This is a genomic window from Amycolatopsis sp. NPDC059021 (assembly GCF_042739895.1).
Lineage (GTDB): Bacteria > Actinomycetota > Actinomycetes > Mycobacteriales > Pseudonocardiaceae > Amycolatopsis.
This window is the reverse complement of sequence record NZ_JBHYIQ010000030.1, coordinates 3,375-61,045: the sequence shown is the minus strand read 5'-3', so window position 1 is coordinate 61,045 and position 57,671 is coordinate 3,375. Positions and strand designations below refer to the sequence as shown.

20 protein-coding genes (1 of these 20 only partly in view) are annotated in these 57,671 nt (G+C 70.8%); 1 reads left to right on the top strand and 19 read right to left on the bottom strand.

Annotated elements, in window-relative coordinates:
• The 8 genes from ACFWX1_RS19610 to ACFWX1_RS19575 all read right to left on the bottom strand — a co-directional run.
• A protein-coding gene (locus ACFWX1_RS19610; protein ID WP_378389216.1) for a beta-ketoacyl synthase N-terminal-like domain-containing protein crosses the window boundary here: on the bottom strand, nucleotides 1-5,160 show its 5' portion. Its footprint begins 204 nt before the window's first position; only the first 5,160 of its 5,364 coding nucleotides appear in the window; it begins with the start codon at nucleotides 5,158-5,160; its stop codon lies beyond the left edge, outside the window.
• 77 nt (nucleotides 5,161-5,237) lie between these two features.
• Nucleotides 5,238-10,613 (bottom strand): beta-ketoacyl synthase N-terminal-like domain-containing protein, encoded by a 5,376-nt coding sequence (locus tag ACFWX1_RS19605; RefSeq protein WP_378389171.1) that lies wholly within the window; start codon nucleotides 10,611-10,613, stop codon nucleotides 5,238-5,240.
• 9 nt (nucleotides 10,614-10,622) lie between these two features.
• Nucleotides 10,623-26,198 (bottom strand): SDR family NAD(P)-dependent oxidoreductase, encoded by a 15,576-nt coding sequence (locus tag ACFWX1_RS19600; RefSeq protein ID WP_378389169.1) that lies wholly within the window; start codon nucleotides 26,196-26,198, stop codon nucleotides 10,623-10,625.
• Between the two features lie 33 nt (nucleotides 26,199-26,231).
• Nucleotides 26,232-40,823: a type I polyketide synthase gene (locus ACFWX1_RS19595; protein ID WP_378389167.1), complete on the bottom strand. Its 14,592-nt coding sequence runs from the start codon at nucleotides 40,821-40,823 to the stop codon at nucleotides 26,232-26,234.
• Between the two features lie 40 nt (nucleotides 40,824-40,863).
• Entirely contained in the window at nucleotides 40,864-42,057 is a 1,194-nt protein-coding gene (locus tag ACFWX1_RS19590; protein ID WP_378389165.1) for a cytochrome P450, read from the bottom strand.
• Between the two features lie 46 nt (nucleotides 42,058-42,103).
• Entirely contained in the window at nucleotides 42,104-42,376 is a 273-nt protein-coding gene (locus ACFWX1_RS19585) for a DUF5988 family protein (protein ID WP_378389163.1), read from the bottom strand.
• Between the two features lie 156 nt (nucleotides 42,377-42,532).
• Nucleotides 42,533-43,501 carry a Gfo/Idh/MocA family protein gene (locus tag ACFWX1_RS19580; protein WP_378389161.1) on the bottom strand — a complete coding sequence of 323 codons (969 nt, stop codon included), beginning with the start codon at nucleotides 43,499-43,501 and terminating at the stop codon, nucleotides 42,533-42,535.
• Entirely contained in the window at nucleotides 43,498-44,481 is a 984-nt protein-coding gene (locus ACFWX1_RS19575) for a Gfo/Idh/MocA family protein (protein WP_378389159.1), read from the bottom strand. Before ACFWX1_RS19575 ends, ACFWX1_RS19580 begins: the two co-directional genes overlap by 4 nt.
• Before the next feature lie 487 nt (nucleotides 44,482-44,968).
• Between ACFWX1_RS19575 and ACFWX1_RS19570 the strand changes: the two genes are divergently transcribed.
• Entirely contained in the window at nucleotides 44,969-45,616 is a 648-nt protein-coding gene (locus tag ACFWX1_RS19570; RefSeq protein ID WP_378389157.1) for a class I SAM-dependent methyltransferase, read from the top strand.
• A 67-nt stretch (nucleotides 45,617-45,683) separates the two neighbouring features.
• Here ACFWX1_RS19570 and ACFWX1_RS19565 read toward each other — a convergent pair whose 3' ends face one another.
• Genes ACFWX1_RS19565 through ACFWX1_RS19515 form a run of 11 tightly spaced genes read right to left on the bottom strand, consistent with a single transcriptional unit; the run spans nucleotide 45,684 to nucleotide 57,296 of the window.
• Nucleotides 45,684-46,808, bottom strand: coding sequence for a hypothetical protein (locus tag ACFWX1_RS19565; RefSeq protein ID WP_378389155.1), 1,125 nt, complete (start codon nucleotides 46,806-46,808; stop codon nucleotides 45,684-45,686).
• Nucleotides 46,809-46,830: 22 nt separating this feature from the next.
• A complete protein-coding gene (locus ACFWX1_RS19560; RefSeq protein ID WP_378389153.1) occupies nucleotides 46,831-47,442 on the bottom strand; it encodes a hypothetical protein in 612 nt (203 codons plus the stop codon).
• Between the two features lie 36 nt (nucleotides 47,443-47,478).
• On the bottom strand, nucleotides 47,479-48,744 hold the full coding sequence (locus tag ACFWX1_RS19555) for an MlaD family protein (RefSeq protein WP_378389151.1): 1,266 nt from the start codon (nucleotides 48,742-48,744) through the stop codon (nucleotides 47,479-47,481).
• Nucleotides 48,744-49,955 carry an MCE family protein gene (locus tag ACFWX1_RS19550; protein WP_378389149.1) on the bottom strand — a complete coding sequence of 404 codons (1,212 nt, stop codon included), beginning with the start codon at nucleotides 49,953-49,955 and terminating at the stop codon, nucleotides 48,744-48,746. Before ACFWX1_RS19550 ends, ACFWX1_RS19555 begins: the two co-directional genes overlap by 1 nt.
• Nucleotides 49,955-51,139, bottom strand: coding sequence for an MCE family protein (locus tag ACFWX1_RS19545; RefSeq protein WP_378389147.1), 1,185 nt, complete (start codon nucleotides 51,137-51,139; stop codon nucleotides 49,955-49,957). The genes ACFWX1_RS19550 and ACFWX1_RS19545 overlap by 1 nt, the downstream gene beginning before the upstream one ends.
• A complete protein-coding gene (locus ACFWX1_RS19540) occupies nucleotides 51,136-52,122 on the bottom strand; it encodes an MCE family protein (RefSeq protein WP_378389145.1) in 987 nt (328 codons plus the stop codon). The genes ACFWX1_RS19545 and ACFWX1_RS19540 overlap by 4 nt, the downstream gene beginning before the upstream one ends.
• Entirely contained in the window at nucleotides 52,119-53,150 is a 1,032-nt protein-coding gene (locus ACFWX1_RS19535) for an MCE family protein (protein ID WP_378389143.1), read from the bottom strand. The genes ACFWX1_RS19540 and ACFWX1_RS19535 overlap by 4 nt, the downstream gene beginning before the upstream one ends.
• Complete coding sequence (locus ACFWX1_RS19530; protein ID WP_378389141.1) at nucleotides 53,147-54,481, bottom strand: MCE family protein; 1,335 nt, start codon at nucleotides 54,479-54,481, stop codon at nucleotides 53,147-53,149. Before ACFWX1_RS19530 ends, ACFWX1_RS19535 begins: the two co-directional genes overlap by 4 nt.
• On the bottom strand, nucleotides 54,478-55,314 hold the full coding sequence (locus ACFWX1_RS19525) for an MlaE family ABC transporter permease (protein WP_378323484.1): 837 nt from the start codon (nucleotides 55,312-55,314) through the stop codon (nucleotides 54,478-54,480). Before ACFWX1_RS19525 ends, ACFWX1_RS19530 begins: the two co-directional genes overlap by 4 nt.
• Before the next feature lie 3 nt (nucleotides 55,315-55,317).
• Entirely contained in the window at nucleotides 55,318-56,070 is a 753-nt protein-coding gene (locus ACFWX1_RS19520) for an MlaE family ABC transporter permease (protein ID WP_378323720.1), read from the bottom strand.
• A gap of 38 nt (nucleotides 56,071-56,108) precedes the next feature.
• Nucleotides 56,109-57,296 carry an ABC transporter ATP-binding protein gene (locus ACFWX1_RS19515; protein ID WP_378389139.1) on the bottom strand — a complete coding sequence of 396 codons (1,188 nt, stop codon included), beginning with the start codon at nucleotides 57,294-57,296 and terminating at the stop codon, nucleotides 56,109-56,111.
• Nucleotides 57,297-57,671: the final 375 nt, after the last annotated feature.

Sequence of the window (57,671 nt, the reverse complement as noted above, 5' to 3'; positions counted from 1 at the left end):
CTTCGCCTGCACAAGGGAAAGCGCGTCGTCGCTGACGCCGAGTTCGGCGCGCAGGTGCCGGGCTAGGACGAGCGGGGTGGGATAGTCGAAGGCCAGCGTCGCGGGCAGCTTCAACCCCGTCCCCTCGCGGAGCCGGTTGCGCAGCTCCACCGAGGTGAGGGAGTCGAACCCGGCGTCCTTGAACGCCGTGTCCGCACCGACCGCGTCCGGCCCGGAATGCCCGAGCACCGCCGCGACCTGACCACGCACCAGCTCGACGAGCAGCGCCTCCTGCTCGGCCGCCGCGAGCCCGGCCAGCCGGTGCAGCAGCTCGTTGTCCACTGTGGACGCGGCCTGCGCCTGCCGCCTTCCCGCCCGGACCAGGCCGCGCAGCAGGTGCGGCACCGCACCGCCCGCCCGCACCTCCCGCAGGTCCAGCTTGACCGGCACCAGCAACGCGTGCTCCGCGCTCACCGCGGCGTCGAACAGTGCCATGCCCTCCTCGGCCGAGATCGGCTGCACCCCACCACGGCTCATCCGTGCCTGATCGGCCCCGCCGAGATGAGCGGTCATGCCGGTCGCCTGCTCCCACAGGCCCCACGCCAGCGACAACCCGGGCAGGCCCGCCGCCCGGCGATTCGCCATCGCCGCGTCGAGGAACGCGTTCGCCGCCGCGTAGTTGCCCTGCCCCGGCGAACCGAACACCCCGGATCCCGAGGAGAACACGATGAACGCGTCGAGATCCCGGTCGCGGGTCAGCTCGTCCAGATGCCGCACCGCGTCGACCTTCGGCGCGAACACCCTGGCCAGCCGCTCTCGCGTCAACGTCCCGATCACGCCGTCGTCCAGCACTCCCGCCGTGTGCACCACACCGGCCGGGCGATGCTCGGCCAGCAGGGCGGCGACCTGGTCCCGATCGGCCAGGTCACAGGCCACAATGGACACTTCCGCGCCCTGCCCGGTGAGGTCGGCGGCCAGGTCCTTCGCGCCCTCGGCGTCCATGCCCCGCCTGCTGGCGACCACCAGACGACGCACACCGTGGCGGGTGACCAGATGCCGCGCCACCAAGCCACCCAGTACGCCGGCACCGGAGACAAGGACCGTCCCTTCCGGACCGAACACGACCGGCGAATCCGGTGTCTCGCCGACGCGGGCGAGGCGCGGGACGAGGAAGGACGTTCCGCGCGCAGCGATCTGCGGCTCTCCGGTGGCGAGCACCGCCCCGAGAAGTGGTTCCGCTTCGGTGCCGGGTTCGAGGTCCAGCAGGGTGATCCGGTCCGGGTTCTCCGCCTGTGCGGAACGGACCAGGCCCCACACCGCCGCCGCGGCCGCGTCGGTCTCCGCGCCGCCCCCGGCGGGCACCGCGCCGCGTGTCACCACCACCAGCCGCGACTCCTCCAGCCCCGGCCCGGCCAGCCAGGCCTGGAGCACGTCCAGCACCCGGGAGGTCAAGGCCAGCGTGTCGCCGGTACCGGCTGCCTCCAGCACCGCGGTCGTGTCGCCGGTCAGGGCCGCCACGTCGGCGGCGGTGGTCACCGCCACCCACGACGGCGACATTTTCCCTTGTGACAAAGGAAGTTCGGTCCAGTCCACCCGGAACAACGAGTCGCGGTTCTCGGTGGTGCCGAGCAACTCGGCGGACACCGCACGGAACGCCACCGAGTCCGCGGATACCACCAAGTGCCCGGTGCCGTCCGCCGCTTCCAGGGACACTGCGCCGGATCCGCCGGGCACCAGTCGCGCTCGCAGCGACGACGCACCCGCCGCGTGCAGCACCAGCCCGCGCCACTCCACGGGCTGCCGCTGCCCTTCTTCGTTCAGCAAAGCCGGATGCAACGCCGCGTCCAGCAAGGCCGGGTGGAGACCGAACCCGGCGGCGTCCTCCCGCTGCTCGTCGGGCAGCGCGATCTCGGCGAAGGTTTCCTCACCGCGCCGCCACACCGCCCGCACGCCCTGGAACACCGGCCCATAGCCGAAACCGCGCGCGGCCAGTTCGTCGTAGACGTCCTCGGCGCCGGCCTGCTGCGCGCCCGGCGGCGGCCAAGCCGTGAAATCGAATCCGGCGGCCACACTCGACGTCGCCGACAGCACGCCCGTCGCATGGCGGGTCCACGCGTCCGTGTCGTCGTCGTGCTGGGAGTACACCTCCACTGTGCGCGAATCGTTCTCGCCCGGTCCGCCCACCGTGACCTGCACCCGGACCCCGCCGCGCTCCGGCAGCACCAACGGCGTCTCGATCACGAGTTCGTCCAGCACCGGACAGCCGGCCTCGTCCCCGGCTCGCACGGCCAGCTCGGCCAACCCGCTGCCGGGAACGACGATCACGTCGTCGAGCGTGTGCTCGGCCAGCCACGGATGCGACGTCGACGACAACCGCGAGGTGAAGACGAAGCTGTCCGACTGCGGCAGCCGCACCACCGCGCCCAGCAATGGATGATCGGCCGCCACCTGCCCCAGCGACGCCGCGTCGCTCGCCGACTCAGCAGCCCGCAACCAGTAGTGCTGGTGGTCGAAGGCATACGTCGGCAGATCCACTCGCCCGGACACCGGCGGCAGCAAGGCACTCCAGTCCACCGGGACACCGCGGACGAACAGCTCCGCCATCGACATCAGGAGCCGCCGCTGACCGCCGTCGTCACGCCGCAACGACCCGGTCGCCAGCACGTCGGCATCGGCGTCGTCGGCGATTTCGCTGATCGACTGGACGAGCACGGGATGCGCGCTCACCTCGACGAACACCCGGTGCCCCGAGCCGATCAGATCCGCCACCGCGGGGCCGAAACCCACCTGGTTGCGCAGGTTCCGGTACCAGTAGCCGCCGTCCACGACTCCGGCTTCGCGGATCCAGTCGCCGGTCAGGGTGGAGTAGAACGGCATGGACGGAGCCTGCGCGCCGATCCCGGCCAGTGCTTCGGCGAGGGGTTCCTCGATGTCCTCCACGTGCCGGGTGTGCGAGGCGTAGTCGACCGCGACCCGCCGCACGCGAATGTCCTGAGTGGACAAACCGGCCAGCGCCTCGTCGAGCGCCTGGGCATCCCCGGCGATCACCACCGACGAAGGACTGTTGACCGCCGCCACCTCCACGCGGTCCTCCCACGGCGCCAACCGCGCGACCGCGTCCTCCTCACTCAACGCCACCGAGGCCATGCCACCGCGTCCGGACAGCTTCGCCGCGATCGCCTGGCTACGTAACGCGACCACCTTCGCCGCATCCTCAAGGGACAGTGCGCCCGACACACACGCCGCCGCGATCTCACCCTGCGAATGACCCACCACCGCGTCCGGCACGACACCTGCCGACGACCACACCGCCGCGAGCCCCACCATGACCGCGAAACTCGCGGGCTGCACCACATCGACCCGGTCCAGGTCTGCCTCACCGCGCAGAACGTCCACAAGGGACCAGTCAACCCACGGATCCAATGCGGCGGCGCACTCCGCGATCCGCTCCGCGAACACCGGTGACGAGTCCAGCAACTCCCGGCCCATTCCGGCCCACTGCGAACCCTGACCGGGGAACACCCACACGACCTTGCCCGGAACCCCCGAAACAGCCACTCGGCCGGTAACGACGTCGGGCGCGCTTTCACCACGCGCCAACGCCGCCAAGCCGACCCGGGCTTCCTCGGGCGAGTCCGCCACCACGACCGCGCGCTCACCGAACAAGGCCCGGCACGACACCAGCGCACCGGCGACGTCCACCAGCGCCGCTCCCCCCGTGTCCACATAGGACGCCAGGCGACCGGCCTGCCCGGAAAGAGAGCCGGTGCTCCGCGCCGACACCACCAACGGCACCACCCCGGCAGGCGGTACCTCGGCCGGGACCGGCGCCTCCGCCGCGGGCGCTTCCTCCAGGATGAGGTGCGCGTTCGTCCCGCTGATCCCGAACGAGGACACCCCGGCCCGGCGCGGACGGCCTTCACCCGGCCACTCCCGCGCCTCGGTCAGCAGCTCCACAGCACCCGCGGACCAGTCCACCTCGGTGGTCGGTTTGTCGACATGCAGCGTCGGGGGCAGCACACCGTGCCGCAGCGCCTGCACCATCTTGATCACACTGGCCACGCCCGCGGCCGCCTGCGTGTGCCCGATGTTCGACTTCACCGAACCCAGCCACAACGGCTTCTCCGGGTCCCGGTCCTTCCCATACGTGGCAAGCAAAGCCTGCGCCTCGATCGGATCGCCCAGCGTCGTGCCCGTGCCGTGCCCCTCCACAACGTCCACATCGGACGGTGCAAGCCCGGCGTCGGCCAGTGCCGCGCGAATCACACGTTGCTGCGACGGGCCGTTCGGCGCGGTCAGCCCGTTCGACGCGCCGTCCTGATTCACCGCGATGCCGCGCACCACGGCCAGCACCTGGTGCCCGCGCTCCCGCGCGACCGACAGCCGCTCCAGCACGAGCACGCCGACGCCCTCGGCGAGCCCCATCCCGTCCGCGCTGTCCGCGAACGCCTTGCAGCGGCCGTCGGTGGCGAGCCCTCGCTGCCGCGAGAACGACACGAAGGAACCGGGCTGCGCCATCACCATCGCGCCTCCCGCGAGCGCCATCGAGCAGTCACCGCGCCGCAGCGCCTGCGCGGCCAGATGCATCGCCACCAGCGAGGACGAACACCCCGTGTCCATGGTGACCGCCGGGCCCTCGAAGCCGAGCACGTACGACACCCGGCCGGACGCGATGCACGGCGCCGCGCCGGTGCCGACGAAGCCCTCCAGCTCGGGCGCGATCGCTCCGCCGCCCGGCCCGTAGCCCATGCTCGCCACGCCGGTGAACACGCCGACATCGCTGCCCTTCAACGAAAGCGGGTCGATGCCCGCCCGCTCCACGGCCTCCCAGGACGTCTCCAGCAACAGCCGCTGCTGCGGGTCCATGGCGACGGCCTCGCGCGGCGAAATCCCGAAGAACCCCGCGTCGAAAAGCCCCGCCTCGTGCAGGAAGCCGCCCTCGCTCGCATACGACGTGCCGGGGCGGTCCGGGTCCGGATCGAAGAGCCCGTCCAGATCCCAGCCCCGGTCGCCGGGGAACCCGGAGACGGCGTCGGTGCCGTCCGCCACCAGCCGCCACAGGTCTTCGGGCGAGGACACGCCTCCCGGGTACCGGCACGCCATCGCGACGATGGCGATCGGCTCCCGCGCCTGGTCCTCGGCTTCGCGCAGCCGCTGGCGGGCGTCGCGGGCGTCGGCGATGGCCCTCTTGAGGTAGTCGCGGAGTTGTCCCTCGTCAGCCATTGAACTCAGCTCCCCGGAGTTTCACGTGTGCGGTTTCAGTCGAGTCCGTCGACGAGCGCGAACAGCTCCTCGTCGCTGGCGGTGTCGAGGTCCTCGGTGACGGTGGCCGCGCCCTCGGCCGCCTTCAGCAGTTCCCGCAGGCGCGTGGCGATCCGGTCGCAGTCGCCGCCGGAAGCCGCGATGGCGGTCTCCAGACCGGCGAGACCGGCGAGCACCGAATCGGCGGGGGACGCCTCGTCGACGGCGAGTTCGGTTCGCAGATGACGGGCGAGGGCCTGGGGATTCGGATGGTCGAAGACGAGCGTCGCGGGCAGTTTCAGGCCGGTCGCCGCCCGCAGCCGGTTGCGCAGCTCCACCGAGGTCAGCGAGTCGAAACCGGCGTCCTTGAACGCCGCGTCCGCCCGGACACCGCCGGCGTCGGCATGCCCGAGCACGACCGCGACCTGACCGCGGACCAGCTCGAGCAGCAGCGCTTCCTGTTCAGCGGCGGCGAGTCCGGCCAGCCGGCGGGCCAGACCGCCGTCCTCACCGGACGCCGCCCGCGCCGCCTGCCTGCCCGCCCGGACCAGGCCGCGCAGCAGGTGCGGGGTCGCGCCGCCGCTCGCCGCGTCGGCCCGCACCTCGCGCAGGTCCAGTGCGATCGGCACCAGCAGGGCGTGTTCCGTGCCCACCGCGGCGTCGAACAGCTCCATGCCCGCACCGGATTCGAGCGCCCGGACGCCCCCGCGTCCCTCACGCCTGCTCATCCGGGCCAGGGTGAGTTCGTCGATGGTGCCCGCCATGCCGGTGAGCTGCTCCCACGGGCCCCAGGCCAGCGACAGCCCCGGCAGGCCCGCCGCGCGGCGGTGTGCCATCAGCCCGTCCAGGAAGGCGTTCGCCGCCGCGTAACCGCCGCTGCCCGCGCCCATGAAGATCGACGAGGCGGACGAGTAGACGATGAACGCGTCGAGATCCCCGCCGCGGGTCAGCTCGTCGAGATGCCGCACCGCGTCGACCTTCGGCGCGAACACCTTGGCCAGGCGCTCCGGGGTCAGCGCCCCGGTCACCCCGGCGTCGAACACGCCCGCCGTGTGCACGACCGCGGTCGGCCGGTGCTCTTCGAGCAGAGCCGCCACCTGAACGCGCTCGGCGACGTCACAGGCCACAATGGACACTTCCGCGCCGTGGCCGGTCAGTTCGGTGACGAGGTCTTCCACGCCTTCGGCGTCCTTGCCCCGCCTGCTGGCGAGTACCAGCCGCCGCACGCCGTGCCGGGTGACGAGGGCACGAGCCGCGAGACCGCCGAGCGTTCCGCCTCCCGAGACCAGCACCGTCCCTTCCGGACTGAACACGGCGGGCGATTCCGGTGTCCCGGTGACCCGGGCGAGCCGCGGTACCGAGAACGTCGTGCCCCTGACCGCGACCTGCGGCTCACCACTGGCCAGCACCGCGCCCAGCACCGGCGCCACCCCGGCGTCGACGTCCAGCAGGACGATCCGGTCCGGGTTCTCCGCCTGAGCGGCGCGCACCAGACCCCATACCGCCGACGCGGCCGGATCCGTCACCGCGCCGTCACCGGCGGGCACCGCACCACGCGTCACCACCACCAGCCGCGACTCCTCCGAGCCTTCCCCGGCGAGCCAGGCCTGCACGACCTCCAGCACCCGCGAGGTCAGGGCCAGCGCGTCGTCGGTCCCGGACGCTTCCAGCACCGGGACGCGGTCTGCCACTGCCTTCACGTCGTCAGCGGTGACGACCGGCACCCAAGCCGGTTCCGCTGTGTCCACTGAGGACAGTTCGGTCCAGTCCACCCGGTACAGCGAACTGGTGCGCGCCGTGTCGAGCTGTTCGGTGGACACCGCACGCAATACCAGCGAGTCCATCGTCAAAACCGGGCCGCCGGTCTGATCGGCTGCTTCGACCGACAACGCGTCCGGCCCGCCCGGCGCGACCCGCACCCGCAGCGCCGAAGCACCCACGGCATGCAGAGCCAGTCCGTTCCACGAGAACGGCATCACCGACTTCCCGGGTTCGCCCGTCGCGGCCGCGGCGATCGTCCCGGTCTGCAGGGCCGCGTCCAGCAGCGCGGGGTGGAGGCCGAAACCGGCCGCTTGCTCCCGCAGCGCGTCGGGCAGGGCGACCTCGGCGAACACCTCGTCACCGCGCCGCCACACCGCCCGCACGCCCTGGAACGCCGGCCCGTACGCATAACCGCGCTCGACGAGGTCGGCGTAGAATTCCCCGATCTCGACGTGCTGCGCACCCTGCGGCGGCCAAGCGGTGAAGTCGAAGCCGGTGCCGCCGCCCGGCGTCGCGGACAACAGGCCGGTCGCGTGCCGCGTCCATTCCTGGTCGCCGTCCTCGCGAAGGGAATACACGTCCACCGTGCGCGAACCGTTCTCGTCGGGCCCACCCACCGTGACCTGGACGCGGACTCCGCCGTGCTCCGGCACGACCAGCGGTGCCTCCGTCACGAGTTCGTCGAGTACCGGGCACCCGGCCTCGTCGCCGGCCCGTACCGCCAGCTCGACCAGTCCTGTCCCGGGGAAGAGCACCACTCCGCCGATCGCGTGATCGGCCAGCCACGGATGCGTCCGCACCGACAACCGCGAGGTGAACACCAGCCCGTCCGACTGCGGCAGCGGCACGACCGCGCCCAGCAGCGGATGCTCGGCCGCCGCCTGCCCCAGCGACACGGCATCCGCCTGCGCGGCGGGGTGAAGCCAGTAGTGCTGGTGGTCGAAGGCGTAGGTCGGCAGGTCGGCTCGCGCGGGCGGCACCATCGTGGCCCAGTCCACCGGGACACCGCGGACGAACAGCTCGGCCATCGAGGTCAGCAGCCGTCGCAGGCCACCATCCTCGCGCCGCAACGATCCCGACACCACGGCTTCGGCGTCCTCGGTGATCTCGCTGATCGGCTGCACCAGCACCGGATGCGCACTGACCTCGACGAACACGCCGTGCCCCTGCCTGAGCAGATCCTCCACCGCCGGGCCGAAACCGACCTGATTGCGCAGGTTGCGATACCAGTAACCGCCGTCCAGCACCCCGGCGTCGCGCACCCAGTCGCCGGTGACGGTCGAATAGAACGGCACGGCGGGCGCCTGCGCCGAGATCCCGTCCAGAGTCTTTTCCAGCGTGTCGCGGATGTCCTCCACGTGGCGGGTGTGCGAGGCGTAGTCCACCGCGACCTGCCGCACGCGGATTCCGTCGCCGGACAGCACTTCCAGCGCCTCGTTCAGGGCGTGGGCGTCACCCGCGATCACCACCGAGGACGACCCGTTCACCGCGGCCACCTCGACCTGGCCCTCCCACGGTGCCAGCCGCGCGACCGCCTCGTCCTCGCTCAACGCGACCGAGGCCATCCCACCGCGTCCGGACAACTGCGCCGCGATCGCCTGACTGCGCAAGGCAACCACCCTCGCGGCGTCCTCAAGGGACAGTGCCCCCGACACACAGGCGGCGGCGATCTCCCCCTGCGAATGACCCACCACCGCGTCCGGCCGTACGCCCACGGACTCCCACACCGCCGCGAGACCGACCATCACCGCGAAACACGCGGGCTGCAGGACATCGACCCGATCCATCAACCCGGGGTCGGTCTCCCCGCGCAGCACGTCGAGCAGCGCCCAGTCGGTCCACTGGTCCAGCGCGGCCGCGCAGTCCTTGACGCGGGCGGCGAAAACCGGGGACGCGTCGAGCAGTTCCCGGCCCATGCCCGGCCACTGCGTCCCCTGGCCCGGGAACACCCACACGACCTTGCCCGGCCCCCGGACACTGCCGGTCACCACACCGGCCGCGTCCTCGCCGCGAGCCAGCGCTCGCAGTCCGGCGAGTGCCTCGTCGGCCGAGCCCGCGACCACGACGGCACGTTCGTCCAGCATCGCGCGGCACGACACCAGCGCACCGGCCACGTCCGCGAGCGGCACTCCGGCCGTCTCGGCGAACGCCGCCAGCCGATCGGCCTGACCGGCCAGGGAACCGGTGCTGCGTGCCGAGATCACCACAGGCACGACGTCCGCAGGCGGCGCGTCCGTGGTGGCCGCGGGTTCCTCGGGTGCTTCCTCGATGATCAGGTGCACGTTCGTCCCGCTGACACCGAACGAAGACACCCCTGCCCGGCGAGGAGTCCCGTTGCGTGGCCATTCCCGGGCCTCGGTCAGCAGTTCCACCGCGCCCTCGGACCAGTCCACCTGGTTCGTGGGTTCGTCCACGTGCAAGGTCGGCGGCATGACGCCGTGCCGCAACGCCTGCACCACCTTGATCACACTCGCCACCCCGGCGGCCGCCTGCGCGTGCCCGATGTTCGACTTCAGCGAACCCAGCCACAACGGGCTTTCCCTGTCCTGCCCATAAGTCGCCAGCAAGGCTTGCGCTTCGATCGGATCACCCAGCGTCGTCCCGGTCCCATGCGCCTCGACAATGTCCACATCGGACGCCTTAAGTCCGGCGTTCGCCAGCGCGCCCCGGATCACGCGCTGCTGCGAAGGGCCGTTCGGCGCGGTCAAGCCGTTGGAGGCGCCGTCCTGGTTCACCGCGCTGCCGCGCAGCACGGCGAGGACGCGGTGGCCGCGTTCACGCGCCACCGACAGCCGCTCCAGCGCCACCACGGCGACGCCTTCGGCGAGCACCATGCCGTCGGCGCTCGAGGCGAACGCCTTGCACCGCCCGTCCGCCGCCAGCCCGCGCTGCCGGGAGAACACTACGAAGGAATCGGGACCCGACATCACCATCGCCCCGCCCGCCAGCGCCATCGAGCAGTCGCCTTGCCGCAGCGCCTGCGCGGCGAGGTGCATCGCCACCAGGGAGGACGAACACGCCGTGTCGATCGAGACGGCCGGGCCTTCGAGACCAAGCACATAGGACACCCGGCCCGACGCGACACTCGACGCCAGCCCGGTGCCCGCGAAGCTCTGCATCTCCGGACCGGCCAGCCCACCGCCGTAGCCCGACCCGCCCACGCCGGTGAAGACGCCGACCTCGGTGCCCTTCAGCGAAAGCGGGTCGACACCGGCGCTCTCCAGTGCCTCCCAGGACGCCTCCAGCAGCAGCCGCTGCTGGGGATCCATGGCGAGCGCCTCACGCGGCGAGATCCCGAAGAAGCCCGGGTCGAAAAGGCCCGCTTCATGGAGGAATCCGCCCTGGCTGGTGTACGACGTCCCCGCGCGGTCCGGGTCCGGATCGAACAGGCCGTCCAGATCCCAGCCACGATCCTCGGGAAATCCCGACACCGCGTCCCGGCCCTCGGACACCAACCGCCACAAGTCATCCGGCCCCGCGACACCACCCGGCAACCGGCACGCCATGCCGACGATCGCGATCGGCTCACGGGCGGCGTCGAGCAGCCGGCGGTTCCGCTTCTTCAGCGTGCCGACCTCTTCGAGGGACTTCCGCAGCGCCTCGACGACCTTCTCATACGACGCACTCACCACATGCCCCAATCACTCGATGCCCGAGGGCTGCTCGTCGCCCAGCGCCAGTTTCACGAGGTCGTCCACGTCCAGCCCGGCGATCGACGGCCCCTCGCCGGCCTCCTCGACGGCGAAGATGTCCGGCCGGCTCACTGCGTTCACGTCCGTGGCCGCGCCGGGAACCAGCCCCGCCCGCAGATAGCGGGCGACGGCCACCGGGTTCGGGTAGTCGAAGACCAGCGTGGCGGGGAGTTTCAGGCCGGTCGCCTCGCGCAGCCGGTTGCGCAGCTCCACCGACGTCAGCGAGTCGAATCCGGTGTCCTTGAACGCCGTATCCGGCCGCACGGCCTCCGGCCCGTCGTACCCGAGCACCACCGCGACCTGCCCGCGCACCAGTTCGACGAGGAGCGTCTCCTGGTCGGCCGCGGCGAGCCCGGCCAGCCTGCCCGCCAGCCCACGGTCCACTGTGGACGCTGTACGCGCCTGGTTCCGGCCCGGCCGGACCAGGCCGCGGAACAGGGGCGGCACCGCGCCGGACCGCATGGCCGCGAGGTCCAGTTTGATCGGCACGAGCAGGGAAGGCGCCATGCGCAGCCCGAGGTCGAACAGATCCAGGCCCTCGGCCCGCGTCAACTCCAGCACACCATTGCGGCTCGCCCGCGCATGGTCGACGATGCTGAGGTGCGCCGCCATGCCGGTGCTCCGCTCCCACAGCCCCCAGGCCAGGGACAAGCCCGGCAGGCCGGCGGCCCGGCGGTGAGCCATCGCCGCGTCCAAGTAGGCGTTCGCCGCCGCGTAAGGACCTTGGCCACCGCCGCCCATCACGCCCGCGACGGACGAGAACACGACGAACGCGCCGAGGTCCCGGTCGCGCGTCAGCTCGTCGAGATGCCGCACCGCGTCGACCTTCGCCGCGAAGACGTTCGCCAGCCGCTCCGGGGTCAGCGTCCCGATCACACCGTCGTCGAAGACACCGGCGGTGTGCACCACCCCGGTCAGGTCGGGCAGGGTCGCGAGCAGGGCCGCCACCTGGTCGCGGTCGGCGACGTCACAGGCCACAATGGACACTTCGGCGCCCTCGCCGGCGAGTTCGGTGCGCAGCTCCGGCGCACCGTCGGCGTCCGGGCCCCGCCTGCTGGCCAGCACCAGCCGCCGCACGCCGTGCCGGGTCACCAGATGCCGGGCCACCAGCGTGCCCAGCGATCCCGCACCGGAGACCAGGACCGTCCCTTGTGGACCGAACACGGCGGGCGTGTCCGACGTCCCGGTGGCGCGGGCGAGGCGGGGCACGGAGAAGGTCGTTCCCCGCACCGCGAGCTGGGGCTCACCGCTGGCCAGCACCGCGCCGAGCAGCGGCTCGACCCCGGTGTCGGTGTCCAGCAGGACGAACCGGTCCGGGTGCTCGGCCTGAGCGGAGCGGACCAGGCCCCACACCGCCGCCGCGTCCGGGTCGGTCAGCGTCTGCTCGTCACCGGCGGGCACCGCACCGCGGGTCGCCACGACCAGCCGCGACTCTTCGAGCGCGGGCGCGGCCAGCCACGCTTGCAGGACGTCGAGCACCCGGGTGGTCACCGCCAACGCGGCGTCACCGCCCACTTCCAGCACCGCCACCGGCGGCACCTCGTCCTTCTCCGCGAGAGTCGCCACGTCGTCCGCGGTGACCACGGATGCCCACGACGGCGTTTCCGCGCCGTGCACGGGAGGCAGTCCGGTCCAGTCGACCCGGAACATCGCGTCGCGGCCCTGATCCGCCGACGCGCCCAGTTGCTCGGCGGACACCGGCCGGGACACCAGCGAGTCCATCGTCAGGACCGGCCCGCCGGTCTCGTCGGCCGCTTCGACGGACAACGCGTCCTGGCCGTTCGGCGCGAGCCGGACCCGCAGCGCCGTAGCGCCCGCGGCGTGCAGGACCAGGCCGTTCCACGCGAACGCGAGCATCGGCTCGCCGGGCTCCTCGGCGCCGCCGACCGTCGCGGCCTGCAGGGCGGCGTCGAGCAGCGCCGGGTGAACGCCGAACCGGCCCGCGTCCTTGCGCAGGTCGTCGGGCAGGGCGACCTCGGCGAAGACGTCGTCCTCGCGCCGCCACACCGCCCGCAGTCCTTGGAACGCGGGCCCGTACCCGTACCCGCGCTCGGCCAGATCGGTGTAGAAGGTCTCGACGTCGACCCGCTCGGCACCCGCGGGCGGCCAGGCGAGGAAGTCGAATCCGGTGCTCTCGCCGGGAGCCGACGAGAGCATGCCGGTGGCATGCCGGGTCCACGTCCCCGCGCCGCCGTCGCGCTGCGAGTACACGTCCACCGTGCGCGCGCCGGTCTCGTCCGGACCGCTCAACGCGACCTGGACGCGGACCCCGCCGTGCTCGGGGACGACGAGCGGGGATTCGATGATCAGCTCGTCGAGGACGGTGCACCCGGCTTCGTCACCGGCCCGCACGGCGAGTTCGGCCAGTCCGGAACCGGGCAGGATCACCACGCCGCCGACCGCGTGATCGGCGAGCCACGGGTGCGTCCGTACCGACAGCCGCGAGGTGAACACCAGGCCGTCGGACTGCGGCAGCTCGACGACCGCGCCCAGCAGCGGATGCTCGGCTGAGGCCTGGCCCAGCGATGCCGCGTCGGTCGCGGACTCGGCGGGCCGGAGCCAGTAGTGCCGGTGGTCGAAGGCATACGTCGGCAGGTCCACCCAGCCGGACGCGGGCACCATCCCGGACCAGTCGAGGGCGACGCCCCGCACGAACAGCTCGGCCATCGAAGTCAGCAGCCGTCGCAGACCGCCGTCCTCGCGCCGCAACGACCCGGCCACGATCGCGTCGGTGTCCTCGGTGATCTCGCTGATCGGCTGCACCAGCACCGGATGCGCGCTCACCTCGACGAACACGCCATGGCCCTGCTTCAGCAGATCCCCCACCGCCGGACCGAAACCGACCTGATTGCGCAGGTTCCGGTACCAGTAACCGCCGTCCACGACCCCGGCGCCGGAAATCCATTCGCCGGTGACGGTGGAGTAGAACGGCACCACCGGCGCCTGTGCCGAGATACCGGCCAGGGTTTCGGCCAGGAGATCCCGGATGTCCTCGACCTGGTTGGTGTGCGACCCGTAGTCCACGGCTACCCGCCGCACGCGGACACCCTGGCCCGACAGCGCGTCGACCACCTCGTCCAGTGCGCGGGCTTCCCCGGCGATCACCACCGACGTGGGACTGTTGACCGCGGCCACCTGAACCCGGTCGGTCCACGGCGCCAGCAGTGGCGTCGCGTCTTCTTCCCGCAACGCCACGGAAGCCATGCCGCCGCGCCCCGCGAGTTCCGCCGCGATGGCCTGGCTACGCAACGCGACCACCTTCGCGGCGTCCTCAAGGGACAGTGCCCCCGACACACAGGCCGCCGCGATCTCACCCTGGGAGTGACCGACGACGGCGTCCGGTACGACACCTACCGAGGACCACACCGCGGCGAGCCCGACCATCATCGCGAAACTCGCGGGCTGCACGACATCGACGCGATCCAGCAGATCGGCATCGCCCCGCAAAACGTCCACAAGGGACCAATCGACCCAGGGATCCAGCGCGGCCGCGCATTCGGCGACCCGCTCGGCGAACACCGGCGAGGAGTCCAGGAGCTCGCGGCCCATCCCGGCCCACTGCGAGCCCTGGCCGGGGAACACCCACACCAGCTTGCCCGGGGAACCCGCTCGGCCCGCGACCACGTTCGCCGGATTTTCCCCGCGTGCCAACGCTTCCAGGCCCGCCGCCGCCTCGTCGCGGGAGCCAGCGACCACCACCGCGCGCTCGCTCAGCGCGGCCCGGTTCGTCACCAGCGCCCCGGCCACGCCCGCCAGCGGCACGTCGCCCTCGACGAACGCGGCCAGCCGACCGGCCTGACCGGCCAGGGAAGCCGTGCTCCGCGCGGACACCACGACCGGGAGGACATCCGGGGTAGCACCGGGATCCGGCACCGCGTCCTGCGGTGGTGCCTCCTCCAGGATCAGGTGCGCGTTCGTCCCGCTGACCCCGAAGGCGGACACTCCGGCCCGGCGCGGACGGCCATTGCGCGGCCAGTCCCGCGCCTCCGTCAGCAACGCGACCGCACCGGCGGACCAGTCCACCTCGGGAGTGGGCTCGTCGACATGCAGCGTCCGCGGCAGCACCTCGTGCCGCAGCGCCTGGACCATCTTGATCACGCCCGCCACCCCGGCTGCCGCCTGCGCGTGGCCGATGTTCGACTTCAGCGAGCCCAGCCACAACGGCTTCTCCGGGTCGCGGTCCTTCCCGTAAGTGGCCAGGAGCGCTTGCGCCTCGATCGGGTCACCCAAGGTGGTCCCCGTGCCGTGACCCTCCACGACGTCCACATCGGACGGAGAAAGTCCGGCGTTCACCAAAGCCCGGCGGATCACTCGCTGCTGCGAGGGGCCGTTCGGCGCGGTCAGCCCGTTCGACGCGCCGTCCTGGTTCACCGCACTTCCCTGCAACACGGCCAGGATCCGGTGTCCGCGCTCACGCGCCACGGACAACCGCTCCAGCACGATCACGCCGACACCCTCGGCCCAGCCGGTGCCGTCGGCCGCCGCGGCGAACGCCTTGCAACGGCCGTCGACGGCGAGGCCCCGCTGGCGGGAGAACTCCACGAAGGCGCCGGGGTTCGCCATCACCGTCGCGCCACCGGCCAGTGCCATCGAGCACTCGCCCTGTCGCAACGACTGGGCGGCGAGGTGCATCGCGACCAGCGAGGACGAGCACGCCGAGTCGATCGTGACCGCCGGGCCCTCGAAACCGAACACATAGGACACCCGGCCCGACGCCACGCTCGACGACCCGCCGGTGCCCGCGAAACCTTCCAGTTCCGGTGTGACGACGCTGGCTCCCGGCGCGACATAGCCTTGCCCGAACATGCCCGTGAACACGCCGACGTCGTTGCCCTTCACCGAAAGCGGGTCGACACCGGCGTCCTCCATCGCCTCCCACGACGCCTCCAGCAGCAACCGCTGCTGCGGGTCCATGGCGACGGCTTCACGCGGCGAGATCCCGAAGAACCCGGCGTCGAAAAGCGCCGCCTCGTGCAGGAACCCGCCGTGCTGCGTGTAGGTCGTGCCCGGACGCTCCGGGTCCGGATCGAACAAGCCCTCCAGATCCCAGCCACGATCCTCGGGGAAACCCGACACCGCGTCCCGGCCCTCGGACACCAACCGCCACAAGTCATCCGGCCCCGCGACACCACCCGGCAACCGGCACGCCATGCCCACGATGGCGATCGGCTCGTCGGCAGCGCCCGCCACGACCGCCGGTTCCACCGGTGCCGCCGCCGCGCCGCCGAGTTCGTCGCGCAGGTACCGGGCGAGCGCCTGCGGGTTCGGGTAGTCGAAGACCAGCGTCGCGGGCAGTTTCAGCCCGGTGGCCGCACGCATCCTGTTGCGCAGCTCCACCGCGGTCAGCGAGTCGAATCCGGCGTCCTTGAACGCCGTGTCCGCGCGGACGGCCCCGGCATCGGCATGCCCGAGCACGGCCGCGACCTGACCGCGAACCAGGTCGAGAAGCAGGGTCAGCTGGTCCGCCGGGGTGAGCCCGGCGAGCCGGTCCGCCAGCACATTGTCCACTGTGGACGCAGTGCGGGCCTGCTGCCTTCCTGCGCGGACCAGGCCACGCAGCATATGCGGCACCGCACCGCCCGCCGCCGCGTCGGCACGTACCCCGCGCAGGTCCAGCTTGGCGGGCACCAGCAGGGACCGCTCGGACGCACACGCGGCGTCGAACAGGTCCATGCCCTCCGCCTGCGTCATCAGCTGCAGACCGCCACGCCGGCTCATCCGGGCCCTGGTGGCCTCGTCGGTGTTGGCCGCCATGCCGGTGGTCTGGTCCCACAGGCCCCATGCCAGCGACAAACCGGGCAGGCCCGCCGCCCGGCGGTTCGCCATCAGCCCGTCCAGGAACGCGTTCGCGGCCGCGTAGCTACCGCTGCCCGCGCCCATGAACACGGCCGAAACCGAGGAATAGACGACGAAGGCGTCGAGGTCCATGCCGCGGGTCAGCTCGTCGAGATGCCGCACCGCGTCGACCTTCGGCGCGAACACCCTGGCCAGCCGTTCCGGGGTCAGCGTCTCGATCACGCCCGCGTCCAGGACACCGGCGGTGTGCACGACACTGGTCGGCCGGTGCTCGTCGAGCAACGATGCCACCTGATCGCGATCGGAGACGTCACAGGACACAATGGACACTTCCGCGCCCTGTCCGGTGAGTTCGGCGACCAGCTCCGCCATGCCCTCGGCGTCCGGCCCCCGCCTGCTGGCCAGTACCAGCCGCCGCACGCCGTGCCGGGTGACCAGCCGCCGGGCCACCAGCCCGCCCAGCACACCCGCGCCCGAGACCAGGACGGTCCCTTGTGGACTGAACACGGACGCCGGGTCGGGACTGTGCGCAGCGCGGGCGAGGCGTGGTACCGAGAAAGTCCGTTCACGCACCGCGATCTGCGGTTCACCACTGGCCAGTACCGCACCCAGCACCGGCGCCACCCCGGCATCGACGTCCAGCAGGACGATCCGATCCGGGTTCTCCGCCTGCGCGGCCCGCACCAGACCCCACACCGCCGCACCGGCCGGATCCGTCACCGCGCCATCACCGGCGGGCACCGCGCCACGCGTCACCACCACCAGCCGCGATTCCTCGAAGCCCGCCGAAAGCCACGCCTGCACGACCGCCAGGACACGCGAGGTCAACGCCAGCGCGTCATCCCCGCCGGACGCTTCCAGGATCGCCGCCGCGGGCACATCCTCGGCCAGCGCCGTCACGTCGTCGGGCGTGGCCACCTCGACCCACGAAGGTTCGAGGGCATCCTCGGCGAGGGACAGCTCGGTCCAGTCCACTTGGAACAGTGCGTCGACCCGCGTCCCCGGCTGATCGGCGGACATAGCACGGATCACCACCGACTCCGCGGTGACGACGAGGCCGCCCGTCTCGTCCGCCGCTTCGAGTGTGACACCGGACTCGCCGGGCGCCAGCCGCACCCGCAGCGCCGACGCGCCCGCGGCGTGCAGGACCAGGCCGTGCCAGTCCGCCGGTCGTGCGTCGTCCCTCAGCGCCGGGTGCAGCGCCGCGTCCAGCAACGCGGGGTGGATGCCGAACCTGCCCGCGTCCAGATCCTCGGGCAGCGCGACCTCGGCGAAGAGTTCCTCTCCCCGCCGCCACAGCGCACGCACGCCCTGGAACGAAGCCCCATACGCCGAACCGCGATCGGCCAATTCGTCGTAGAGACCGTCGACCTTGCGCGCGCCCTGGGGCGGCCAAGCGGTGAAGTCGAATTGCTCGTGGACCGGAGGCGTGGCCGAGAGATGCCCGGTGGCGTGCCGCGTCCACACCTCCGCGTCGTTCTCGCGCGACGAGTAGACGTCCACCGTGCGCGAACCACTCTCGCCGGGCCCGCCCACCGTGACCTGCACCCGCACGCCACCGTGCTCGGGCAGCACGAGCGGGGATTCGACGGCCAGGTCGTCGAGAACCGGGCACCCGGCTTCGTCCCCGGCTCGCACCGCGAGTTCCACCAGCGCGGCGCTCGGGACGACCACCGCACCATCGACCGCGTGCCCGGCCAGCCACGGATGCGACCGCACCGACAGCCGCGAGGTGAACACCAGGCCATCCGAGTGCGGCAGCGGCACGACCGCGCCCAGCAGCGGATGATCGGCCCCGGCCAGCCCCAGCGACGGCGCGTCCGCCGCGGCGGGCGGGTTGAGCCAGAAGTGCTGGTGGTCGAAGGCGTACGTCGGCAGGTCGACCTGTCCGGTCACCGGCGGGAGCACACCGCTCCAGTCGAGCGCGACACCACGGACGAACAGCTCGGCCATCGAGGTCAGCAGCCGCCGGACGCCACCGTCCTCCCGCCGCAGCGTCCCGGTCACCACGGCGTCGGCCTCGGTGCCGTCCACGACGTCCGTGATCGGCTGGACCAGCACCGGATGCGCGCTGACCTCGACGAACACGCCGTGTCCCTGGGCGAGCAGCTCCGCCACCGCCGGGCCGAAACCGACCTGGTTGCGCAGATTCCGGTACCAGTACTCGCCATCGACGACTCCGGCGCCGGAAATCCACTCGCCGGTGACGGTGGAGTAGAACGGCACCACCGGTTCCTGCGCCGTGATCCCGGCCAGGGTCTCGGCGAGGGTGTCGCGGATGTCCTCCACGTGCCGGGTGTGGGACGCGTAGTCCACCGCCACCCGGCGGCCGGAGAGTGCTTCCACCGCCTCGGTCAGCGCTTCGGCGTCGCCCGCGATCACCACCGAGGACGGGCCGTTGACCGCGGCCACCTCGACCCGGCCGTCCCACGGCGCCAACCGCGAAACCGCCTCGTCGTGGCTCAGCGCGACCGACGCCATGCCACCGCGACCGGACAGCTCCGCCGCGATCGCCTGGCTCCGCAACGCGACCACCTTCGCGGCGTCCTCAAGGGACAGTGCACCCGACACACACGCCGCAGCGATCTCGCCCTGGGAATGGCCCAGCATCGCGTCGGGTACGACGCCCACCGAGGCCCACACCGCCGCAAGACCGACCATCACGGCGAAGCTGGCGGGCTGGAGCACGTCGACTCGGTTCATCAGCTCCGGGTCGGTCTCGCCCCGCAGAACGTCCACAAGGGACCAATCGACCCATGGTTCCAGCGCGGCCGCGCATTCGCCGATCCGCTCGGCGAAGACGTCCGAGGCGTCCAGCAGCTCACGGCCCATTCCGGCCCACTGCGTCCCCTGGCCGGGGAACACCCAGACGACCTTGCCCGCCATGCCCGCGCTTCCGGTCACCAGACCGGCCGCGCTTTCGCCGCGTGCCAACGCACCGAGGCCAGTAGAGGCTTCCTCGGCCGAGCCCGCCACCACCACAGCTCGGTCGCCCAGCACCGCACGCGTCGACAGCAGGGCGCTCGCCACGCGCGGCAACGACGTCTCGCCTTCGAGGAACTCCGCCAGCCGTTTCGCTTGTCCCGCAAGGGAACCGGCGCTCCGGGCGGACACCACCAGCGGCACCACGCCGTCCGGAACGTCCTCCTCCGGAGCGGCGGCCTCGGCCGGTGCTTCCTCGATGATCAGATGCGCGTTGGTCCCGCTGATGCCGAACGAGGACACGCCCGCGCGACGCGGATGGCCGTTCCGCGTCCACTCGCGGCCCTCGGTCAGCAGCTCGACCGCGCCCATCGACCAGTCCACCTGCTTGGTGGGCTCCTGCACGTGGAGCGTCGGCGGCAGGGCGTCGTGCCGTAGCGCCTGGACCATCTTGATCACCGCCGCGACCCCGGCGGCGGCCTGGGTGTGCCCGACATTCGACTTCAGCGAACCGAGCCACAGCGGCTTCTCCGGGTCGCGGTCCTTCCCGTACGTGGCCAGCAAGGCCTGCGCCTCGATGGGATCGCCCAGCGCCGTCCCGGTCCCGTGCGCCTCCACAGCGTCCACATCGGACGGTGACAGGCCCGCGGCCGTGAGCGCGCTGCGGATCACCCGCTGCTGCGACGGGCCGTTCGGCGCGGTCAGGCCGTTCGACGCGCCGTCCTGATTCACCGCGCTGCCACGAAGAACGGCGAGGACACGGTGCCCGCGTTCCCGAGCCACCGAGAGCCGTTCGAGGACCACGATGCCGACGCCCTCGGACAGCACGGTGCCGTCCGCGCCGTCGGCGAAGGCCTTGACCCGCCCGTCCTCGGCCATCCCCCGCTGCCGCGACATGCCGATGACGCCGATCGGCGAGCCCATCACGGCGACACCGCCGGCCAGCGCCATCGAGCACTCGCCCTGCCGGAGTGCTTGCGCCGCAAGGTGAATCGCCACCAGCGACGACGAACACGCCGTGTCCACCGTGACCGCGGGCCCCTCGAAACCGAAGGTGTAGGAGACCCGGCCCGACGCCACGCTGCCCGCGGTGGCGGTGGTGACGAAGCCCTGGAGTTCCGCGGGCATATTGCTCAGGGATTCGAGATAGTCGTGGATGGAGACGCCGGAGAAGACGCCGACGTCGTCGCCTCGCGCCTTGGCCGGATCGATACCCGCTCGTTCGAGCGCTTCCCAGGACGCCTCCAGCAGCAACCGCTGCTGCGGGTCCATCGCGAGCGCTTCGCGCGGCGAGATCCCGAAGAATCCCGGGTCGAAAAGCGCGGCCTCGTGCAGGAAACCGCCCTGCCGGATGTACGAAGTCCCGGGGCGTTCCGGGTCCGCATCGAACAGGCTCTCCAGGTCCCAGCCACGGTCCTCGGGGAAGGACGACATGCCGTCGCGGCCCTCGGACACCATCCGCCACAGGTCCTCGGGTCCCCTGACCCCGCCCGGCAACCGGCACGCCATCCCGACGATCGCGATCGGCTCGCCCGCGTCCACGGCGGCCGTCCTGGTCACGGCCGGGGTACCCGCCGCCACCGTGTCGCCCAGCTCTTCGCGCAGGTGGCGGGCGAGCGCGACCGGCGTCGGGTAGTCGAAGACCAGCGTGGCGGGCAGTTTCACACCGGTCGCCGCGCTCAGCCGGTTCCGCAGCTCGACCGCGGTCAGGGAGTCGAACCCGATGTCGGTGAACCCGCGGGTGCCCTGCGCCAGCTCGGGACCGCTGAAGCCCAGCACCGCGGCCGCCTCGGCCTGGACGACCTCCAGCAGGAGACTCTCCTGCTGCTCCGGGGCCAGACCGGCGAGCTTGCCGGCCACCCCGCCGCCGCCCGCGGCGGCCGTCCGCGCCACCCGGCGGCTCGCGCGGACCAGGCCGCGCAACAGATGCGGCACCTCCCCACCGGCCGTGGCCTGGCAGCGCAACGTCCGCAGATCCAGCTTGATCGGCACCAGCAGCGCGCGGTCCGCGAGCAGGCCGGCGTCGAAGATGTCCAGGCCCTCGGCGGACGTCATCGGCAGCACACCGCCGCGGCTCATCCGTGCCTGGTCGACGGCGGACAGGTGCGCGGTCAGGCCGTCGGCCTGCTCCCACAGACCCCACGCCAGCGACACGCCCGGCAGCCCCGCCGCCCGGCGCTGAGCCATCAAACCGTCCAGGAAGGCGTTCGCCGCCGCGTAATTGCCCTGACCGGCGGACCCCATGAGCGCGGCAGCGGACGAGAACACGACGAACGCGTCGAGCTCGCTGTCCCGGGTCAGCTCGTCGAGGTGACGCACCGCGTCGACCTTCGGCGCGAACACGCCCGCCAGCCGCTCACGCGTCAACGTCCCGATCACGCCGTCGTCCAGCACACCCGCCAGGTGCACCACCCCGGTCGGGCGGTACTCCTCCAGCAGGGCCGCCACCCGACCCCGGTCGGACACATCACCGGCCACAATGGACACTTCCGCGCCCTGTTCGGTCAGCTCGGCGACCAACTCCTCCGCGCCTTCGGCGCCCAGGCCCCGGCGGCTGGCCAGCACCAGGCGCCGGACACCGTGCCGGGCCACCAGATACCGGGCCACCAGGCCACCCAGCGACCCGGTACCACCCGTGATCAGCACCGTCCCTTCCGGACGGAACACCGTCGGCGCCTCCGGAACCCGGCCGGTGGCACGGGCGAGCCGGGGGACGGAGAAAGTCGTTCCGCGCACCGCGAGCTGCGGTTCACCACTGGCCAGCGCCGCGCCCAGCACCGGCGCCGCCGCCGAATCGGTGTCCAGCAGGACGATCCGGCCGGGGTTCTCCGCTTGGGCTGCCCGGAGCAGGCCCCATACCGCCGACGCGGCCGGGTCGGTCACCGCGCCGTCACCGGCGGGCACCGCGCCACGCGTCACCACCACCAGCCGCGACTCCTCCGCCGCGGCACCGAGCCAGGCCTGCACGACCTCCAGCACCCGGCTGGTCAGCGCCAGCGGCGTCGCCTCATCGCCGTAGGCTTCGAGAACCGCGACACGGTCCGCGGTGGCCGCCACGTCGTCGGCGGTGGCCACCGAGGTCCACACGGGTGCGGGTTCCCCAGTGTCCACTGAGGACAGATCGACCCATTCCACCTGGAACAGCGTGTCGCCGCCTTCGCCCGCCGCCGTTTCCAGTTGCTCGGCGGACACCTCGCGGGACACCAGCGAGTCCATGGTCACGACCAGGCCACCGGTCTCGTCGGCGGCCTGGAACGTCAGCGCGTCGGGACCGCCCGGCGCGACCCGCACCCGCAGCGCCGAGGCACCCACGGCGTGCAGGACCAGGCCGTTCCACGCGAACGGCAGCACGTTGCGGTAGTCGTCCGGGTTGGCGAAGGCGTTGGTGTGCAGGGCGGCGTCCAGCAGCGCCGGGTGGATGCCGAACTTCCCGGCGTCCTCCCGGTGGTCGTCGGGCAGGGCGACCTCGGCGAAGACCTCGTCCCCGCGCCGCCAGACCGCCTTCATGCCCTGGAAGGCGCCCCCGTAGGCGTAACCACGCTCGGTCAGGTCGGCGTAGAAATTCTCGACGTCGACCGGCTGTGCCCCGGCTGGCGGCCAAGCGGCGAAGTCGAAATCCTGGCTCGTTCCGCGTGTCGCCGACGAAGGCGCCAAGAGCCCGGTCGCGTGCCGCGTCCACTCGTCCGCGCTACCCTCACCGGCGGCATCTTCCCGCAGCGAGAACACATCCACCGTGCGCAGCCCGGTCTCGTTCGGCCCGCTCACCGCGACCTGCACGCGGACCCCACCGCGTTCGCCCAGGACCAGCGGCGCCTCGATCACGAGTTCTTCCAGGACGCCGAAGCCGAGTTCGTCCCCGGCCCGCACCGCGAGATCGACGTACACCGTGCCGGGAATGAGCACGACACCGCCGATCGCGTGACCGGCCAGCCAAGGGTGCGTCCGCAACGACAACCGCGAGGTGAAGACCAGCCCGTCGGACTGCGGCAACGGCACGACCGCGCCCAGCAGCGGATGATCGGCCCCGGCCAGCCCCAGCGACACCGCGTCGGTCGCCGACTCGCCCAGCCGGAGCCAGTAGTGCTGGTGATCGAAGGCATAGGTCGGCAAGTCGGCCCGCCCGGACGGCGGCAGCACAGCGGACCAGTCCACGGTCACGCCCCGCACGACCACCTCGGCCAGCGAGGCGAACAGCCGACGAAGACCTCCGTCCTCACGCCGCAGCGATCCCGTCACCACGGCTTCGGTGTCCTCGACGATCTCGGTGATCGGCTGCACCAGCACGGGATGTGCGCTGACCTCGACGAACACCCGGTGGCCCTGCTCGATCAGGTCCGCCACCGCCGGGCCGAACCGCACCTGGTTGCGCAGGTTCCGGTACCAGTACCCGCCGTCCAGCACCCCGGCGTCCTCCACCCAGCCACCGGTCACGGTCGAGTAGAACGGCACGGCAGGCGCCTGCGCGCGGATCCCGGCCAGCATCTCGGCCAGGGTGTCGCGGGCCGCCTCGACGTGACGGGTGTGGGAGGCGTAGTCCACCGCGACCCGGCGGATCCGGACGCCCTGATCGTCGAGTGCGTCGAGGGCTTCGTCCAACGCTTCGGCGTCACCGGCGACCACCACCGAGGACGGCCCGTTGACCGCCGCCACCTCGACGCGATCCGCCCACGGCGCCAGCCGCGCGGTCGCCTCGTCCTCACTCAACGCGACCGACGCCATCCCACCGCGACCAGCCAACTCCGCCGCGATCGCCTGGCTGCGCAAGGCAACCACCTTCGCAGCGTCCTCAAGGGACAGTGCCCCCGACACACACGCCGCCGCGATCTCGCCCTGCGAGTGACCCACCACGGCCTCGGGCTCGACTCCGGCCGAGGACCACACCGCCGCCAGGCCCACCATCACCGCGAAACTCGCGGGCTGCACCACATCCACGCGATCCAGGAGATCGGCGTCGCCACGCAGAACGTCCACAAGGGACCAATCGACCCACCGCTCCAGCGCGGCGGCACACTCCTTGATCCGCTCGGCGAACACCGGCGACGCGTCCAGCAGCTCGCGACCCATTCCCGCCCACTGTGTCCCCTGACCGGGGAACACCCACGCGACCTTGCCCGGGGCGCCCGAACCCGCGCTGCCGGTGAGCAGACCCGCTGCGCTTTCCCCGCGTGCCAACGCCTTCAGCCCGGTCAGTGCCTCCTCGCCCGAACCGGCCACGACGACGGCGCGTTCGGCCAGTTCCGCGCGGCCGGACACCAGTGTCCCGGCGACGTCGGCCAGCGAGACCTCGTCGGCGCCTTCGAGGAATTCCGCCAGGCGACCGGCCTGAGCCGCCAGCGAAGCAGCGGTCCCGGCCGACACCACCAGCGGGACCGCGTCCACCGGCGCCGGCTCTTCGACGACCGGCGCCGCCTCTTCCTCGACCGGCGCTTCCTCCAGGATCATGTGTGCGTTGGTGCCGCTGGCGCCGAACGCGGAGATCCCGCCCCGGCGCGGATGCCCGTTCCGCGGCCAGTCCCGCGCCTCCGTCAGCAGCCCGATCGCGCCCGTCGACCAGTCCACCTGGGGCGTGGGCGCGTCCACGTGCATGGTCGCCGGGAGCACCCCGTGCCGCAGGGCCTGCACCATCTTGATCACGCCCGCCACCCCGGACGCCGCCTGCGTGTGCCCGATGACGGACTTGACCGAGCCGAGCCACAACGGCTGCTCCGGATCGCGTCCCTGACCGTAGGTGGCCAGCAACGCCTGCACCTCGATCGGGTCGCCCAGCACCGTGCCGGTGCCGTGGCCCTCCACGGTGTCCACATCGGACGGTGCGAGCCCGGCGCTGGCCAGCGCCTTGCGGATGACCCGCTGCTGCGAAGGGCCGTTCGGCGCGGTCAGGCCGTTGGACGCGCCATCCTGGTTCACCGCGCTGCCGCGAATCACGGCAAGGACCTGGTGGCCGTTCTCCTGCGCCACCGACAACCGCTCCAGCAGCACCACGCCGACGCCTTCGGCCCAGCCGGAGCCGTCGGCACAGGCGGCGTACGACTTGCAGCGCCCGTCGAAGGCGAGTGCCCGCTGACGCGCGAAGCCGACGAATCCGCCCGGCGTCGCCATCACGGTCGAACCGCCCGCGAGCGCCATCGAGCATTCACCCCGCCGAAGTGCTTGTGCGGCAAGGTGAATCGCCACGAGCGAGGAGGAGCACATGGTGTCGACGGTCACCGCGGGGCCCTCGAGCCCGAGCGTGTAGGCGACCCGGCCGGAGGCGACCCCGCCCGCGGTGCCCAGCGCACGCTCCAGGCTCATGAAGTCCTCGAACCCGCTGAGGTCCGGCGCGTAGTCCTGGTGCACGATCCCGGCGAACACGCCGGTGTCGCTGCCCCGCAACGAATGCGGGTCGATACCGGCCCGCTCCAGCGTCTCCCAGGACACTTCCAGGAGTTGCCGCTGCTGCGGGTCCATCGCCAGCGCCTCACGCGGCGAAATGCCGAAGAAGCCGGCGTCGAACTTCGCCGCGTCGTGCAGGAAGGCGCCCTCCCGCACATACGTCGTGCCGGGGTTGTCGGGGTCCGGGTCGTAGAGGCCTTCGACGTCCCAGCCACGATCCTCCGGGAAGCCGGTGTAGACGTCGGCGCCGTCGGTGACCACCCGCCAGAAGTCCTCCGGGCCGCGGATCCCGCCGGCGTACCGGCAGGCCATCGAGACGATCGCGATGGGTTCCGCGGCGGCCGCGGCGAGCGCGTCGTTCTCCTGCTGAAGCCGGACGTTCTCCTTCAGCGAGGCGCGCAGTGCCTCAACGATCTGCTCGTTCGGCGCCGACATATCCATCCTCCACGATTCGTTCGCCATCGGCGGTCAGCTCGTCTTGCCCAAAGCCCGTTGCACGAGACCCGAGATGTCCAGTGCGTCGATGAGTTCCACGTCGTCGGTGGCCGCCGCCGGCTCGGATTCCGGCGTGTCCGCACCGGTTTCCGCGTCGGCGAGGCCGAGCAGGGCGTCCAGCACGCCCGCCTCCTTGAACCGGGCGAACGGCACGGACGCGAGGACCCGCCGGAGGTCGTCCTCCCGCCCGTCCAGGCCGTCGCCGGCCTCCCGGAGGAGTTCGACGCGCAGGTAACCGACCAGCGCTTCCGGCGTGGGGTAGTCGAAGATCAGCGTCGCCGGGAGCCGCAGCCCGGTGGCCGCGTGCAGGCTGTTGCGGAGGTTCACCGCGGCCAGCGAGTCGAAACCGACCTCCTGGAACGCCTGACGCGGGCCGATGCCTTCCGCCCCGCTGTGGCCCAGCACCGTCGAAGCGTGGCCACGAACCAGTTTCAGCAGGACGCGGTTCTGCTCGGCGTCCGGTACCGCCCGCAGGGAATCCGCGAGCGACGCGGCGGTGTCCCCGTTCTCGCTGTCGTCCTGCGACGCCTGGAGGATCGCCTTCGCCTCGGGCAGCTCGGCGAACAGCGGGCTGGGCCGGACCGAAGTGAACGCGGGGATAAAGGCACTCCAGTCCATATCGGCCACCGCCACGAACTTCTCGGCACCGCCGGCCGCCTGCACCATCGCAGTCACCGCCAGCTGAGGAGCCATCGGCAGGACACCGCGACGGCGCAGCTGGGCGAGCGCGGCCTCGTCCATGCCGATGCCGATCTGATCGAGCGCGCCCCAGGCGATCGACGTCGCCTTCAGGCCGCGGGCACGGCGCCATTCGACCAGCGCGTCGAGGACGGAGTTCGCCGCACCGGACGGGCCCTGGCCACCGCCGCCCCACACGCCCGCGATCGAGGAGAACACGACGAACGCGTCGAGCGGGGTGTCCTCGAACAGCTCGTCCAGCCAGACCGCGGTGTCCACTTTGGACGTGAACACCCCGGCGAGGTCGGCTGCCCCGGTGTCGTCTACGGAGCTGGTCTGCGTGATGTCGGCGGCGTGCACCACGGCCGTGACCGGTGGTTCCGGCGCGGAGACCAGCCGCGCGATCGCGTCCCGGTCGGCGTCGGCGCAGGACTCCACCGTGATGCCCAGCCCCAGGTCGGCGAGTTCCGCACGCAGCTCGGACACGCTCTCGCCGGGCGCGTGCGCGGTGGTGGTGACGATGAGCCGTTCGGCGCCCGACAGCGCGAGCCAGACCGAGGCGTGCCTGCCGAGCCCTTCGGCACCGCCGGTCACCAGGACCGTGCCGCGAGGCTCCCATCGGCCCGCGCCGGACTCCGGCAGCGGCTTGCGGATCAGCCTCCTGCTGTACACCCCGGACCGCCGGATCGCGAGCTGGTCCTCCCCTGCGGCGCCGTTCAGCACGCCCAGCAGGTACTGCGCCGTGCGCGGATCGGTCACCGCGGGCAGATCGACCAGACCACCCCAGCGGTCGAGGCGCTCCAGCGCGACGGCTCGGCCGAGTCCCCACACCGACGCCTGCGCCGGCGCGGTGACGGTGTCCTGGATACCGATGTTCACCGCACCCGCGGTGAGACACCACAGTGGCTGGCTCGCGTTGCTGTCGCCCAGCGCCTGGACCAGCGCGAGCGTCGACGCCGTGAGCGCGGCCGGATCCGCCGTGCCCCGGTCCAGGGCGAGCAGGGACAGCACGCCCGTCAGGTCGTGCCCGGCCAGGACACCGCGCAGCCGTTCGGTGAGCCGCTCCCGGGTGCCGTCGGACTCGCCGACCTCCAGCCGGGTCATCCCGAATCCCTGAGCGGCCAGCTCCGTCAGGAGAGCGTCGACGGCGCTGTCCTGCGGACGTCCGGCCGGAACGACGACCAGCCACCGGCCGCTCGGCACACCGGTGACCTCGCGTTCGAGCGGCTGCCAGGTAACGTGATACCGCAGTTTCTCCGCGGTCGAGGACTCGCGGCGCTTTTCCCGCCAGCCCGCCAGTACGGGTACGACGGTGTCCAGGGCGCCGCGCTGCTCCGGCGCCAGTTCGAGCAGCTCGGCGAGATTGTCCACATCGGACTTCTCGACCGCGGACCAGAAGTCGGCGTCCGCACCTCCGGCTTCGCCCGCGGCGTCGGATTCCGCTTCGTGGAGCCAGAAGTGCTGCCGGTCGAAGGCATAGGTCGGCAGGTCCACCCAGCCGGACGCGGGCACGATCCGCGTCCAGTCCACGGCCACGCCCCGGACGAACAGCTCCGCCGCCGAGGTCAGCAGGCGCCGGAGACCACCGTCGTCACGCCGCAAGGACCCGGCCACCACGGCTTCGGTGTTCGCAGCGTTCTCGGTATCGTCGGTGATCTCGTTGATCGGCTGGACCAGCACCGGATGCGCGCTGATCTCCACGAACACCGTGTGTCCCAGCGTGCACAGCTCCGCCACCGCAGGGCCGAACCGCACCTGGTTGCGCAGGTTGCGGTACCAGTAGCCGCCGTCCACGACACCGGCGCCGGAGATCCAGGCGCCGATGACGCTGGAGTAGAATGGGATCGCCGGTGCCTGCGCGCCGATCTCCGCCAGTGTCTTGTCCAGGGTGTCGCTGATGTCCTCCACGTGCCGGGTGTGCGAGGCGTAGTCCACGGCCACCCGCCGCACCCGGACTCCCTGACCGGACAACGCTTCCAAAGCCTCGTCGAGGGCCTCGGCGTCGCCCGCGATCACCACCGAGGACGGGCTGTTGACCGCGGCCACCTCGACCCGGTCCGCCCACGGGACCAACCGCGCGACCGCGTCTTCCTCGCTCAACGCGACCGAAGCCATGCCGCCGCGTCCGGCCAAATCGACGGCGATCGCCTGGCTGCGCAAGGCAACCACCTTCGCGGCGTCCTCAAGGGACAGTGCCCCCGACACACACGCCGCCGCGATTTCACCCTGCGAATGACCCACCACCGCGTCGGGCACGACACCCAGGGATTCCCACACCGCGGCGAGACCGACCATCATCGCGAAACTCGCGGGCTGCACCACGTCGACCCGGTCCAGCAGATCGACATCGCCCCGCAGAACGTCCACAAGGGACCAATCGGTCCACTGCTCCACCGCCGCGGCGCACTCCTTGATCCGCTCGGCGAACACCGGCGAGGAGTCCAGGAGTTCCCGGCCCATGCCGGCCCACTGCGAGCCCTGGCCGGGGAACACCCACACGACCTTGCCCGGTTTGCCCGCGCCCCCGGCCATCACACCGGGGGCGTTCTCCCCGCGTGCCAAGGCTTTCAGACCCGCCAGCGCCTCATCACCCGAGCCCGCTATCACGACCGCGCGCTCGCCCAGCGTCGCGCGGCCCGAGACCAGCGCGCCCGCCACACCCGACAGCGACACGTCGCCCTCGATGAACGCCGCCAGCCGTCCGGCCTGCCCGGCGAGCGAACCGGTGCTGCGCGCGGACACCACCAGGGGCACCACGGGCGCCGTCTCGTCCACGGCAGGCTCGACGTCTTCGGCAGGCGCCTCCTCGATGATCAGATGCGCGTTCGTGCCGCTGGCCCCGAAGGAGGACACGCCCGCCCGGCGCGGACGGCCGGTGCGCGGCCATTCCCGCGCCTCGGTCAGTACCTCGACCGCGCCCGCGGACCAGTCCACCTGACGCGTGGGTTCGTCCGCGTGCAACGTGGCGGGCAGGACGCCGTGCCGCAGGGCCATGACCATCTTGATCACACCCGCGACACCCGCGGCCGCCTGCGTGTGCCCGATGTTCGACTTCAGGGAACCCAGCCACAACGGGTTTTCCCTGTCCTGCCCATAGGTGGCCAGCAACGCGTGCGCCTCGATGGGATCGCCCAGCGCCGTCCCGGTGCCATGTCCTTCCACAACGTCCACATCGGACGGTTCCAGACCGGCGCTCGCCAGCGCGCCGCGGATCACCCGCTGCTGTGACGGCCCGTTCGGCGCGGTCAGGCCGTTCGACGCGCCGTCCTGGTTCACCGCGCTGCCCCGAAGCACCGCCAGCACCCGGTGCCCGCGCTCGCGTGCCACCGACAACCGTTCGAGGACGACGACTCCGACGCCCTCGGCCCAGCCCGTGCCGTCCGCGCCGTCGGAGTACGCCTTGCACCGCCCGTCGGCGGACAGGCCCCGCTGGCGCGAGAACTCCAGGAAGGCGTCCGGGCTGGCCATCACCGTCGCGCCACCGGCCAGCGCCATCGAGCACTCGCCGTTCCGGAGGGCTTGCGCGGCAAGGTGAATCGCCACCAGCGACGACGAGCACGCCGTGTCCACCGTGACCGCAGGGCCCTCGAAACCGAACACATAGGACACTCGCCCCGACGCCACACTCGACGCCGTGCCGGTCATGGTGTAGCCCTGAACGTCCTCGGGCACATGGTGCAACCGGGTCACGTAGTCGTGGTGGACGATTCCGGTGAAGACGCCGATGTCGTCACCCCGGGCCGACAGCGGGTCGACCCCCGCCCGTTCCAGCGCCTCCCAGGAGGTCTCCAGCAGCAGCCGCTGCTGCGGGTCCATGGCGAGCGCCTCACGCGGCGAAATCCCGAAGAGCCCGGCGTCGAACTGCGCCGCGTCGTGCAGGAATCCGCCCGAGCGTGTGTAGCTAGTGCCCGCGTGGGCGGGGTCCGGGTGATACAGCGCTTCGAGGTCCCAGCCGCGGTCGACGGGGAAGCCGGACACCGCGTCCCGTTGCTCCACCACCAGTTTCCACAGCTCTTCGGGGCTGTCCACGCCGCCCGGCAGCCGGGTGCTCATGCCGACGATCGCGATCGGTTCGTCGGAGGCGGTCGTCGCCGTCCGGGTGACTTCCTGCCGTTCACCGAGCAGTTCGGCCCGCAGGTGAGCCGCGAGGACGGTGGGGGTCGGATAGTCGAAGACCAGCGTGCTGGGCAGGTCGATCCCGGTGAAGTCGCGCAGGCGATTGCGGAGCTTGACCGCGCCGAGGGAGTCGAAGCCCAGGCTCTTGAAGGACTGGTCCTCGCCGAACTCGTCCGTGTCGCGGTGGCCGAGCACGATCGCGGTGCTCTCCTGGACGAGGTCCATCACCACGCGGAGCTGCTCGGCCTCCGGCAGCCCGCCGATCCGGCCCGCGATCGTGTCGCCGGTGTCCACGTTCGGCATCTCCACGACCGCGCGGCTCACCGGGGTTTCGCCGAACTCGAGCCAGAACCGCTTGTGCTGGAAGGCATAGGTGGGCAGCTCGGTCCCGGCCGCCGCGCCCGGCCTGTCGAGCACGGCCGTCCAGTCCACACCCACCCCGCGCACGTGCAGCTCCGCGAGCGCGGTCACGACGTCGATGGACTCCACGCCGTTCTTGCGCAGGGTGGCCACACAGCTCTGTTCCGGTCCGCCGAGCGTGCCGAGCGCCATGGCGGCGAGCGCCCCGCCCGGGCCGAGTTCGAGGAACGTCGTGGCGCCCTGGCCACGCAGCGAGGTCACGGCGTCGCTGAACCGCACCGCGTTCCGCACCTGATCGACCCAGTATCCGGGCGTGTCGAGCTGCCCGGGTCCACCGGTCAGCGTCGACACGACGGGCAGCGAACCCTGGTGGTACGAAAGGCTTTCCGCGACCGCACGGAACTCTTCGAGCATGGGTTCCATGAGCGGCGAGTGGAAAGCGTGGCTGACCGGCAGCCGTCGCGTCTTGCGACCGCGACCCGCCAACTCGGCCGCGATGGCGAGCACGGCCTCTTCGGCGCCGGAGAGCACCACCGAATCGGGGCCGTTCACCGCCGCGACACAGACCGCGCCTCGCACCTGTTCGAGCAAGGGCGCGACCTCGTCCTCGGTCGCCTGGACGGCGACCATCGCGCCGCCCGCGGGCAGGGCCTGCATCAACCGGCCACGCGCGGCGACCAGCTTGCCCGCGTCGGCCAGGCTCAGCACGCCGGAGACGTGCGCGGCGGTGAGCTCGCCGATCGAGTGCCCGGCCAGGAGGTCCGGGCGGACGCCCCAGGACTCGAAAAGCCGGAACAGCGCGGTTTCCACGGCGAACAAGGCACTCTGGGTGTACATGGTCTGATCGAGGAGTTCGCTGTCCGCCGACCCCGGAGCGGCGAACACCACCTCGCTCAACGGGCGAGCCGAGTGCAGGTGCTCCTCCACGGCACCGCACGCGGCCGCGAAGGCGTCGCGGAAGACCGGGAACGTCTCGGCGAGGTCGCGCCCCATGCCGGCCCACTGGCTGCCCTGACCGGTGAAGAGGATGGCCAGTTTGCCCGCGACCGGCGTGCCGGACACGACAGCCGGACTCGCTTCGCCACGTCCGAAACCGCCGAGGTCCGCGGAGAGCCGGGCCCGGTCCGAGGCCACGACGACGGCACGGTGGTCGAGCTGGGCACGCGTGGTGGCGAGTGCATACGCGACGTCGGTGAGGCGCAGGTCGGTCCGGTCGCCGAGGAACCCGGCGAGCCGCCCGGCTTGGCCGCGCAGTCCGGCCGCCGTCCGCGCCGACACGAGCACCGGCACCGGCGCGCCGGACGGCTCCGGCTCCGGCGTGGAAACCGGCGGCTGATCGGGAACCTCTTCGAGGACGACGTGCGCGTTGGTGCCGCCGATGCCGAACGAGGACACCCCGGCCCGGCGCGGACGGCCATTGCGCGGCCAGTCTCTGGCCTCGGTCAGCAGTTCCACCGCACCCGACGTCCAGTCCACATGGGACGACGGACTGTCCACGTGCAGGGTCCTGGGCAGGACGTCGTGCCGCATGGCCATGACCATCTTGATCACGCCCGCGACCCCCGCCGCCGCCTGCGTGTGCCCGATGTTCGACTTCACCGACCCGAGCCACAGCGGGCTTTCCCTGTCCTGCCCATAGGTGGCCAGCAACGCCTCCGCCTCGATCGGGTCACCGAGTGTCGTGCCCGTACCGTGCGCCTCCACAGCATCCACTTCGGACGGTGAAAGTCCGGCTCCCGCCAAGGCTTTGCGGATCACCCGCTGCTGCGAAGGACCGTTCGGCGCGGTCAGCCCGTTCGACGCGCCATCCTGATTCACCGCGCTGCCCCGGACCACCGCCAGGACCTGGTGGCCGTGGCGGCGGGCGTCCGACAGCCGCTCCACGAGGAGCAGGCCGACGCCCTCGGACCAGCCGGTGCCGTCCGCGCCGTCCGCGAACGCCTTGCACCGGCCGTCGGGCGCCAGTCCGCGCTGCCGGGAGAACTCGACGAAGGTCTCCACGCTGCCCATCACCATCACGCCGCCCGCCAGCGCCATGGAGCATTCGCCCCGGTTCAGCGCCTGCGCCGCCATGTGCAGGGCGACCAGCGAGGAGGAGCAGGCCGTGTCGACCGTGATGGCGGGGCCCTCGAAGCCGTAGTGGTAAGCGATCCGTCCGGAAAGGACACTGCCGGAACTGCCGGTGAGGCGGAATCCCTCGACGCCGGACGCCTGGTGCAGCCGCAGGCTGTAGTCGTGGCTGTTGACACCGGCGAAGACGCCGATTTCCTGCCCGGCCAGGGCGGTCGGGTCGATCGCGGCGCGTTCGAACAGCTCCCAGGACGTCTCCAGCAGCAACCGCTGCTGCGGGTCCATGGCGAGCGCCTCGTTCGGCGAGATGCCGAAGAAGGCGGCGTCGAATCCGGCGACGTCGTCGAGGAAGGCGCCGTGCCGCACGTAGGTGGTGCCCTCGTGGTCGGGATCTTCGTGGTAGAGCCGGTCGGTGTCCCAGCCGCGGTCGCCGGGGAACTCGGTGACCGCGTCGACACCGTCGGCCACGACCCGCCAGAGATCCTCCGGGCTGTGCACACCGCCCGGGAAGCGGCAGGCCATCGCCACGATCGCGATCGGCTCGTCGGTCACGGCACCGGCGGGCTCGTCCGTACGAGGTGCCTTGCCGCCGAAAAGCTTGGTGCGCAAGTGCTCGGCGAGTGCCACGGGCTTCGGGTAGTCGAAGATCATCGCCGGGGAGAGGGTGAGCCCGGTCGCGGCGGCCAGCCGGTTCCGCAGTTCCACCGCGGTCAGCGAGTCGAATCCGGCTTCCTTGAACGTCCGTCCGGTGTGGACGGAGTCGGCGCCGGTGTGGCCGAGCACCTCGGCGGCGTGCCGCCGCACCAGGTCGAGCAGGGCCTCGGTCTGCTCGACCTCGTCCAGAGCGGCAAGGCGTTCGGCGAGTGACGCCGTCCCGGACGCGGCGGTGGCCACCCGTCGCCGCGCCGGGACCAGACCACGCAGCAGCGACGGTACCTCGTCCGCCGCGCGCAGGGCGGACATCTCGAACTTCGCCGCGACCAGCGCGTCCTCGGTGCCGATGGCGGCGTCCAGCAACGCCATTCCTTCGGCGGCGGTGAGACCCGCCAGCCCGATCCGCCGGTTGCGCCGCAGATCCGCGGCGCCCAGGTGCTCGGTCATGCCGCTGACCGTCGCCCAGTAACCCCAGGCGATGGACACCGCCGGCAGGCCGAGGCCGTTCCGCTGTCGCGCCACGGCGTCCAGGCAGGCGTTGGCCGCGGCGTAGTTGGCCTGACCCGGGTTGCCCAGCACACCCGCCGCCGAGGAGAACAACACGAACGCGGCGAGATCGAGGTCCCGGGTGAGTTCGTGCAGGTGCAGGGCCGCGTCCACCTTCGGCCGCAGCACGGTGTCGACGCGATCCGGGGTCAGCTCGGTGAGCACCCCGTCGTCGAGGACACCGGCGGTGTGCACCACGGCGGTGAGCGGGTGCTCGGCCGGGATCGCCCGCAGGACGGCCGCGAGTTGCTCCCGGTCCGCCGCGTCGCAGGCCGCGATGGTGACGGACGCGCCCAGCGCACTCAGCTCGTCGCGGAGTTCGGGGGCTTCGCCACGACGGCTGACCAGGACCAGATGCCGGACGCCGTGGGCGGTGACGAGATGCCGCGCGGTCAGCGCACCGAGTGTCCCGGTGCCGCCGGTGATCAGCACGGTGCCTTCGGGGTCGAGCGGGCGCGCGGCCCGCGGCGCGGAAACCCGGGCCAGCTGGGGAACCTCCGCAACGCCGTCACGCACCCGCAGCTGCTGTTCACCGCTCGCCACCACGGCAGGCAGCACGGAGCTGTCGTCGAGGTCCGCCAGCACGATCCGGCCCGGGTGCTCCGACTGCGCCGAGCGCACCAGGCCCCGCACCGCGGCCGCGCCCAGTTCGTCGCCGTCCCCGGCGAGCACGGCCAGCCGGGTTTCCGCCAGTGCGGGTTCCGCCAGCCAGGCCTGAAGCACGGCCAGCGCCGCGTTCACCGACGCGCGCGGGTCGGCGTCGATAGCTTCGTACAGCAGGACATCCGGAGCCGAACCGGCTGCGGCGACGACGTCCTCGGCGGTCTCGACGGGCACGATGTCGATGGCCAGATCCACTGTGGACAGCGGGAATTCCGTCCACTCGACGCGGAATAGGGAGTCGTGCGGCAAGGCACCGGTGATTCCCGCCTGTTCGGGAGAAAACGGCGTGCCTTGGACCGCTTCGACGATCAGGACGGGTTGTCCCGAGGCGTCGGTCAGCCGCAGGCCGTTCCCCGCTGTCGACGTCACATTCACCGCTGTGGCGCCGGATGCCAGCAGGGACACCCCGGTCCACACGGACGGAACCAGGCCGTCGGGGACGACCGTGCGGACGGCGGCGTCGAGCAGAGCGGGGTGGATTCCGTATCGGTCGGCGTCACGCAGAGCGGCGCTGTCCAGGGCGATTTCGGCAGCGGGTCCGGCGTCCGGAGAAGTCACCTCGGCAGGGACGGGCGAAAGCATGCCTTGGGCGTGCCGCGTCCACGGCGCGTCCAAGGGGGCATCCGCCGCGCGGGAGTAGATCTCGACCGACCGCCGTCGCGTCTCGTCGGGCTCACCGAGGATGACCTGAATGCTGCGGCCACCTCGCCGCAGCAGCACGACGGGCGCGTCGATGGTCAGTTCGTCGAGGACGGGCGTGGCGGCCAGGTCGCCGAGCCGGATGGCGACCTCGACGAGCGCGGCGTTCGGTACCAAGACGGCATCGGAAACCCCGTGGTCCGCGAGCCACGGATGCGTGCGAAGCGACCACCGCGACGTGGCCATGAGGCCGGCCGAGCCCGGCATGCTGACGACCGCGCCCAGCAGCGGGTGATCGGCCGTCGCCTGTCCGAGTGACGCGGCGTCCGTCCGCTCGGCACGTTCGAGCCAGTAGTGCCGGTGGTCGAAGGCGTACGTCGGCAGGTCCACCCAGCCGGACGCGGGCACGATCCGCGCCCAGTCCACGGCCACGCCCCGGACGAACAGCTCGGCCATCGAGGTCAGCAGGCGCCGCGGGCCGCCGTCGTCACGCCGCAACGACCCGGCCACGACGGCGTCGGTGTGCTCGCTGATCGGCTGGACCAGCACCGGATGCGCGCTGATCTCGACGAACGTCGTGTGCCCCCGCGCGAGCAGGTCCGCCACCGCCGGGCCGAACCACACCTGATTGCGCAGGTTGCGGTACCAGTAGCCGCCGTCGAGGACGCCGGCGTCCCGCACCCACTCGCTCGTGACGGTCGAGTAGAACGGCACGGCCGGTGCTTGCGCACTGATGCCGCTCAGGGTCTTGTCCAGGGTGTCGCGGATGTCCTCCACGTGCCGGGTGTGCGAGGCGTAGTCCACCGCCACCCGCCGCACACGAATGTCCTGACCGGACAACGCTTCCACTGCTTCGTCGAGTGCTCCGGCGTCGCCCGCGATCACCACCGAGGACGGCCCGTTCACCGCGGCCACTTCCACCCGGCCCGCCCACGGCTCCAGCCGCGCCACGGCGTCCGCTTCTCTCAGCGCAACCGACGCCATGCCGCCACGACCGGACAGCTCCGCCGCGATCGCCTGGCTCCGCAAGGCGACCACCTTCGCGGCGTCCTCAAGGGACAGTGCACCCGCGACACAGGCAGCCGCGATCTCACCCTGCGAATGACCGACCACCGCGTCCGGCCGAACGCCCACGGACTCCCACACCGCCGCGAGACCGACCATCACCGCGAAACAGGCGGGCTGCAGGACATCGACCCGATCCAGCAGGTCGGCCTCGCCGCGCAGAACGTCCACAAGGGACCAATCGACCCACGGAGCCAGCGCCGTCGCACACTCACCGATCCGCGCGGCGAACACCGGGGAAGAGTCGAGCAGCTCCCGGCCCATCCCGGCCCACTGTGTCCCCTGGCCGGGGAACACCCACACGACCTTGCCCGACGTGCCAGAGCCGGTCACCACACCGGACGTGCTTTCCCCGCGCGCCAACGCTTTCAGCGCGGCCAGCGCCTCGTCACCGGAGCCCGCGACCACCACTGCGCGTTCGTCCAGCACCGGGCGACGCGACGCCAGGGCCCCGGCCACGCTCGCGAGCGGCGCCCCGGCCGTCTCGATGAACGCCGCCAGCCGACCGGCCTGCCCGGCAAGGGAGGCCGCGCTGCGCGCCGACACCACCAGCGGTACCACCGGCGCTGTCACTTCCGGGGAAGGCACCGCCGCCTCGGCAGGCGCTTCCTCCAGGATCACATGCGCGTTCGTTCCGCTCACCCCGAACGCGGACACCCCGGCCCGGCGCGGACGGCCGTCACGTGGCCACTCCCGCGCGTCCGTCACCAGCTCGACCGCACCCGCCGACCAATCGACCTCGTGCGTGGGCTCGTCCACATGCAACGTCGGCGGCATGACGCCGTGCCGCAACGCCTGCACCATCTTGATCACACCCGCGACGCCCGCGGCCGCCTGCGCGTGCCCGATGTTCGACTTCAGCGAACCCAGCCACAACGGGCTTTCCCTGTCCTGCCCATAAGTCGCCAGCAAGGCTTGCGCCTCGATCGGATCACCCAGCGTCGTCCCGGTCCCATGCGCCTCGACGATGTCCACATCGGACGCCGTAAGTCCGGCACTGGCCAAAGCGCGGCGAATCACGCGCTGCTGCGACAACCCGCTCGGCGCGGTCAGGCCGTTCGACGCGCCGTCCTGGTTCACCGCGCTTCCGCGCAGCACAGCCAAAACCCGGTGCCCGCGCTCCCGAGCCACCGACAGCCGTTCGAGCACGAGAACGCCGACGCCCTCAGCCCAGCCGGTCCCGTCCGCCGACGAGGAGAAGGCCTTGCATCGCCCGTCGGGGGCCAGCGCCCGCTGGCGGGAGAACTCCACGAACGAACCCGGCGTCGCCATCACCGTGGCCCCACCGGCCAGCGCCATCGAGCACTCACCCTGCCGAAGTGCCTGCGCGGCAAGGTGAATAGCCACCAGCGACGACGAGCACGCCGTGTCCACCGTCACCGCGGGACCCTCGAAACCGAACACATAGGACACCCGGCCCGACGCCACACTCGACGCGGACCCCGTGGTGACGAAGCCCTCGAGCTCCGGCGAAACCACGTCACCGGACCCGTAGCCCTGGCCCATCAGCCCGGAGAACACCCCGACCTCGGTGCCCTTCAGCGAAACCGGGTCGACACCGGCGTTTTCCAATGCCTCCCACGAGGACTCCAGCAGCAGCCGCTGCTGCGGGTCCATCGCGACGGCCTCGCGCGGCGAGATCCCGAAGAACGCGGGGTCGAAATGCCCCGCCTCACGCAGGAACCCGCCCGTGCTGACGTACGAGGTGCCGGCGCGTCCGGGATCCGGGTCGAACAGGCTCTCCAGGTCCCAGCCCCGGTCGTCGGGGAACTCGGAGACGGCGTCGACGCGAGCGGCCACCAGCCGCCACAGGTCTTCGGGCGAGGACACCCCGCCCGGCAAGCGGCACGCCATCCCGACGATCGCGATCGGCTCACCCGCGTCGGCCGCCAGGACCGGTTCGGTGACGGGACGCGTGATTCCCAGGACCTCGGTCCGGAGCCGGGCGGCCAACGCCACCGGCGTGGGGTGATCGAAGACGACGGCGGTGGGCAGCCACAGCCCGGTGGCCTCCGTCAGCCGGTTGCGCAGTTCGACGATGGCCATCGAGGTGAAGCCCAGGTCGCGGAAGGCGCGGTCGGCCGGCACCGGCTGTCCCAGCACGTCCGCGGCCCGCGCACGCACCAGGTCTTCCAGCAGTTCCCGCTGCGCGCGTTCGTCCAAACCGGACAGCCGGGCACGCAGGGCCGCCGTGACGGCCTCGTCGGGCTCGCTCCGCCGATACGACGTCGGGTGGTCCGCGGCGGCGTACCGCAGACGGCCGGGCTCATCGGCGAGCATGCGCCGCTGGATCTTGCCCGACGCGGTCCGGGGGATCCGCGCGACTTCGTGGATCTGCTCCGGCACCTTGTAGGCGGACAGCTGTTCGCGGCAGCGAGCGATCAGCGCCTCGGGGTCGAAGCCGGACGGGCCGGGGATCACGTACGCGACCGGCACCTCGCCGAGCACGTCGTGCGGCGCACCGGCGACCGCCGCGTCGGCGACGCCCTCCACGGTGCGCAGTACCGCCTCGATCTCTCCGGGGTGGATGTTCTCCCCACCCCGGATGATGAGTTCCTTGATCCGGCCGCGGATGGTGAAGTAGCCGGCCTCGTCACGCCGCGCCACGTCACCGGTCCGGAACCAGCCGTCCCGCATCGCGGCGGCGGTGGTCTCCGGGCTGTTGTGGTAGCCGACCATGACGTTCGGCCCGCTGACCCAGACCTCCCCCTCCTGCCCGGCGGGGACGTCGAGCCCGGTGTCGGGATCGACGACGCGGACGCCGACCCCCGGCACCGGCAGGCCGCAGGACCCGTCGACCCTGGCGCCGTCCGGCGGGTTGATCGTGATGGCCCCGCAGGTCTCGGTGCTGCCGTAGGCATCGATCAGCGGGACCCCGAAGGTCTCCTCGAACTCCCGGCGCAGCCCGGCCGCGAGGACCGCGCCCCCGGCGAGGCCGATCCGCAGCGCGGGCGCCGAGAACCCGTGCTGCCGCGCGGCCTGCACCAGGTGGTGGTAGGTGGCGGGAACACCGGCGAGGAACGTCGAATCGTTCTCGCGGAGGGTCCGGATGACGTCCTCCGCGGAACTCCCGTTCATGATCCGCGCGGTGGCACCGACCACGGTGACCGAAAGCACGCAGGCGATGTGCGAAAGGCTGTGGAACAACGGGAGCGGCCAGAGCACCCTGTCCTGCTCCGTCAGGCCCGGGATCGGCACGTAGCACGAGGCGACGGAGAAGAGGCAGTTGCGCTGCGTCGACAGGACACCCTTGGGCCTGCCGGTCGTCCCCGACGTGTAGAACATCCAGGCCACGTCGTCGAGTCCGAGGCCGTCCCTCGCGGGCTCGCCCGGTTCGCTGACCGCGAGTTCGTCGTACGAGTGGGCTCCCGCCGGGGCCTCGCCCGTCACCAGCAGTGTGGCCCCGGGCGCCGCGGCCGCCAGCCGATCCGCCTGCGCGGAATCGGTGATCACCACCAGCGCGCCGCTGTCGGCCAGCAGGTACTCCAGTTCGGCGAGCGACGAAGCGGGGTTGAGTGGCACCCCGACGCCTTCGGCACGCACGATCGCCAGGTAACTCTCCACAGTGGACACACTGTTGCCGAGACAGAGGGCGACCCGGTCGCCGTGCCCTACCCCGAGGCTCGCCAGGTGCCCGGCCAGCCTGCGCGTCCGCGCGTCCAGTTCGCCGTAGGTGACCGCCCGGCGGTCGTCTTCGAACGCCACTTTGCCGGGGAAACGGGTCGCATGCTCGCCGAGTGCGACCGGAAGTGGCCTGATGAGATCGGTGCGCACGGTGCCGCAGATCCTTTCGGCTGTTCGACGGGAAGACCGGTCACCAGGAGACGGGCAGGTTCTTCACCGCGAAGACGGAACCCTTGAGCCGCAACGGCACCTCGTCGGCCGCGACCGCCAGCCGAAGTTCCGGAAACGCGCGGAGGAGCGCCGAGAAGCCGGCGCGGAGTTCGATGCGCGCCAGGTTCTGGCCGAGGCACTGGTGAATGCCGAAACCGAACGCCACATGGCCCGAGGTGTCGCGCTCGATGTCGAGCTTCGCGGGACAACCGAACTTGGCCGGGTCACGATTGGCCGCGGGCAGCGAGACCGTGACCGTGTCCCCCTTCTTGATCACCTCGCCGTCCAGCTTGATGTCCTCCAGCGCGGTGCGGTAGGTGTGGTACTGGTTGACGGTCAGGTAACGGAGGAGTTCCTCGATCGCGGCGTCGAGTTTCGCCGGGTCCGCGCGCAGCGACGCCAGCTGGTCCGCGTGGTGCAGCAGCGCGAAAACACCGACGGCCAGCGCGCTCTCCGTGGTCTCGTAGCCCGCGAACAGCAGCAGCGTGACGATGTTGCGCAGCTCTTCGCCGGTCAGGTCCTCGTCGGTGAGCAGGGCGCTGATGAGGTCGTCTTCCGGCTTCTTCCGGCGCCGCTCGATGACCTCGTCGAAGAACGCCCCCGCCTGCTGGTAGGCGGCCGCGGCCTCCGCCGGGTCCGCTTCCGCGTCGTGCAGCAGGGTGACCGCGTGCAGGTACCGATCACGCTCGTCATAGGGCAGGCCGACCAGCGCGGACAGCACCCTCAGCACGAGCGGCTTGGCGAAGGTCCCGACCAGATCGGCGGGAGCGCCGTGCGCGCGCATGGCGTCGATCTGCTCGGCGGCCACCTGCTCGATGTGCGCGGTCAGCCTGCTCGTCCGGCGGACGGTGAACTCACCCGTCAGCAGCCGGCGGTAGCGGGTGTGCTCGGGCGGGTCCATGTGGATGAACATCCCGGGAATCAGCGGGCTGGCCGGGATCACCTGCCCCTGGTGCGTCACCGGGAAATGACCGATCTCGCAGCTGTGGCTGAACCGAGGGTCGCTGAGGACCTCGCGCACCAGCTCGTAGCTGGAAACGATCCAGCCGACGTGCCCATCCGGGTAAACCATCTTCGCGAGCGGACGTTCTTCGCGCAGAGAGCCGAATACCGCGGGAGGATCGAACTTGTCGGTCCGCGCCCACGGCACCTCGAAGGATATTGCGTCGGTCATGGAATCCTTCCCCTGCGAGATGATGTTCGGATACGCGGCGAGCCTTTTACTCGGCGATCTTCGTGCGATGTGTCCAGCGGAAAACCGCGATATCACCGCCGTCGCCGGCCTGACGTTCACCGTCATGGACGAAATGTTCGTACCCGGCGCCGTAACGGATTTTGAGGGTCCGGTCCAGTTCGCCGGCGTCGACACTGCGATCCGTCGCCGCCAGCTCGGCCGGTCCACCGCTCAGCGTGATTTTCACCTGCGTAACACTCATCGCGATCTCCCACTTCCGACGATTCCGGTCCGGCTGTTTCGAACTCTCGGCGGACACAGTCTTCGAATTCTCAATTCAGCGTAGGCGGGCCATACCGGACAGACATCCCTCAGCCTGGTAGAGCCCTGCGCGGGGGCACCTCGGCAGCAGCGAAAGGGGACTTTCCTTCTCTGTCACGAGAGGAAAGTCCCCTTCACATCGGGGCAGGCGCGTTCAGCTCCCTGGCGGAACGACCAGTTCGACGGGCTGGCCGAGGTGCGCCGATTCGTAGGCCGCCTGGATGATCCGCGTCGTCCGCAGCACGGCCCTGCCGTCCGGGCCGATCCCCGCGCCGGTCTCGACCGTGCCGAGGAAATCCTTGAGCAGCAACGAATAGAGGTCTACGCCCAGTTCTCGCCGCTCCCCGCCGCTGGCGGCGTCGAAACCGCCGAGCAGCCGCGGAGAAGCGTTGTACTCCACACTCGCCTTGTCGCCGATGAACGTGACCAGAGGCCCATCCATCGCCGACAGACTCCAGCCGCAGTCGAACGAGGCGACCTGCCCGCTCCGGTACCGCACGGTGACGATCGCGGCGCTCTCGACACCAGACCGTCCATTGAGGACGTTGTTCGTCTGCGCGTAGACCTGCTGCGCGGGCTCCCCGTCGAGTACCGCGTCCACCAGGTCGAGCAGATACGGCGCGTTGGCGCCCAACGCGCCACCCTCGGTGCCCGGCCGGGTGTTGTACGACCCCAGCACGGTCGTGAGCGCGCCGACCACGCCGTCGGCGATTCCCTTGCGTACCGTGGCGAAAGCCCCGCCGTGGCAGGCGGGAGACGCGAAGGTGAGCCGGACACCCCCGCTGTCGCAGGCGTCCACCATGGCCTTCAGGTCCGTTTCCTTGGCAGGCGGCGGGTATTCGCACAGCACCCGCGCCCGGAACCCGGCCGCCCGCTCGACCAGTTCCCGGCGGCGGTCGGCCCCGGCGGTGACCACCACGGCCGCCGGGCGCGGCGCGAGCAGTTCGTCCCAGCTGTCCACATAGGACACGCCGAGCCGCTCGGCCACCGCCCGGTCCCGTGCGCGCTCCTCCGGCGCGCCGTCCGGATCCGCGGCGACCAGGTCGACTCCTGGCATGTCCCGCAACAGCCGGGCGTAGGTCTCGGCGCGCTCGTGCGCGAACGAGAGGATGGCGACCTTCACGCGGCTCCCTTCACCGGCAGTTCCACAGCACGCCCCGTCCACGCGGACTCCGCCGCGGCCTGGGTGATCCGGACGGCGGCCAGCGCGTCCGCGGCACCGATGCGCGGCTCGGGCCCGCCCGCGAAGGCCTGGGCGAACTCGCGCATTTCGGTGGCGAACACCGAATCCCCGGCGTACCCGAAGTTCCCGGCCTCGCCATCGGACACCCGGACCTCCTGGGGCCACTCGGAGTCGTAGCTCACGGTCCCGCCGGTGCCCGAGACGTGGAAGGTCACGCGGACGGGCGGTTTCGGCGTGGCCGTCCACCGGCTCACGATCCGGCTGAGCGCTCCGCCGGCATGAGTGAGGACGACGGTGCCGGTCGCGACGGCTCCCTCCGGTGCCGGAGTCGCGATCTCGCCCTGGTAGCAGGCGTGCACGCGCACGACGTCCCCGAAGACCCAGTGGGCCAGATCGGCGCCGTGCAGCAGCTGATCGGTCAGGATGCCGCCCGCCCGCGCGGACACGTGCCCGGTCCAGGGCCGCGGGTGATACGCGGAGAAGGAGAACCGGCCGACAGCGGCGTCGCCGACCCGGCCGGCCGCCACCAGCTCGTGGAGCCGGGCGTACGCCGGAGCGAACCGGACGTCATGGGCGGGGTAGAGCCGCACCCCGGCCCGCTCCGCCGCGGCGACGATCTCCTCGGCCTCCTCGATACTGGCCGACAACGGTTTCTCGCACACCACGCCCACGCCCGCGGCGATGGCGGCCATGGCTATCTCGTGATGACTGCCCGTCGGGGTGCAGATATCCACGGCGTCCGCGCCGTCCAGCGCCTCGGCGAGCGAGCCGACCGCCTTCGCCCCGAACTCACGCGCCACGTCGGCGGCGCGGCCGTCGTCGGCGTAGACCCGGACAGCGGCCCCGGCGCCGATCCACGCCTCCAGGTGCAGACGGGCGATCAGCCCCGCGCCGATCAGTGCCACTTCGAGCTGCCGCATGGACTTCCTCACCGATCACGGACGGCAGCCGCCGGGCTGCCGACGCCTTGGCGTTCCGAGCCCGATCAGACTCGCCCACATCCGCTTGCCGGAGCCATAACCAACGTGGGTAGTTCGAAAAGCAGGCAGGTCGCACGGTGGTTCGGCACTCCTGCCGCCGAGGGACGCCCCGACGCTCTCGACGCCAATACCGTCCACAAAGGACGCAAACCTGGTCGAATTGCCTGATTTTTCGCTCGTTGCCTGCCTCTTCAAGTCCGGCGCGGGTGAGGCTGTTGCGGGCTTTCGCCCTGGTCAGCAGTGTCGTGAATGGTCCGTTGGGGGCGTTCGACGCCGTCGATATCCCCCTCGCGACACTGCGGTACTGGGACCTATGCCCCGAACGCTCCGTTCCGGACGTTCACCGTCCCCAACGGAGCTTTCGCGACATCGGCGCCCAGTCCGGCACCGGGTCCCCGGACATCGGCAGCGGACTAGGGTCTCCGCCGTGACCGAAGCCTCCGTCCTGCACGACACCAAGACCGCCTACGACGCCGTCGCACCCCTCTACGCCGAGACTTTCAGCAACGTGCTCGAGACCCTGCCGATGGAACGCGCGATGCTCGCCGCGTTCGCCGAACTCGTGCGGGCCCACGACGCCGGGCCGGTCGCCGACGTCGGCTGCGGCCCCGGCCACGTGACCGCGTACCTGCACGGGCTCGGGCTGACCGCCTTCGGCGTCGACCTGTCCTCCGAAATGGTCGCATTGGCCCGCCAAGCCCATCCGGGCCTGCGGTTCGACGAGGGGTCGATGACCGCGCTGGACCTCGCCGACGGCGTTCTCGGCGGCATTCTCGCGTTCTACTCCGTCATTCACACCCCGCCGCGGCTCCTGCCCGCAGTGTTCGCCGAGTTCCACCGGGTGCTGGCGCCGGGCGGCCACCTGATGCTCGGCTTCTTCGCCGGGGACGACCCGGTGCCGCAGGAGTTCGACCACAAGGTCACGCTCGCCTACCGGTGGTCGCCCGACGGCCTCCTGGATTTGGTGCGCCAGGCCGGATTCGCCGAGGTCTCCCGGATGCTGCGCGAGCCCTACGAAAACGAGCGGCAGTTCAAGCAGGCCCAACTGCTGGTGCGCAAGCCTCCGCAGCCCTGATCACCCAGTGCCCGGGAAAGCCGCCACACAGTCCACAAAGGACACAGTGGCGGCTCCCGGGAACCGGTTACTTGCTCGGCGGCGGTGCCGGGGAGGAAGGCGGCGCGGACTGCTGCGGCGGCTGGGGCGCCTGGTAGGTGTCCATGTCGGTCACCTTCCACTTGTCACCCTGCAGCTGGGCGTTGACGTGCAGCTGCGCGCTGCCCGCGGTGGTCTTCTTCGTGTCCGCCCGCGTCGAGGTCTGGTCGACGAAGAGGATCACCTTCGCCAGATCGCCGTTCAGCATGATCACCGCGCTGCGGGTGACCTTGGCCGTGACGACCATCTTCTGCTGCGGCGCGAGCCGTTTCACCTCGCCCATCAGCGCGTTGTACTTCCCGCGGACCTCGTCGTTGGCCAGCAGGTCGTTCGCCGCGTCCTCGGTCTTCTTGATGTTGTTGTAGTCGTAGGAGAACAGCGCCTCGGTCGCCTTCGACATCTGGTCCTTGACCTGCGCGGTCTTCGCGACGTCGAGCAGCGCGGTGTTGCTGGTGGAGTCGGCCACCTCGTCGCCCTGACGCATGAAGATCACCGCTCCGGCCAGGAGCAGCAACCCGACCACGACGAGGATCCCGGCCACCACGTAGCCCCGGGGAATGCCCGGCTTCGACGGGGCGCTCGCGTCGTCCGCGGGCTTCCCGGCGGCCTCCGCCTCGGCCTCCTCGACGTCGACCGGCTTGGACCGCCACTCGTCACGGGCCTTCCGCCGCGGGCTCGGCTTCGCGTCCTCGACCGGCAGCTCGCTGGTCTCCGGCTCAGCCGTCTCGGCCGTTTCGGCCGAAGAGGTCTCCGGCTCGGCGGTTTCGGTCGCGGCGCCCTCCGGCTCACCGGTCAGCGGATCGACGGCGATCCGCGCCGTCTCGGCCTCGGACGTATCGGCGTCGGCAGTATCGGCGTCGGCAGTATCGGCAGACGTGCTATCGGACAGCCCGGTCGTCGCGGGGACACCGGCGTCCGGGAACCGCGGCTCCTCGGACGGTGACGCCGCCGAGGGACGCGGCGTCGGGCGAGGCCGCGGGGCCGGGGAGGTCGTCTCCTCTTCGGTGGTGGGCGAGGGCGGAGCGGACGGGCCGGGGGAAGGCTTGCGCAGACCCGCGACACGCGGCCGGCGAGACGGCGGGGTCGAGTGGGGCTGGCGACGAGAGGGGGGCAAAACAGGCTCCGTTCTGGTGCGGCTACTGACCGGCGGCGACGAGTGGCACGTTGTCGATGCCGGACAGCTTCCAGTCCTGGCCGACCCTGGTCATCGAGACCTCGAGCCGCAAGGCCTTCGCGCTGGACTTGTCACCCTGGGTGACCTGGGTGCTGATGGCGGCGAGGAAGCTGGCCTTGCCCTGATGGTCGTCCAGCTCCTCCACGCCGATGTCCTGCACGGTCGTGCTGACCTTGGTCTTCGCTTCCGTGAGCGCCTTGCGATAGGTCGGCTCCAGCTGGGACAGCTGCTTGGCCATCTCGTCACTGGAGACGGCCTTCTGCTGGTTGAAGAACTTGTCCAGGTTCTGGTAGTCGACCTCGGTGTAGGCCTTGATCGCGGTGGCACCGGCCCGGACGACGGCGTCTCTGGACCTGGCCAGGTCGGCGTTGTCGCCGGAGGCGACGACCCACCACCGGACGCCGAACACGGCGGCCACGATCAGCGCGGCCAGCGCGAACGCCGCCGCGCCGCCCACCAGCAGCCGCGAGGGTGGCCGCCTCCCGGCCGGGGTGGCGGCGGTGGCGACCGGTTCGGGCGCGGCGCCGTTGGGGTCGGTCCCGGCGGTCACGTCCGAAGGCTCGTCCACACTCATAACACTCCAGCGTAGGTAGCGGTCATCAAATCGCTGTCAGGCACCCACACCCAGCAGCGAGGCCAGGTTGTTGAGGCTGACACCGGGGCTGCCGACGACGCCCGGAACCTGGGCGTTGCGCTGGTCGGCCAGCTCCTGGTCGGGCCGGTTGGCGTTCGCCTTGATGTCGGCGTCCGACGGGACCACCGGCACCCCGTTGTACGGCGCGTTCTGCGAACCACGCACGTTGATCGGACTGCCCTTGGGCTCCGCGCAGTACGCGTTCTCGGCCCCCGGCCGCGGCGTCAGGTCCGAGCCGGGACGGTAGTCCTTGTAGGGCAGATAACCCTTGGTGCAGGCTGGCGGGTCGAACAGGTTCAGCACCAGCCCGAGATGCGCGGTGCCGTCGCCGGGCGCGACACTGCGGGCCGCGCCGACCAGTGCCGGATAGGTCACGAGGACCTGTTCCACGCCGTCGAGCCGGGTCGAGAGCAGATTCGACGTGGTGAGCAGGTTCGCCGTCAGCGCGCCCAGCCCCGGGCCGGACTCGGCGAGCACCTGGCTGACCTGGTTGGCCACCTGCGGGGTGATGCCGATGAGCTTGCGCAGGTCGCCGTCGGAGTTCTTCAGCGTGCCGGTGAGCTCGTTGAGGCTCTTGCTGAACGACGCCATCGAACTCGCCTCGGCGTTCTGCGTGTCCAGCACCTTCCCGCCCGCCTGGAGCAACTGCACGGTCTGCGGCAGGTACTTCTGCGCGGTGGAGGTGAAGCCGCGTGCGGTGTCCATCAGCCGTTGCAGGTCCGGACCGGTGCCGGAGAAGGCGTTGTACGACTCGTCGACGACGGTGCGCAGCGAGTCGGTCGGCACCGAGGTCGCGAGCGAGTCGAGGTCGCCGATCAGTTCGTTGGTGCTGACCGGGACCTTCGTCTTCGCGGCCGGGATGACGGTGCCCGAGGCGAGATACGGGCCCTTGTCGGCGGCGGGCTGCAGGTCGACATACTGCTCGCCGACCGCGGACCGGTTCGCCACGACGGCCTTCAGGTCGCTGGGGATCTGCGGGGCCGACGGGTCGATGTTGAGGTCCGCCTCCAGCCCGGTCTTGGTCAGCCGGAGGTCGCCGACGCGGCCGACGTTGAAGCCGCGGTAGGTCACCTCGGCGTTGCTGAAGATGCCCCCGGACTCGTTGAGTTCGAGCTTCACCGTGTACCCGCTCTGCCCGAACACCTGGCCCAGCCCGGCGAAGCGGATCAGCGCGTACACGATGGCGACGATCGAGATGATCGCGAAGGCCACCAGCTGGATCTTCGTCCTGCGGATCAGCATCAGCCCGCACCTCCCGACAGCAGGCCGAAGATCCCGGCGACGCCCGTCTGCTGCGGCGACGGCTGCCCGCCGCCCGTCGACGGAGCGGCCTGGCTCCCCTGTTCACCGGGGATCGGCAGCGGCGGCGGCTGGTTCGCGGGCGTACCGGGGACACCACCGGTCAGCCCCGGCACCGGCACCAGGTCCTTCAGCGGGTTCTGCCTGCTGCGGCCCAGATTGTCCATGATGTCCTTCAGGTTCAGGTCGACCTTCAGGAACAGGTTGAAGTAGTCGCCCTTGACGTCCTCGACGGCCTGGTCGCTGAACGGGAACGTCAGCATCAGCTGCAGCGCCTTCGGCAGGTTGGCACCCGCTTCGCCGAGCTTCTGCAGCGTCGGGGTCAGCGCCTTGAGGTCGGCGACGAGGTTCGCCTGGCTCTTGTTCACCGTGTCCGTCGCGACGCCGGAGAGGTTGTTGAGCGCGTTGAGCATGTTCACCAGCTGACCGCGCTGCTGCTCCAGCACGCCGAGCCCCGGCCCGAGATTGTCGACCGCGCCGACGAGCTTGTCCTTCTGCCCGCGCAACGTGCTCGAAAGCCGGTTCAGCCCGTCGATGGCCCGCGTGATGTTCGCCGACTGGCGGTCCAAATTGGACACCAGCTCGTCGACGTTGTGCAGCAGTGCCTTGATCTCCGGCTCCCGGCCCGCCGTGACGTTGTTGAGCTCCTTGGTGATGGTGTTCAGCTGCGCCACCCCACCGCCGTTGAGGAGCATCGACAACGCGCCGAGGACCTCTTCGACCTCGACGTCGCGGCCGGTGCGCTCCAGCGGGATCGTCGCGCCGTCGGCGAGTTTCCCGGTCGCGCCCTCGCCGGGCGAGGAGAGCGCCACGTACTTCTCGCCGAGCAGGCTCGACTGGCGGACGCCGGCCATCGCGTTCGCGGGCAGCTTGACGTCGCCGTTGACCTTCACGGTGACCTGGGCGTGCCAGCCGTCCGGGGTCAGCCCGATCGACTCGACCCGCCCCACCGGCACGTCGTTGACCTTCACCCCGGACTGCGGGACGAGGTCGAGGACGTCACGGAAGTCGATCTTGACCGTGTACGGGTGGTTGCCGACGTCGGCGCCACCGGGCAGCGGCAGATCGTAGATGCCGTTGAACGCGCAGCCGCTCAGCGTCAGCGCGGATACGGTGGCGAGGACACCAGCGGTCAAAAGGCGAGAGCGTCGCATCACTTGCCCCCCGGGGAACCGTAGAGCTGCCCGGCGATCGGGAGCGGCAGTGGCGGGAGCTGGCCGTTCTGCAGCGAGTGGATCACCTGGGCGATCGAGGGCAGCGGGACGAGGCCGTCGACCACCCCGGCGATCGACTTGCACGCGTCGCCGAGCGCGTCCAGCGCGGCGGGCGTCTGCTTGAGCAGGTTGCACACCATCACCAGCGGCGGCTGGGTCAGCTCGTTGAGCAGCGGCCGCGCGTCGAGCGTGCCCGAGGAGCCGTTGTAGGTGTTGACCAGGTTGGACAGGCCGAGCGGCGCGACGTCGAGCGTCTCGGCGAGCGCGCTGCGCTGGTCCACCAGCACCTTGGTCACGCTGGCCAGTTTGTCCACATTGGACTTCACCCGGCCGCGGTTCTGCTCGATGAACGCCTGCACCGAGGTCAGCGTGGTGCCGAGCTGGCGGACCGTGGCGGCGAGATTGTCCTTCTCCCCCGCCAGGTAGCCGCTGACGTCGGCCAGCTGCCGCTCGAACTGGCGGACCTGGCCGTCGCTGTTGACCAGCGTCTGCGAGAACTGGCCGAGGTTCTCGACGGTCTTGAACAGGTCGCCGGAGTTCCCTTGCAGCGTCCCGGCGGCCTGGCCGAGCTTGGTGATCGTGTCGTGCAGCGCCTGGCCGTTGCCGTCGACGTTCTTCGCCGCGGTGTCCAGCAGGTTCGACAGCGACCCGGTCTTGTTCGCGCCGTTCGGGCCGAGCGACTTGCTGACCTTCGACAGGCTCGCCGCGAGCTGGTCGACTTCGAGGGGGACCTCGGTGCGGTTCAGCGGGATGACCGTGCCGTCGCTGATGCGCGGGCCGCCGGTGTAGGCCGGGGCGAGCTGGATGTACCGGTCGCTCACCAGCGACGGTGACACGATCAGCGCCTTCGCGTCGGCGGGCACCGGCACCGACCGGTCGTACTGGAGGTCGACCTTGACCTGGTTGCCCATCGGCTGGATCTTCGTCACGGTGCCGACGTCGACGCCGAGCATCTTGACGCTGTTGCCCTCGTACAACCCGACGGCACCGGCGAAGTAGGCGGTGAGGTGGTTGCGCCCGGCGTCCTTGAGCGTCCACCACAGCGCGCCCGCCACCACGAGCGCCAGCACGATCGCGACGGTGAAGCCGCGGAGAAGACTCTGTCCGAAGCGGGTGTCACTCATTTCGCGTAGCACCCCTCTTCGTTGATCGGGCCGAACGACGGCAGCACCAGACCGCAGATGTAGTTGTCGAACCAGTGCCCGGTGCCGACCGTGTTGGTGAACACCCGGATGAACGGCGCGAACTTCGCGATGCCCTGCGCGAGCGAGTCCTGATTGCGCTGCAGCATCGAGGTCAGCTGATCGAGCTGGGTGAGCACCGGGTTGAGCTGCTTGTCGTTGTCGTCGATCAGGCCCTGCAGCTGGGAGGCCAGCTGCTTCGAGCCCGCCAGCAGCGAGGAGATCGCCGCCTCGCGCCGGGAGATCTCGTCGAGCAGCTTGTTCCCGTCGCCCAGCAGCTTCTGCACCTCGGCGTCGCGGTCGACCAGTGTCTGCGACACCTGGCGGGTGTTGGCGAGCAGGTTCGACAGCTGCTGGTCACGCGAGGCGATGGTGTCCGACAGCCTCGACAGCCCGGTCAGCGCGCCCTTCACGTCCTGCGGGGTGTTGCCGAAGGTCTGCGAGATGGTGTCGAAGCTCTTCGCCAGCTGGTCGGTGTTGATGTTGTCGACCGTGCTGGACAGGCCGCGGAACGCGTCCAGCACGTCGAACGGCGACATCGTCCGGTCCCGCGGGATCGTCGCGGACGGGTTCTGCGTGCCCTGGCCCTGCGGGTCCAGCGCGAGGTACTTCTGGCCCAGCACCGTCTTGATCTTGATCGCGGCGTTGGTCCTGTCGCCGATCCAGGCGTCCTTGACCTTGAACGACACCTTGACGTTCGCGCCGTCGAGCTTGATGTCGGACACCTTGCCGACCTTGACCCCGGCGATGCGGACGTCGTTGTCCTTCTGCAGACCCGCGGCCTCGGCGAAGTCCGCGCTGTAGGTGGTGCCGCCGCCGATGAGCGGCAGGCTGTCGGAGTTCAGCGCGGCGATGAAGCCGAGCACGAGCACCGCGATGCCGGCGAGGGCGATCGGGACGGGGTTGCGCTTCTGGAACGACTTCATCCCTGGCACCTCGCCCGGTTGGCGGGCAGGAGCGGGACGTTGATCGGCTCGTTGATGAGCGGAGGCAGGGCCACGCTTCCCTTCACTTCACAGGCGTAGAAGTTGAACCAGGACCCGTAGTCCGCGGTGCGCGTCAGCGCGGAAACCTTCTTCGGCAGGAGCTGGAAGAAGTGTTCGAGCAGGGGCTCGTTCTGGTTCAGCTTGTCGGTGAGCGTGCCCAGCGCGGCGATGTCGTCCTTCAGCGGCGCGCGTGCCTCGGACAGCAGTCCGGAGGTCGACTGCGCGAGATTGCCCAGTCCCTCGATCGCGTCCCCGATCGGCTTGCGATCGGCCGCGAGCCCGGAGACCAGCTGCTGCAGCTTGATGATCAGGTCGTTGAGCTGCGGGGTGTGCGCGTTGACCGTGTCGAGCACCGAGTTGAGGTTGTCGATGACCTCGCCGATCACCTTGTCCTTGTCGGCGATCGTGGTGGCCAGCGACGCGGTGTGCCGTAGCAGGCTCTCCACCGTGCCGCCCTCGCCCTGCAGTACCTGGATGACCTCGTAGGACAGCTTGTTGATGTCGTCCGGGTTCAGCGCGGTGAACAGCGGTTTGAAGCCGTTGAACAGCTCGGTGAGGTCCAGCGCGGGCGTGGTGCGCTCCAACGGGATGGTGCCGCCGGGCTGCAGCATCCCGCCGCCCACCGGGCCGCCCTGCGACAGCGAAACGTAGCGCTGGCCGACCAGGTTGCGGAACTTGATCTGCGCGGTGACCCCGGCCGGGAGCTTGATGCCGGAGTCGACCTCGAAATCGACCTGCGCCTGGCGCCGGTCGACGATCTTGACGTCCTTGACCTGGCCGACGCGGACGCCCGCGATGCGGACGTCGTCGTTGGGCAGCAACAGCGTCGCGTCGACGAAGCGGGCTTGGTAGGCCTTCGTGCTGGTGTTGTTCATGTTCGCGATGCTCAGCCCGAGCACCGTGGTGAACAGGACCGTGACCACGACGAAGGCGCCGAGTTTGATCAGCGGCGCGAGCAGTCCCCTCACTGGACCGTCACCTCCGCCCCGCGGTAGAGCGGGCCGACCAGCAGCGAGCTCCAGCCGGGCACCGCCGCGGCGTCCATGCCGACCTGCGGGCCGACGAGCTGCGACAGGAAGTCGTGCTCCGCCGTGGTGTAGGCCGGGTTGCCCGCGGAGGCGCCACCACCGCCCAGCCCGACGGCGTCACCCTTGAAGTTCGCCGGGTTGAGACCCTCGCTGACCGAACGCGGCGGCGGGGTCTGGCTGGTGCCGTCCTTGAACGGCCCGTCCGGCGGCTGCTGCGGGAACGGGTCCGGCGGGTTCTTGAAGTCGTAGCAGCGCGGGCCGCGCTTGTCCTCGAACCGCGGCTCGTCCTTGCCCGGCTTGTAGGCGCCGCGGTTGACGACGATCTCGAGCGTCGCGTGCAGGCCCGGCTTACCGGTGCCCTTGCCGAGTGCCTGGTCGACCAGCGGCACGATGCCCGCCATCCCGTTGATCACGCACGGGTATTCGGGCGAGTACTTCGCGAGCAGCTCGGCGGTGGGTCGCGCGGTCTTCGCCAGGCTGATCAGGTTCGAGGAGTTGTTCTCCAGGAACGTCTGCAGGTCCATCGAGGCCTGGCCGAGGCTGTTGTACAAAGTGGACAGATTCTGCCGCTGGTCCACGACCGTCCGCGTGGTCGTGCTCAGGTTGTCCAGGCTCTGCACCAGATCCGGCGCCGCGTTGCCGAGGTGCCCGGAGAACTCGGTGAGCGCCTTGAGGTTGTGCTGCAGCTCCGGCTCGTGCGGGTTCAGCTGTCCGATGTAGTCACCCAGCTGGGACAGCGTCTCGCCGAGGTCGTTGCCGCGGCCCTTGAGCGCGGTGGAGATCGCGGTCAGCGTGCTGGACAGCTTCTGCGGCTGGACCGCCTGCAGCACCGGCATCAGGTCGCCGAGCGCCTTGCTCAGCTCGACCGCGGTGACCGAGCGATCCTGCGAAATCGTGTCGCCGCTGGCGATCGTCTTCGACGAGGGCGCGTCCGGGATCTCCAGCGAGACGTACCGCTCACCGAACAACGTCTTCGGCAGGAACCGCGCCGAGACGTTCGCCGGGATCAGCTTCGCCGACTCCGGCTTGAGCGCGAGCGTCAGTTCCGCGCCGTCGGTGGTCGCGGAGATCTTCTTGACCGAGCCCACGATCAGCCCGCGCACCTTGACGTCGGACTCCTCGATGAGCTGGTTGCCGACCGTGTCGGCCTTCAGCTTCACCGTGACCACGGGCGTGAACGCCTTGTCGTAGAGCGCGATGCTCAGCGCGACGCCGCCGACGAGGACGGCGACCAGCAGCAGACCCAGCAGCCTGCGCCTGATGGTGCTCATCCCGCGATCCTCACCGTGACGTCGGTTCCCCAGATGGCGAAACCGATGAAGAAGTTCATGATCGAAACCGTGACGATGGACAACCGGACCGCCTTGCCGACGGCGACGCCGACACCGGCGGGCCCGCCCGTCGCCCGGTACCCGAAGTAGCAGTGCGACAGGATGATCAAGACGCTGAACAGCAGCACCTTGATGAACGAATACAGCACGTCCTGTGGTGGTAGGAAAAGGTCGAAATAATGGTCGTAGGTTCCCGCTGACTGGTTGTAGATGTAGATAACGACCAAGCGTGACGCGAGATACGAGCTGAGCAGGCCGATGATGTAGAGCGGGATGACCGCGACGAACCCGGCGATGATCCGCGTCGTGACGAGGTACGGCAGGCTCGGCACACCCATGACCTCGAGCGCGTCGATCTCCTCGGAGATGCGCATCGCGCCCAGCTGCGCGGTGAACCCGGCGCCGACCGTCGCGGACAGCGCGAGCCCGGCGACCAGCGGGGCGATCTCGCGGGTGTTGAAGAACGCGGTCAGGAAGCCGGTGAACGCCGAGGTGCCGATCGAGTTCAGCGCCGAGTAGCCCTGGAGACCGACGAGCACACCGGTGAACAGCGTCAGGCCGACCATCACGCCGACCGTGCCGCCGATGACCGCGAGCGAACCGGACCCGAAGCTGACCTCGGCCAGCAGCCGCAGGACTTCCTTGGTGTACCGGCGCAGCGTCCTCGGCGTCCACAGCAGGGCCCTGCCGTAGAACGACATCTGGTCGCCCAGCGAATCCAGCGTCTGCAAAGGACGGTTGGCGACGCGTTTCGCGCCTTGGAGGAACGTCATGCGCTAGTCCAGCTTTCCGGGCACGATCTGCAGGTAGACCAGCGTGATCACGAAGTTGACGACGAACAGCAGCAGGAACGTGATGACCACCGACTGGTTCACCGCGTCCCCGACGCCCTTCGGCCCTCCGGAGGGGTGGAGCCCGCGGTAGCTGGCGACCACCGCGGCGATGAAGCCGAAGATGAGCGCCTTGAGTTCCCCGACCCAGAGGTCGGGCAGCTGGGCCAGCGCGGAGAAGCTCGCCAGGTACGCGCCCGGTGTCCCGCCCTGGAGCACGACGTTGAAGAAGTAACCACCGAGGACACCGATGACGCTGACCATGCCGTTGAGCAGCAGCGCCACCAGCATCATCGCGAGCGTGCGCGGCACGATGAGGCGCTGGACCGCGGAGACGCCCAGCACCTCCATCGCGTCGATCTCCTCGCGGATCGTCCGCGCGCCGATGTCCGCGCAGACAGCGCTTCCACCCGCACCGGCGACGAGCAGCGCCGTCACCAGCGGGCTCGCCTGCTGCACGGTGGCGAGCACCGACCCGGCGCCGGTGTAGGACTGCGCGCCGAGCTGGCGCGCGAGCGAGCCGAACTGCAGCGAGATGACCGCGCCGAACGGGATCGCGACGAGCGCGGTCGGCAGGATCGTCACGCTGGCGATGAACCACGCCTGCTGGATGAACTCACGCAGCTGGAACGGACGCTGGAAAATGCCACGGACGATGTCCAGGCCGAGAGCGAACAGGTTCCCGGTCTGCCGCAGCATGCCGATACCGGGAATCTTCGCCGGTGTTGCGGTCGAGCTCACCCGGACTCCTGATCACCACGCGGACGCATCCGGTGCGAACCCTGTCTCGGCTGACCGGCGTCCCACCCGTTGCCAGGCAGCTGGGCGACCTGGTCGGGGGGCAGCTGGCCCTGGTGATGGCTCGGCATCGAGCCGGTGTCCTGGCCGCGCCTGCCCGCCGGGACCAGCATGTGCGGGCTGACGCCGTAGCGCTGCTGTTCCTCGGGGGACAGCGACTCGATGATGCCCTCCTGCGCGGCGGGCGGAAGCGTGTGCAGGATCTTCATGACCCGGTCTTTGCGGCGCCGCTCGCCGCCGCGGACGGGCACGCCGGGGCTGACCTGCATCTGCGGCACCACGCCGCGGACGTCCTCGTGGTCGAGCGCGCCGTCCGCGTGCCCGGCGGCGGCCTCGGCCTCCTCGCGGGCCATGGTGGCGCTGTCCTTCTCCTCGGACATGCCGATCGGGCCGCGTTTGCGGCCGTTGAGGAACTGCTCCACCACCGGCTCGTCACTGGTCAGCAGCACCTCGCGCGGGCCGAACATGACCAGTTCCTTGCGGAAGAGCATGCCCAGGTTGTCCGGCACCGTGCGGGCCAGGTTGATGTTGTGCGTGACGATCAGGAACGTCGCGTCGATCTGCGCGTTCACATCCAGGAACAGCTGCGAGATATAGGTGGTACGGACCGGGTCCAGCCCGGAGTCCGGCTCGTCGACCAGGATGATCTGCGGGTCCAGCACCAGTGCGCGGGCCAGCCCGGCCCGTTTGCGCATACCACCGGAGATCTCGCCGGGCAGTTTCTTCTCCGCCCCGGCCAAACCGGTCATTTCCAGCTTTTCGAGCACGATCCGGCGGACCTCGGTCTCGGACTTCTTCGTGTGCTCGCGCAGCGGGAAGGCCACGTTGTCGAACAGGTTCATGGACCCGAACAACGCCCCGTCCTGGAACAGCACCCCGAACAGCTTCCGGATCTCGTACAGCTTGTGCTCGGAGCAGGTCACGATGTCGACGCCGTTGATCACACACCGGCCCCGTTCGGGCTTGAGCAGCCCGATCATCGACTTCAGGAAGACCGACTTCCCGGTCCCCGACGGCCCGAGCATCGCCGACACCTCACCCGGGGGCAGCGTCAACGTGACGTCCCGCCAGATGGCCTGCTTACCGAAGGACTTCGTCAAGCCCTCGATGACCACCTCGGCACCCATCGCACCTCCAGGAGCTGTTCCGCGTCATTGCGCGCCCGCCGCCTCGCGCCACTGGCCGCGAAACCCGCGAACGCGCCTCGATCCCGCGTCAACCAGGTGCAACGAGCTGAGTGCGAACAGGTTACTCACCAGTTTTCTTTTCTGGCCAGCCCCAAGGTCATCGTCATCTCGCCGTGACCCTCGGGACGGCGTCCTCGGCCGAGGCGCAGGACGCACCGTAGTGCACCCACCCCCTTCCCGCAGATCGACGAGGCCCGAAGCGCGTTTAGCGGGCTAAACGCGGTCGCCGGGCGCCGTGGCGACGGCTCGGAACACAGCGAAGGGGCGGGCGCGGTCGCTTAAAAACAAAAGAACCTGCCCCCCACACTGCACAGG

Excerpts from the sequence above, each read along its gene's own strand:
- ACFWX1_RS19590 (WP_378389165.1), bottom strand. The coding sequence starts at position 42,057 with ATGACCGACGCAATATCCTTCGAGGTGCCGTGGGCGCGGACCGACAAG.
- ACFWX1_RS19560 (WP_378389153.1), bottom strand. The coding sequence starts at position 47,442 with ATGAGTGTGGACGAGCCTTCGGACGTGACCGCCGGGACCGACCCCAAC.
- ACFWX1_RS19520 (WP_378323720.1), bottom strand. The coding sequence starts at position 56,070 with ATGCTGCGGCAGACCGGGAACCTGTTCGCTCTCGGCCTGGACATCGTC.
- ACFWX1_RS19550 (WP_378389149.1), bottom strand. The coding sequence starts at position 49,955 with ATGCGACGCTCTCGCCTTTTGACCGCTGGTGTCCTCGCCACCGTATCC.
- ACFWX1_RS19525 (WP_378323484.1), bottom strand. The coding sequence starts at position 55,314 with ATGACGTTCCTCCAAGGCGCGAAACGCGTCGCCAACCGTCCTTTGCAG.
- ACFWX1_RS19515 (WP_378389139.1), bottom strand. The coding sequence starts at position 57,296 with ATGGGTGCCGAGGTGGTCATCGAGGGCTTGACGAAGTCCTTCGGTAAG.
- ACFWX1_RS19530 (WP_378389141.1), bottom strand. The coding sequence starts at position 54,481 with ATGAGCACCATCAGGCGCAGGCTGCTGGGTCTGCTGCTGGTCGCCGTC.
- ACFWX1_RS19545 (WP_378389147.1), bottom strand. The coding sequence starts at position 51,139 with ATGAGTGACACCCGCTTCGGACAGAGTCTTCTCCGCGGCTTCACCGTC.
- ACFWX1_RS19540 (WP_378389145.1), bottom strand. The coding sequence starts at position 52,122 with ATGAAGTCGTTCCAGAAGCGCAACCCCGTCCCGATCGCCCTCGCCGGC.
- ACFWX1_RS19555 (WP_378389151.1), bottom strand. The coding sequence starts at position 48,744 with ATGCTGATCCGCAGGACGAAGATCCAGCTGGTGGCCTTCGCGATCATC.
- ACFWX1_RS19600 (WP_378389169.1), bottom strand. The coding sequence starts at position 26,198 with ATGTCGGCGCCGAACGAGCAGATCGTTGAGGCACTGCGCGCCTCGCTG.
- ACFWX1_RS19575 (WP_378389159.1), bottom strand. The coding sequence starts at position 44,481 with ATGCGGCAGCTCGAAGTGGCACTGATCGGCGCGGGGCTGATCGCCCGT.